This is a genomic window from Pseudomonas sp. TNT3 (genome assembly GCF_010095445.2).
In the GTDB taxonomy this organism is placed as follows: Bacteria; Pseudomonadota; Gammaproteobacteria; order Pseudomonadales; family Pseudomonadaceae; genus Aquipseudomonas.
This window is the reverse complement of sequence record NZ_WFGV02000024.1, coordinates 1-57,107: the sequence shown is the minus strand read 5'-3', so window position 1 is coordinate 57,107 and position 57,107 is coordinate 1. Positions and strand designations below refer to the sequence as shown.

54 protein-coding genes (1 of these 54 running past the window's edge) are annotated in these 57,107 nt (G+C 58.0%); 44 read left to right on the top strand and 10 right to left on the bottom strand.

The window, feature by feature from the left end; genetic code table 11:
- Positions 1-774: the 5' portion of an EamA family transporter gene (locus tag GBC55_RS15775; protein ID WP_162438363.1), read on the bottom strand. Its footprint begins 114 nt before the window's first position; the window shows 774 of its 888 coding nt (coding positions 1-774); its start codon is at positions 772-774; its stop codon lies off the left edge, out of view.
- Between the two features lie 136 nt (positions 775-910).
- Between GBC55_RS15775 and GBC55_RS15770 the strand changes: the two genes are divergently transcribed.
- Positions 911-2,320 (top strand): PLP-dependent aminotransferase family protein, encoded by a 1,410-nt coding sequence (locus GBC55_RS15770; protein WP_162438314.1) that lies wholly within the window; start codon positions 911-913, stop codon positions 2,318-2,320.
- Between the two features lie 67 nt (positions 2,321-2,387).
- On the opposite strand, the gene GBC55_RS15765 is transcribed toward GBC55_RS15770, so the two are convergent.
- A complete protein-coding gene (locus GBC55_RS15765) occupies positions 2,388-3,206 on the bottom strand; it encodes a pyruvate, water dikinase regulatory protein (RefSeq protein WP_162438315.1) in 819 nt (272 codons plus the stop codon).
- 175 nt (positions 3,207-3,381) lie between these two features.
- On the opposite strand from GBC55_RS15765, the gene ppsA reads away from it, so the two are divergent.
- From ppsA to GBC55_RS15725, 8 genes are all read left to right on the top strand, one after another.
- Positions 3,382-5,757: a phosphoenolpyruvate synthase gene (gene ppsA / locus GBC55_RS15760; RefSeq protein WP_162438316.1), complete on the top strand. Its 2,376-nt coding sequence runs from the start codon at positions 3,382-3,384 to the stop codon at positions 5,755-5,757.
- Positions 5,758-5,953: 196 nt separating this feature from the next.
- Entirely contained in the window at positions 5,954-6,943 is a 990-nt protein-coding gene (locus GBC55_RS15755) for an alpha/beta fold hydrolase (protein WP_162438317.1), read from the top strand.
- 121 nt (positions 6,944-7,064) lie between these two features.
- A complete protein-coding gene (gene rraA, locus GBC55_RS15750) occupies positions 7,065-7,556 on the top strand; it encodes a ribonuclease E activity regulator RraA (RefSeq protein ID WP_162438318.1) in 492 nt (163 codons plus the stop codon).
- 35 nt (positions 7,557-7,591) lie between these two features.
- On the top strand, positions 7,592-8,587 hold the full coding sequence (locus tag GBC55_RS15745) for a zinc transporter ZntB (protein ID WP_162438319.1): 996 nt from the start codon (positions 7,592-7,594) through the stop codon (positions 8,585-8,587).
- Between the two features lie 63 nt (positions 8,588-8,650).
- On the top strand, positions 8,651-8,899 hold the full coding sequence (locus GBC55_RS15740) for a CrfX protein (RefSeq protein WP_162438320.1): 249 nt from the start codon (positions 8,651-8,653) through the stop codon (positions 8,897-8,899).
- Positions 8,900-8,901: 2 nt separating this feature from the next.
- Positions 8,902-9,726 carry a mechanosensitive ion channel domain-containing protein gene (locus GBC55_RS15735; protein ID WP_162438321.1) on the top strand — a complete coding sequence of 275 codons (825 nt, stop codon included), beginning with the start codon at positions 8,902-8,904 and terminating at the stop codon, positions 9,724-9,726.
- Between the two features lie 87 nt (positions 9,727-9,813).
- A complete protein-coding gene (gene sigX, locus GBC55_RS15730) occupies positions 9,814-10,404 on the top strand; it encodes an RNA polymerase sigma factor SigX (protein WP_028621383.1) in 591 nt (196 codons plus the stop codon).
- Between the two features lie 107 nt (positions 10,405-10,511).
- Positions 10,512-11,546, top strand: a complete 1,035-nt coding sequence (locus GBC55_RS15725) for an OmpA family protein (protein ID WP_162438322.1) — start codon at positions 10,512-10,514, stop codon at positions 11,544-11,546.
- Between the two features lie 129 nt (positions 11,547-11,675).
- Here the strand turns inward: GBC55_RS15725 and cobA are convergent, their stop codons facing one another.
- The 5 genes from cobA to GBC55_RS15700 form a co-directional block, all read right to left on the bottom strand.
- Positions 11,676-12,446, bottom strand: coding sequence for a uroporphyrinogen-III C-methyltransferase (gene cobA / locus GBC55_RS15720; RefSeq protein WP_162438323.1), 771 nt, complete (start codon positions 12,444-12,446; stop codon positions 11,676-11,678).
- A 51-nt stretch (positions 12,447-12,497) separates the two neighbouring features.
- Complete coding sequence (locus tag GBC55_RS15715) at positions 12,498-14,168, bottom strand: bifunctional protein-serine/threonine kinase/phosphatase (protein ID WP_162438324.1); 1,671 nt, start codon at positions 14,166-14,168, stop codon at positions 12,498-12,500.
- A 7-nt stretch (positions 14,169-14,175) separates the two neighbouring features.
- Entirely contained in the window at positions 14,176-15,387 is a 1,212-nt protein-coding gene (locus GBC55_RS15710) for a nitrate/nitrite transporter (RefSeq protein ID WP_162438325.1), read from the bottom strand.
- A gap of 331 nt (positions 15,388-15,718) precedes the next feature.
- Positions 15,719-16,294 (bottom strand): ANTAR domain-containing protein, encoded by a 576-nt coding sequence (locus GBC55_RS15705; protein WP_162438326.1) that lies wholly within the window; start codon positions 16,292-16,294, stop codon positions 15,719-15,721.
- A gap of 15 nt (positions 16,295-16,309) precedes the next feature.
- Positions 16,310-17,521, bottom strand: a complete 1,212-nt coding sequence (locus GBC55_RS15700) for a CmpA/NrtA family ABC transporter substrate-binding protein (protein WP_162438327.1) — start codon at positions 17,519-17,521, stop codon at positions 16,310-16,312.
- A gap of 254 nt (positions 17,522-17,775) precedes the next feature.
- Here GBC55_RS15700 and GBC55_RS15695 point away from each other — a divergent pair, with 254 nt between their 5' ends.
- The 31 genes from GBC55_RS15695 (at position 17,776) to GBC55_RS15545 (ending at position 46,456) form a co-directional block, all read left to right on the top strand.
- The gene (locus GBC55_RS15695; protein WP_162438328.1) at positions 17,776-18,489 is read left to right on the top strand and encodes a helix-turn-helix domain-containing protein; all 714 of its coding nucleotides are present in this window, start codon (positions 17,776-17,778) and stop codon (positions 18,487-18,489) included.
- Positions 18,490-18,562: 73 nt separating this feature from the next.
- Positions 18,563-20,149 (top strand): type III secretion system outer membrane ring subunit SctC, encoded by a 1,587-nt coding sequence (gene sctC / locus GBC55_RS15690; protein WP_247266929.1) that lies wholly within the window; start codon positions 18,563-18,565, stop codon positions 20,147-20,149.
- Complete coding sequence (sctW, locus tag GBC55_RS15685) at positions 20,146-21,261, top strand: type III secretion system gatekeeper subunit SctW (protein ID WP_162438364.1); 1,116 nt, start codon at positions 20,146-20,148, stop codon at positions 21,259-21,261. Before sctC ends, sctW begins: the two co-directional genes overlap by 4 nt.
- A 6-nt stretch (positions 21,262-21,267) precedes the next feature.
- On the top strand, positions 21,268-23,322 hold the full coding sequence (locus tag GBC55_RS15680; protein ID WP_162438330.1) for an EscV/YscV/HrcV family type III secretion system export apparatus protein: 2,055 nt from the start codon (positions 21,268-21,270) through the stop codon (positions 23,320-23,322).
- A gap of 13 nt (positions 23,323-23,335) precedes the next feature.
- Entirely contained in the window at positions 23,336-23,743 is a 408-nt protein-coding gene (locus GBC55_RS15675; RefSeq protein WP_162438331.1) for an Invasion protein B family, read from the top strand.
- Positions 23,740-25,026, top strand: a complete 1,287-nt coding sequence (gene sctN, locus GBC55_RS15670) for a type III secretion system ATPase SctN (protein WP_162438332.1) — start codon at positions 23,740-23,742, stop codon at positions 25,024-25,026. Before GBC55_RS15675 ends, sctN begins: the two co-directional genes overlap by 4 nt.
- Positions 25,010-25,465: a type III secretion protein gene (locus tag GBC55_RS15665; protein ID WP_162438333.1), complete on the top strand. Its 456-nt coding sequence runs from the start codon at positions 25,010-25,012 to the stop codon at positions 25,463-25,465. Before sctN ends, GBC55_RS15665 begins: the two co-directional genes overlap by 17 nt.
- Positions 25,462-26,361: a hypothetical protein gene (locus GBC55_RS15660; protein WP_162438334.1), complete on the top strand. Its 900-nt coding sequence runs from the start codon at positions 25,462-25,464 to the stop codon at positions 26,359-26,361. Before GBC55_RS15665 ends, GBC55_RS15660 begins: the two co-directional genes overlap by 4 nt.
- Positions 26,358-27,269, top strand: a complete 912-nt coding sequence (locus GBC55_RS15655) for a FliM/FliN family flagellar motor switch protein (RefSeq protein WP_162438335.1) — start codon at positions 26,358-26,360, stop codon at positions 27,267-27,269. The genes GBC55_RS15660 and GBC55_RS15655 overlap by 4 nt, the downstream gene beginning before the upstream one ends.
- A complete protein-coding gene (locus tag GBC55_RS15650; protein WP_162438336.1) occupies positions 27,262-27,921 on the top strand; it encodes an EscR/YscR/HrcR family type III secretion system export apparatus protein in 660 nt (219 codons plus the stop codon). The genes GBC55_RS15655 and GBC55_RS15650 overlap by 8 nt, the downstream gene beginning before the upstream one ends.
- Positions 27,922-27,930: 9 nt before the next feature.
- Positions 27,931-28,185 carry an EscS/YscS/HrcS family type III secretion system export apparatus protein gene (locus GBC55_RS15645; RefSeq protein ID WP_162438337.1) on the top strand — a complete coding sequence of 85 codons (255 nt, stop codon included), beginning with the start codon at positions 27,931-27,933 and terminating at the stop codon, positions 28,183-28,185.
- Between the two features lie 4 nt (positions 28,186-28,189).
- Complete coding sequence (sctT, locus tag GBC55_RS15640; RefSeq protein ID WP_162438338.1) at positions 28,190-28,990, top strand: type III secretion system export apparatus subunit SctT; 801 nt, start codon at positions 28,190-28,192, stop codon at positions 28,988-28,990.
- The gene (locus GBC55_RS15635; RefSeq protein ID WP_162438339.1) at positions 28,965-29,999 is read left to right on the top strand and encodes an EscU/YscU/HrcU family type III secretion system export apparatus switch protein; all 1,035 of its coding nucleotides are present in this window, start codon (positions 28,965-28,967) and stop codon (positions 29,997-29,999) included. Before sctT ends, GBC55_RS15635 begins: the two co-directional genes overlap by 26 nt.
- Before the next feature lie 119 nt (positions 30,000-30,118).
- Positions 30,119-30,613 (top strand): type III secretion system translocator chaperone SicA, encoded by a 495-nt coding sequence (gene sicA / locus GBC55_RS15630; protein ID WP_162438340.1) that lies wholly within the window; start codon positions 30,119-30,121, stop codon positions 30,611-30,613.
- A complete protein-coding gene (gene sctE / locus GBC55_RS15625) occupies positions 30,606-32,369 on the top strand; it encodes a type III secretion system translocon subunit SctE (protein ID WP_162438341.1) in 1,764 nt (587 codons plus the stop codon). Before sicA ends, sctE begins: the two co-directional genes overlap by 8 nt.
- A gap of 24 nt (positions 32,370-32,393) precedes the next feature.
- On the top strand, positions 32,394-33,485 hold the full coding sequence (locus GBC55_RS15620) for a cell invasion protein (protein ID WP_162438342.1): 1,092 nt from the start codon (positions 32,394-32,396) through the stop codon (positions 33,483-33,485).
- A gap of 2 nt (positions 33,486-33,487) precedes the next feature.
- Positions 33,488-34,579 (top strand): IpaD/SipD/SspD family type III secretion system needle tip protein, encoded by a 1,092-nt coding sequence (locus GBC55_RS15615; protein WP_162438343.1) that lies wholly within the window; start codon positions 33,488-33,490, stop codon positions 34,577-34,579.
- Between the two features lie 109 nt (positions 34,580-34,688).
- Positions 34,689-34,949, top strand: coding sequence for an acyl carrier protein (locus GBC55_RS15610; RefSeq protein WP_162438344.1), 261 nt, complete (start codon positions 34,689-34,691; stop codon positions 34,947-34,949).
- A gap of 89 nt (positions 34,950-35,038) precedes the next feature.
- Positions 35,039-35,419, top strand: coding sequence for a CesT family type III secretion system chaperone (locus GBC55_RS15605; RefSeq protein ID WP_247266927.1), 381 nt, complete (start codon positions 35,039-35,041; stop codon positions 35,417-35,419).
- 27 nt (positions 35,420-35,446) lie between these two features.
- Entirely contained in the window at positions 35,447-37,240 is a 1,794-nt protein-coding gene (locus GBC55_RS15600; RefSeq protein WP_162438346.1) for a hypothetical protein, read from the top strand.
- A 280-nt stretch (positions 37,241-37,520) separates the two neighbouring features.
- Positions 37,521-39,164, top strand: a complete 1,644-nt coding sequence (locus GBC55_RS15595) for a winged helix-turn-helix domain-containing protein (protein WP_162438347.1) — start codon at positions 37,521-37,523, stop codon at positions 39,162-39,164.
- On the top strand, positions 39,161-39,631 hold the full coding sequence (locus tag GBC55_RS15590) for a transglycosylase SLT domain-containing protein (protein WP_162438348.1): 471 nt from the start codon (positions 39,161-39,163) through the stop codon (positions 39,629-39,631). Before GBC55_RS15595 ends, GBC55_RS15590 begins: the two co-directional genes overlap by 4 nt.
- Positions 39,632-39,738: 107 nt before the next feature.
- On the top strand, positions 39,739-40,893 hold the full coding sequence (locus GBC55_RS15585; RefSeq protein ID WP_247266926.1) for a PrgH/EprH family type III secretion apparatus protein: 1,155 nt from the start codon (positions 39,739-39,741) through the stop codon (positions 40,891-40,893).
- 10 nt (positions 40,894-40,903) lie between these two features.
- Complete coding sequence (gene sctF / locus GBC55_RS15580) at positions 40,904-41,170, top strand: type III secretion system needle filament subunit SctF (protein ID WP_162438350.1); 267 nt, start codon at positions 40,904-40,906, stop codon at positions 41,168-41,170.
- 56 nt (positions 41,171-41,226) lie between these two features.
- A complete protein-coding gene (sctI, locus tag GBC55_RS15575; RefSeq protein WP_162438351.1) occupies positions 41,227-41,535 on the top strand; it encodes a type III secretion system inner rod subunit SctI in 309 nt (102 codons plus the stop codon).
- Positions 41,532-42,254: an EscJ/YscJ/HrcJ family type III secretion inner membrane ring protein gene (locus GBC55_RS15570; RefSeq protein WP_162438352.1), complete on the top strand. Its 723-nt coding sequence runs from the start codon at positions 41,532-41,534 to the stop codon at positions 42,252-42,254. The genes sctI and GBC55_RS15570 overlap by 4 nt, the downstream gene beginning before the upstream one ends.
- Complete coding sequence (locus tag GBC55_RS15565) at positions 42,238-42,807, top strand: secretion system protein (RefSeq protein ID WP_162438353.1); 570 nt, start codon at positions 42,238-42,240, stop codon at positions 42,805-42,807. Before GBC55_RS15570 ends, GBC55_RS15565 begins: the two co-directional genes overlap by 17 nt.
- Positions 42,779-43,456, top strand: a complete 678-nt coding sequence (locus GBC55_RS15560) for an oxygen-regulated invasion protein OrgB (protein WP_162438354.1) — start codon at positions 42,779-42,781, stop codon at positions 43,454-43,456. The genes GBC55_RS15565 and GBC55_RS15560 overlap by 29 nt, the downstream gene beginning before the upstream one ends.
- Positions 43,453-43,890 carry a hypothetical protein gene (locus GBC55_RS15555; RefSeq protein WP_162438355.1) on the top strand — a complete coding sequence of 146 codons (438 nt, stop codon included), beginning with the start codon at positions 43,453-43,455 and terminating at the stop codon, positions 43,888-43,890. The genes GBC55_RS15560 and GBC55_RS15555 overlap by 4 nt, the downstream gene beginning before the upstream one ends.
- Positions 43,891-43,940: 50 nt before the next feature.
- On the top strand, positions 43,941-45,323 hold the full coding sequence (locus GBC55_RS15550; protein ID WP_162438356.1) for a hypothetical protein: 1,383 nt from the start codon (positions 43,941-43,943) through the stop codon (positions 45,321-45,323).
- Between the two features lie 113 nt (positions 45,324-45,436).
- Positions 45,437-46,456 carry a quinone-dependent dihydroorotate dehydrogenase gene (locus GBC55_RS15545; protein WP_162438357.1) on the top strand — a complete coding sequence of 340 codons (1,020 nt, stop codon included), beginning with the start codon at positions 45,437-45,439 and terminating at the stop codon, positions 46,454-46,456.
- Between the two features lie 175 nt (positions 46,457-46,631).
- Here GBC55_RS15545 and GBC55_RS15540 read toward each other — a convergent pair whose 3' ends face one another.
- Complete coding sequence (locus GBC55_RS15540; protein WP_003223300.1) at positions 46,632-46,847, bottom strand: ribosome modulation factor; 216 nt, start codon at positions 46,845-46,847, stop codon at positions 46,632-46,634.
- 529 nt (positions 46,848-47,376) lie between these two features.
- On the opposite strand from GBC55_RS15540, the gene rlmKL reads away from it, so the two are divergent.
- Both rlmKL and GBC55_RS15530 read left to right on the top strand, forming a co-directional pair.
- Positions 47,377-49,647, top strand: a complete 2,271-nt coding sequence (gene rlmKL, locus GBC55_RS15535) for a bifunctional 23S rRNA (guanine(2069)-N(7))-methyltransferase RlmK/23S rRNA (guanine(2445)-N(2))-methyltransferase RlmL (RefSeq protein WP_162438358.1) — start codon at positions 47,377-47,379, stop codon at positions 49,645-49,647.
- A gap of 323 nt (positions 49,648-49,970) precedes the next feature.
- Positions 49,971-52,361 (top strand): GGDEF domain-containing protein, encoded by a 2,391-nt coding sequence (locus GBC55_RS15530; protein ID WP_162438359.1) that lies wholly within the window; start codon positions 49,971-49,973, stop codon positions 52,359-52,361.
- A gap of 132 nt (positions 52,362-52,493) precedes the next feature.
- Here GBC55_RS15530 and dacB read toward each other — a convergent pair whose 3' ends face one another.
- On the bottom strand, positions 52,494-53,954 hold the full coding sequence (gene dacB / locus GBC55_RS15525) for a D-alanyl-D-alanine carboxypeptidase/D-alanyl-D-alanine-endopeptidase (RefSeq protein ID WP_162438360.1): 1,461 nt from the start codon (positions 53,952-53,954) through the stop codon (positions 52,494-52,496).
- Positions 53,955-54,186: 232 nt separating this feature from the next.
- On the opposite strand from dacB, the gene GBC55_RS15520 reads away from it, so the two are divergent.
- The gene (locus GBC55_RS15520; RefSeq protein WP_162438361.1) at positions 54,187-54,531 is read left to right on the top strand and encodes a YggL family protein; all 345 of its coding nucleotides are present in this window, start codon (positions 54,187-54,189) and stop codon (positions 54,529-54,531) included.
- A gap of 156 nt (positions 54,532-54,687) precedes the next feature.
- Here GBC55_RS15520 and GBC55_RS15515 read toward each other — a convergent pair whose 3' ends face one another.
- Complete coding sequence (locus GBC55_RS15515; RefSeq protein WP_162438362.1) at positions 54,688-55,878, bottom strand: benzoate/H(+) symporter BenE family transporter; 1,191 nt, start codon at positions 55,876-55,878, stop codon at positions 54,688-54,690.
- Between the two features lie 283 nt (positions 55,879-56,161).
- Here GBC55_RS15515 and GBC55_RS15510 point away from each other — a divergent pair, with 283 nt between their 5' ends.
- The gene (locus GBC55_RS15510) at positions 56,162-56,926 is read left to right on the top strand and encodes a GntR family transcriptional regulator (RefSeq protein WP_064378756.1); all 765 of its coding nucleotides are present in this window, start codon (positions 56,162-56,164) and stop codon (positions 56,924-56,926) included.
- The last annotated feature ends 181 nt before the right edge of the window (positions 56,927-57,107 follow it).

Below are 57,107 nucleotides of genomic sequence, written 5' to 3'. Positions count from 1 at the left end.
GATGATCACGGCGAACACCGGGAAAATGATGAATACAAACGACAAAATGATCGGACTCAGTCGTTTGAGCAGCAGGAAATAAACAATGAATCCACCCACCGACGCCACCAGTCCCAGGTAGAGCAGGGCGCTCCATGAGCGCAGGCTTATGTCGGCAAATACGGGGGTTTCAAATTGCAGGCCCGCCACAAATAGCATCAGCCCGGCAATGCCGATGGGCAATGTGTTGTAGGTGATCACGCTGATGGCGCTGCCGTGTTTTTTGGTCACCACGTAGCACAGCGCATGCATCACCGCCGCGCCTAGAATCGCCAGCACACCCAACAGCTCCGCGTGATCCAGATGCAGGCCCTGGCCGCGAATGATCATGAACAGGCTGCCAAAGCCGATGGCGATCCCCAACACTTGTGACGGATAGATTTTCTCCCGCAGAAACAGTGCGGAAAAAATCAGGATGAACACGGGCATGCAACTGAACAACAACGCTGTCAGGCCGGACGAAACATGCATCTCGCCGTAGTTCAGCAAGTAGTAGGGCAGGCTGAAATACGACAGCGTGACGAACACGAAAAACCAGCGACTTTTCTTCGGAAACAGCAGCGGCTCACGACGCATCAGCGCAAAACTCAAGAACAACGGAAAGGCAATCAGGAAGCGCAGGCCCGCAGCCGTCAGTGGCGGCACACTTTCGACCGCAATCTTGATCCCCAACCAGGTTGTGCCCCAGCTCAGGCAAACAATCAGGAACAGTGCACTGGTCACCCATGCGGCCATCCGTTGTTTCGCAGTGCTTGAAGTGGCAGGTATGGCAATGGACATGATGTAGCTCCCTGAAAGCTGGAATTGACCTGATGGCGGAATAGGTCTATCCCTGATTGAACCTGTTTCAAGCACGCTATTCGGGGCTGCAATGACTGTCAAAGTAAGTATTGCCATGGTGTCAATCCTGCGCGACGGCCTCGCCAATGGCGTGGGCGTGAAATACAAACGCCTGGCCGACGCTGTTCAGAAAGGAATCGAAGAAGGGTTGATCGATGCGGGTAGCAAGCTACCGCCCCATCGGCTGCTGGCCGATAGCCTGGGTGTCACCATCGGCACGATCAGCCGAGCCTATGGCGAATTGGAGCGAGTGGGATTGGTCGTCGCTCGTGTAGGAGACGGCACTTACGTCCGTCAACGTGGGATGGAACGGCCGAGAGACAGCGGGTTTCGTAATGTCAGCGATGAACCGCAAGTCTTCCTCGATATGAGTCGAAACCAACCAATCCCGGGGCAGGAAGCTGGCTTCCTGAGCCAAAGCCTGCAAGCGCTGGCCAATGATCCACGCACCTTGCAGCAGTTGACCGGGTATACCGCTGAGAGTGGTCTACTGAGGCATCGGGAGGCCGGTGCGCGGTGGCTGAGTCATCAGGCATTTGTCCCGAGCGCCGAACAAGTCGTGTGCGTCAACGGCGGCCAGCACGGCCTGTTATGCGCGCTAATGGGCTTGCTCAAGTCTGGCGACACCCTGGTGACTGAGCATCTGACTTACCCAGGATTGATTGGCGTCGCTCGCCAACTGGGGATCAAGCTGATTGGCGCCGAGATGGACGGCGAAGGATTGCTGCCCTCGGCGCTGGAGGACATTTGCCGTCAGCATCGGGTGTCTGCGTTGTACTGCACGCCGACTCTCCAGAATCCAACCGCTGCAGTGATGTCCGTCCCACGAAGGGCGGCGATTGCCGAAGTATGCCGGCAGTACAATTTGTTGATTTTCGAAGATGAGGCTCACGCCGTTTTGGCACGACAACGCCCGTTGCCGCTAAGTGATTTCGCCCCGGAGCGCTCGGTGTTGATCGGCAGCCTGAGCAAGGCGGTTTCGGCGGGTTTACGGATCGGTTTTTTACATGCGCCACAACCGTTGATCGGGCGTTTGCACGCGGCGGTTCGTGGGACAAGCTGGATGGCGAATCCATTGGCAATGGAGGTGGCCAGCCGATGGATAGAAGACGGGACCGCCGAGCAGCTGTTGGGTCAGCAGATTGCGGAAATTTCCCGGCGCAAAGAGCTGGTCAGTGGCGCGCTGGAGGGGCTGGTCTATACGTCCGATGCCCACAGTCCGCACTTCTGGATCGAGGTGCCCGAGCCTTGGCGGGCTTCGCAAATCGCCGCTGAGCTCAAGGAAAAAAACTATTTGGTGGCGACAGCGGAGGCGTTTGCGGTGGGGCATGCGGCGGTGCCGCAATGTATTCGGGCGAGTGTGTGCAATTCGGCAGGGGATGATCGGTTGCTGGTCGGTGGATTTCAGGCGTTGGCAGCGGCACTCAACGAGACTGTGTGATCGTTCATCGTCGGAACGCCGCCCGGGGCGGCGTTCCGACGATGGCGGCCTGGCAGGCAAAACAGAATTATTTGAAGCGCCGCTCCACGCCTTTCTCCACCAGAATTTTCGCCGAGATCTCCTCCACCGAAAAATGCGTGGAGTTGATGTGCGGAATGTTCTCGCGGCGGAACAGGTTCTCCACTTCGCGCACTTCGAATTCGCACTGGGCGTAGCTCGAGTAACGGCTGTTGGGCTTGCGCTCATTGCGAATCGCGGTGAGGCGGTCGGGGTCGATGGTCAGGCCGAACAGCTTGTGCTGGTGGGCGCGCAGGGCCGCCGGAAGTTGCAGGCGTTCCATGTCGTCTTCGGTCAGCGGATAGTTGGCCGCGCGAATACCGAATTGCATGGCCATGTACAGGCAGGTCGGTGTCTTGCCGCAACGCGACACGCCGACCAGAATCAGGTCGGCCTTGTCGTAGTAGTGCGTGCGGGCACCGTCGTCGTTGTCCAGGGCAAAGTTCACCGCCTCGATGCGCTCCATGTAATTGGAGTTGGTGCCGATCGAATGGGATTTGCCGACGGTATAGGAAGAATGCTCGGTCAGTTCCTGCTCGAGCGGCGCCAGGAACGTCGAGAAAATGTCGATCATGAAACCATTAGAGGTTGCGAGGATCTCACGGATGTCCTGATTGACGATGGTGTCGAAAATGATGGGCCGGAAGCCGTCGGTTTCGGCGGCTTTGTTGATTTGTTGTACCATGGCCCGCGCTTTATCCACGTTGTCGATGTACGGTCGCGTGAATTTGCTGAAGGTAATGTTTTCGAACTGCGCCAGAAGGCTTTGGCCGAGGGTTTCGGCTGTGATGCCGGTGCCGTCGGAAATAAAGAAAGCAGATCGTTTCATTTGCACCTTGGGCCTTAAGCTAGTGACGAATCTTGGATATGATAGGCGCGATTTGCTGGCCGCCAGTGGCCCGCATTCTCACTTATTTTCCAGGTCCAGGCCATATAGCCCGCAAACGCTCCTTTTGAGCAGCCGGCTTCTGAGCTTTTCCAACACAGTTAGTGGAGAGATCACCTTGGTAGAGTACGTAGTTTCCCTCGACAAGCTCGGCAAAGACGACGTTGAGCACGTGGGGGGCAAGAACGCATCCCTGGGCGAGATGATCAGTAACCTTGCAGGTGCCGGTGTATCGGTGCCCGGTGGCTTCGCCACGACAGCTCAGGCTTATCGTGATTTTCTGGAACTGAGCGGCCTTAACGATCAGATCCACGCCGCCCTCGACGCCCTGGACGTCGACGATGTCAACGCCCTCGCCAAGACCGGTGCCCAGATCCGTCAATGGATCATGGAAGCCGAGTTCCCCGAGAAGCTCAACGCCGAGATTCGCACCGCGTTCGCCACGCTGTCGGCCGGCAACCCTGACATGGCCGTGGCCGTGCGTTCTTCCGCTACCGCCGAAGACTTGCCGGACGCCTCCTTTGCCGGTCAGCAGGAAACCTTCCTGAACATCCGTGGCGTCGAAAACGTCATTCGCGCTGCCAAAGAAGTGTTCGCGTCGCTGTTCAACGATCGCGCCATTTCCTATCGTGTGCACCAGGGCTTCGATCACAAGCTGGTGGCCCTGTCGGCCGGTGTGCAGCGCATGGTTCGTTCCGAAACCGGCACCGCCGGCGTGATGTTCACCCTCGACACCGAGTCGGGCTTCCGTGACGTGGTGTTCATCACCGGCGCTTACGGCCTGGGTGAGACCGTTGTTCAAGGCGCGGTGAACCCGGATGAGTTCTATGTCCACAAAGGCACGCTGGCAGCCGGTCGCCCGGCCATCCTGCGTCGCAACCTGGGCAGCAAGGCCATCAAGATGATCTACGGCGAAGTCGCCACGGCCGGCAAATCGGTCAAGACCATCGACGTCGACAAGGCTGATCGCGCACGGTTCTGCCTGAGCGACGCCGAAGTCAGCGAACTGGCCAAGCAAGCGATGATCATCGAGAAGCACTACCAGTGCCCGATGGACATCGAGTGGGCCAAAGACGGCGACGACGGCAAGCTCTACATCGTTCAGGCCCGTCCTGAAACCGTGAAGAGCCGCACCCAGGCCAACGTCATGGAACGTTACCTGTTGAAAGAAACCGGCACCGTGCTGGTTGAAGGTCGCGCCATCGGCCAGCGCATCGGCGCCGGTAAGGTCCGCATCATCAAGGACGTGTCCGAGATGGACAAGGTCCAGCCAGGCGACGTACTGGTTTCCGACATGACCGACCCGGACTGGGAACCGGTCATGAAGCGCGCCAGCGCCATCGTCACCAACCGTGGCGGCCGTACCTGCCACGCGGCGATCATCGCTCGCGAGCTGGGCATCCCGGCCGTGGTCGGTTGCGGCAACGCCACCCAGCTGTTGAAAGATGGCCAGGGCGTCACCGTTTCCTGCGCTGAAGGCGATACCGGCTACATCTTCGAAGGCGAACTGGGTTTCGACATCAAGAAAAACTCCGTCGATGCCATGCCTGATCTGCCGTTCAAGATCATGATGAACGTCGGCAACCCGGACCGCGCCTTCGACTTCGCGCAACTGCCGAACGCAGGTGTGGGCCTGGCCCGTCTGGAGTTCATCATCAACCGCATGATCGGCGTACACCCCAAGGCGCTGCTGAATTACGCCGGGCTGCCGCAGGACATCAAGGACAGCGTCGACAAGCGCATTGCAGGCTACGACGATCCGGTCGGTTTCTACGTCGAGAAGCTGGTTGAAGGCATCAGCACCCTGGCTGCTGCGTTCACACCGAAAAAAGTCATCGTGCGTCTGTCGGACTTCAAGTCCAACGAATACGCGAACCTGATCGGCGGCAAGCTCTACGAGCCGGAAGAAGAAAACCCGATGCTGGGCTTCCGTGGCGCTTCGCGTTACATCAGCGAATCGTTCCGTGACTGCTTCGAACTCGAATGCCGCGCCCTCAAGCGCGTGCGCAACGAGATGGGCCTGACCAACGTCGAAATCATGGTGCCGTTCGTCCGCACTCTGGGCGAAGCGAGCCAGGTCATCGATCTGTTGGCGGAAAACGGTCTGAAGCGTGGCGAAAACGGCCTGCGCATCATCATGATGTGCGAACTGCCGTCCAACGCCATCCTGGCTGAAGAATTCCTCGAGTTCTTCGACGGTTTCTCCATTGGCTCCAACGACCTGACCCAACTGACCTTGGGCCTGGACCGTGACTCCGGCATCATCGCGCACCTGTTCGATGAACGTAATCCGGCGGTCAAGAAGCTGCTGGCCAACGCCATTGCTGCGTGCAACAAGGCTGGCAAGTACATCGGCATTTGCGGTCAGGGTCCTTCGGACCATCCGGACCTCGCCAAGTGGCTGATGGAGCAGGGCATTGAAAGTGTTTCGCTGAACCCTGATTCCGTACTGGAAACCTGGTTCTTCCTGGCTGAAGGTCAAGCGCAGGCTTGATAGTGTGAACGGGCCGCTCACTCTGTAGGAGCGAGCTTGCTCGCGAAGAACTTCAGGACGCCACGTTTATCCAGGATAAACGCGTTATCGTTGACGTCCATCGCGAGCAGGCTCGCTCCTACAGGGGGGCGGGCTGTTTTGAGATTCAAGTAGGGCGGGCTCCTCTGGATGCCGCCCTTTTTTGTGCAAGAGCATTATGCAAAGCAGCAGCAACCTATTTCCTGTCGCCCTGATCAGCGCCGAGCGGCGCGGTGATCTGAGCGAAGACGTCTATCGTTTGAAACCCGCCAACAGCCCTGACGGCACCGTCGAGCTGGCGGTGACGCGGCTCGGCATGGCGGACGAGTCGTCCGTGCGCGGCGTGCCGGTCATTTTGCTCCATGGCAGCTTTTCCAATCGTCGGTTCTGGTTTTCCCCAAAAGGGCTGGGTCTGGGTGCGTATCTGACACGCCTCGGTTTCGACGTATGGATTCCGGAGATGCGCGGTCACGGCCTGTCTCAGCGCAACCAGAACTATCGCAAGAACCGTGTTGCCGACTACGCCCGTTACGATCTGCCTGCCATCGGTGCGTTCGTGCACGAGCAGAGTGGTCAGGCGCCGCACTGGATCGGCCATTCGCTGGGCGGCATCACCCTCGCGGCGGCGCTGGGTGGGCAGTACATTGACGAGTCTGTCGTAGCTTCTGCAGCGTTTTTTGGTACTCAGGTCAGCCGCACCTACTGGCCGCTGAAAATTCCGCCAGTGGAGTGGAGCGGACGCTTCATTCTCAAGCGTTTTGCCCAACTGTCCGGTTCTCGCCTCAAGCGCGGTCCTGAAGACGAGCCCATCGGTCTGGCCCTGGAAAGCATGCGCTGGTACGGCCTGTTCGGGCGTTTTGGCGACGCGGACAAGGACTGGTGGGCAGGGCTGGCCGACGTTCACGTACCGGTGCTGACCGTCAGTGCCGCGGGCGATCATCAGGACCCGACGTGGGCTTGCCGCAAGTTATTCGATCAGATCGGCTCCGAGAACAAGCAATTTATCAACCTGGGCCGTGAACAAGGCTTCGGCGACAATTTCGGTCATGTCGAGATGCTGGTCAGCAAAGCGGCCCAGGCCGAGGTCTGGCCGCTGGTGGCGCGATGGCTGGCGGATCAGCAGGCACCTTTAACGGGTCAGAACCCGGATCTGGCCACGGCAAGCTGACGCCAATGCTCTAACAAGGGCATTTCGCTCTGATCGGCTTGCGGCTAAGATATGACGCATCAAGCTGTTCCGGTCACTTTGCGACATCCTCGATTGTCTTCCTCTTTACAGGAGTTTCTCGATGAACCATTACATCACGCCTGACTTGTGCGACGCCTATCCAGAGCTGGTACAGGTGCTGGAACCGATGTTCAGCAATTTCGGAGGCCGTGATTCCTTCGGCGGTGAGATCGTTACCGTCAAGTGCTTCGAAGACAACTCGCGAGTGAAGGAACAGGTCGAACTCAAAGGCGATGGCAAGGTGTTGGTTGTCGACGGTGGCGGTTCACTGCGTCATGCGCTGCTGGGCGACATGCTGGCTGAAAAGGCCGCCAAGAACGGTTGGGAAGGGCTGGTGATCTACGGTTGCATCCGTGATGTCGATATCATCGCGCAAACCGATCTGGGCGTTCAGGCGCTCGCCAGCCACCCGAGAAGGTCCGACCGGCGCGGCCTCGGCGACTTGAACGTTGCGGTGACGTTCGCTGGCGTCACCTTCCATCCGGGCCACTACATCTATGCGGACAACAACGGCGTGATCATCTCGCCGAGCCCGCTGAAAATGCCTGAATAGGCACCGTTGGTTCTGGTTTCGAGAATGGGGTGAGGATGTTCGAGGAAGAAAACGCGCAGTGGGGGCTGGTGCATGCTCTGGTGCTGGATGGAAAAGGCGGTGCGCGTTCGATAGCCCGGACTGAACTCGACGAGTTGCAGCTGCAGGCCCATGAAAGCCTGTGGTTGCACTGGGATCGCAGTCACCCGCAAACCCAGACCTGGCTGCGTAAAGACAGTGGTCTAAGTGAATTCAGCTGTGACCTGCTGCTTGAAGAAAATACCCGGCCGCGGCTGTTGCCGTTGCCGGATTTCGAGTTGCTGCTGTTTTTGCGCGGGGTCAACCTCAACCCGGGTGCCGAGCCGGAAGACATGGTCTCGGTACGGATTTTCGGATCGGCGCAACGGGTCATTTCCCTGCGTCTGCGTCCTTTGCGAGCCACTGACGAGTTGCTGGTACAGCTTACGGAAGGCAAAGGCCCGAAAACCGCCTCTGAACTCATCCTTTATATGGCGCAGTACCTCACCAACAAGGTGCAGGATCTGGTCAGTTGCCTCTCGGAAGTGGTCGATGAGGAAGAAGAAAAACTGGATGCCGACGAACGGTACACTCCCGAACACGGCGCCATTTTGCAGATCCGTCGCAGGGCTGCAGCGTTGAAGCGATTCCTTGCTCCGCAGCGCGATATTTTCGGTCAGCTGACGCGTATGAAACTGCCTTGGTTTGTCGACGACGACGGTGATTACTGGAACGAGCTGAACAACAGCCTGACCCGTTATCTGGAAGAGCTGGAATTGACGCGGGAGCGGGTGGGGCTGGTCCTGGAGGCTGAAGACCGGCGTTTGAGCGTGCGCATGAACCGCACGATGTATCGCTTCGGGATCATTACCGGGATCTTTTTGCCGATGAGTTTTCTGGCCGGTCTGTTGGGCATCAACGTTGGCGGAATTCCATTCTCCGCGAGCCCTTATGGCTTCCTGATTGCGTGCCTGATGATGGTCTTGGTGGCGCTCGGGCAATGGTGGTTATTCCGACGTTTGCGTTGGGTCTGACGATGCGTCATGTGACCCGGCCAAATTTGATCGCGTCTTTCACAGACATCACGAGAGGTGCGTATGCACGATCCGTTTGAACAGTCTTTGCGCGACATGCTCAAGGCATCACCGTCCACCCGGGACGACGATGCGTGCCTTGGCCGTGTACTGAAAACCGCCAACCGCCAGGTCGGTGCCGGTGATCTGTTCAGCCTGCTGGGCCGCTGGTTGCCCGCGCTGATGATCGCCCTGAATAACGGATCGGCCCACATTTCGCCGGTTTCCCGTCACCGCAAACCTACTGTTCGCACTGCTGATAAGGCTGATTGAATATGGAACTTGATCTCTGGACTCAGAGCCTCGTCACTGCAATGACTGCGTTGTGGACCAAGATTGCGAACTTCATCCCGAACCTGTTCGGCGCACTGGTTGTGCTGCTGTTGGGCTTCGTGGTGGCCAAGTTGCTGGACACTTTGCTCTCCAAATTGTTGGCCAAACTGGGCCTTGATCGCCTGATGGGAGGCACCGGGCTGACCAAGCTGCTCTCCCGCGCCGGTCTTCAGGTACCGATCTCGACACTGATCGGCAAGATCGTCTATTGGTTCGTTCTGCTGATTTTTCTTGTTTCTGCTGCGGAATCTCTTGGACTTGAGCGAGTCTCAGCTACGCTAGATATGCTTGCGCTGTATTTGCCGAAAGTATTCGGCGCCGCGCTGGTGTTGCTGGTAGGGGTTTTGCTGGCGCAACTGGCCAATGGCCTGGTGCGTGGCGCGGCTGAAGGTGTAGGGCTGGATTATGCGTCGGGCCTGGGGCGAATCGCTCAGGGCCTGGTCATCATCATCAGTATTTCGGTCGCGATCAGCCAGTTGGAGGTCAAGACTGACCTGCTCAACCATGTGATTGTGATTGTATTGATTACCGTTGGTCTGGCTGTAGCGCTGGCCATGGGATTGGGAAGCCGGGAAATTGCCGGTCAGATTCTTGCGGGAATCTATGTGCGTGAGTTGTATCAGGTTGGGCAAGAAGTGCGTGTTGGCGAGGTCGAAGGTCAGATCGAAGAGATCGGCACGGTTAAAACCACATTGCTGACCGACGAGGGTGAGCTAGTCTCTCTCTCCAATCGGATTCTCCTGGAGCAGCATGTGAGTAGCCGCTAATCCGGCAAACCCTGCTAATGTATGCCGCCGCGAATTGTCCTGAAAAGGCTGCGGCGGACATTGACCTGACTGTCGGCCCGACTTGTTTTGAATAAAGCTCAATCGCTCTCCACGCGCTACGACCCCCGCGAGCTCTCTGATGAGGAGTTGGTCGCGCGCTCGCATACCGAGCTGTTTCACGTAACGCGCGCCTATGAAGAATTGATGCGGCGTTACCAACGAACATTATTTAACGTCTGTGCACGATATCTTGGGAACGATCGCGACGCAGACGATGTCTGTCAGGAAGTGATGTTGAAGGTGTTGTATGGACTGAAGAACTTCGAGGGGAAATCGAAGTTCAAGACATGGCTATATAGCATCACGTACAACGAATGCATCACACAGTATCGGAAGGAACGGCGAAAGCGTCGCTTGATGGACGCTTTGAGTCTGGACCCCCTCGAGGAGGCGTCTGAAGAAAAGGCGCCGAACCCTGAGGAAAAGGGTGGACTTGATCGCTGGCTGGTGTATGTGAACCCGATCGACCGCGAAATTCTGGTGCTACGATTTGTCGCAGAGCTGGAGTTTCAGGAGATCGCAGACATCATGCACATGGGTTTGAGTGCGACAAAAATGCGTTACAAACGTGCTCTAGACAAATTGCGTGAGAAATTTGCAGGCGTTGCTGAAACTTAGTTCAGCGCAAATATCTCTTACGTGTAGGCAAGTTCTGATAGACTTGCCGCCGAGTTGTCCCCCGGTTTGCGGGACTGCTTCACAATCACCAGATGGGGATTTAACGGATGAAACTGAAAAACACCTTGGGCTTGGCCATTGGTTCTCTTATTGCTGCCACTTCGTTCGGCGCTCTGGCACAAGGCCAAGGCGCAGTTGAAATCGAAGGCTTCGCTAAGAAAGAACAATTCGACAGCGCTCGTAACTTCAAGAACAACGGCAACCTCTTCGGCGGTTCCGTAGGTTACTTCCTGACCGACGACGTTGAACTGCGTCTGGGCTACGACGAAGTGCACAACGTTCGTTCCGATAGCGGCCAGAACATCAAGGGCGCCAACACCGCTCTGGACGCTCTGTACCACTTCAACAACCCAGGCGACATGGTCCGTCCATACGTCTCGGCTGGTTTCTCCGATCAGAGCATCGATCAGAACGGCTCGAACGGTCGTAACCGTTCCACCTTCGCCAACGTTGGCGGCGGTGCCAAGCTGTACTTCACCGAGAACTTCTACGCCCGTGCTGGCGTTGAAGCTCAATACAACATCGACCAGGGCGACACCGAGTGGGCTCCTAGCGTCGGTATCGGTGTGAACTTCGGTGGCGGCTCCAAGCCTGCTGCTGCTCCAGTTCCAGCGCCAGCTGAAGTCTGCTCCGACAGCGACAACGACGGCGTTTGCGACAACGTTGACAAGTGCCCGGACACCCCAGCCAACGTAACTGTTGACGCTGATGGCTGCCCTGCAGTTGCTGAAGTTGTTCGTGTAGAGCTGGACGTTAAGTTCGATTTCGACAAATCTGTTGTTAAAACCAACAGCTACGGCGACATCAAGAACCTGGCTGACTTCATGAAGCAGTACCCATCCACCACCACTACTGTTGAAGGTCACACTGACTCCGTCGGTCCTGACGCTTACAACCAGAAGCTGTCTGAGCGTCGTGCAAACGCCGTTAAGCAAGTTCTGACCAACCAGTACGGTGTTGAATCGTCCCGCGTTCAGTCTGTTGGCTACGGCGAATCCCGCCCAGTTGCTGACAACAAAACTGAAGCTGGTCGCGCTGTAAACCGTCGCGTAGAAGCGCAGGTTGAAGCTCAAGCTAAGTAATTAGCTCGCAGTTCTGAGAAAAGCCCGGCTTAGGCCGGGCTTTTCTTTGTCTGCGATTTGGGTTTTCGGGCGGGGATCAGGCGGTTGGGTGGCGCGAAAAGAACGCAGGCTGGGTACCTTCGACAGCTGCTAAACAGCAGTTGAGCCCTTCTGCAGGAGAGGTGAGTATCGAGGCTGCGATCTCTTGATCTGGTCACAACCTGCCACAGCACCGATGACCAGGATAGCCGGGCTCCTGAGCTCGAACGCCAGGGCGTCGCCCTCCATTGCTGTCAGATCGCTGCGACATTCCCGCTGCTCTGGCAGTGACGCATTTTCAATCATCGCCACCGGCGTATCCGCCGCCATTCCCCCCGCGAGCAATTGCTCCCGAATCTCGCTCAGCTTCGCCACCCCCATGTAAATCACCAGCGTTGTGCCCCCTTGTGCCAGTGCCTGCCAGTTCAATCGGCTGCCGTCCTGGGTATGGGCAGTCACCAGTGTCACGCCTCGAGCCACTCCGCGCAGGGTCAACGGAATGTCGCATTGCGTCGCGCCGGCGAGACCGGCAGTGATGCCATTGACCAACTCGACCTCTAGACCACGTTCACGTAGCCACTGGGCTTCCTCGCCCCCTCGACCAAAAATGCACGGATCACCGCCCTTCAGCCGCACCACGCATTTGCCTTGGCGCGCATAACGCAGCATCAAACGATGAATAAAGGCCTGAGGCGTGGAGCGACAGCCACCGCGCTTGCCCACGGGGATGATCCGCGCGCCTGCGCAATGCTCCAGCACAGCGACATTGACCAGATCATCGATCAGCACCACATCCGCTTCCCTCAATGCCCTTACGGCCTTGAGCGTCAGCAATTCCGGATCGCCCGGGCCCGCACCCACCAGCCAGACTTTTGCGTTCATAGGGTTATCCTCAAGAAAATGAAAGTGATCGGCTGCGACAAGGCATCGGCGTTAGCCATGCAGCGTCCACAAAAAAATCGCCAGATTCACAGCCAACGAGACCAGTGCCAACGTGCGCCAGACCTTCAACGGCTCGCGCTCCAGCAACGGCCTGGGCCGCACGCTCAAGCTGTGCCGTTCTCCCTGTTCCAGCAGCAACAACCATTCTTCTGCCGTTTCAAACCGATGTTCCGGGGCCTTCGCGACGGCGCGTTCAAGACTTTGCGCAATCCACTCGGGCAGATCGGGCCGATAGCGGCTGGCGCTGACCGGCGCGCCAAAACGCGGACGCTGAAACGCTTCGATTTCACCGTAGGGGTAGTGTCCGGTAAGCAGGAAGTACAACGTTACGCCCACTGAATAGAGGTCCTGTTGCGGCGTCGGGGGTGTTCCACCAAAGGCTTCAGGCGCGATGTAGCTTGGCGTTCCTGGCAGCGCTGAAGGCAGGTCTTCGGACAAGCCCGAACAGTAGGCGAGGCCGAAATCCAGCAAGCGCAATTCTCCGTCGTCCCCCAGCAACAGGTTCTCGGGCTTGATGTCGCGGTGCAGGATTTGCCGTCTATGCAGCATGCCGACCGCTCGCAGCAGCCGTTCAGCCAGTTCCACCCACTGGGCGAGCGGAAGGGGGCCGACATCAGCGTGCAGTTTTGCCAGGGTCGAACCGGAATATTCACGCATCACGTAGTACAAATGCTGACGCTGGCTGACCCCATGGACCTCAGGAAAATGCCGTCCGGCGACGCGCTTCAGAAACCATTCTTCCGAGAGCAACGCCTGACCAGCCTGGTGATCATCATGCAGTCGCCCCGGCAAGGTTTTCAGCAGCCAGGGCTGGTGTTGCCCATCACGTACCCGATAGAGCAGCGACTGCTGGCTCTGGCCAATGACCCCGTCGACTTGCCAGCCCTCAAACGTCTGCCCCGGCTTGAGTGCCGGCGGCAGGGGCCATTGCTGCAAATGAATCAGCGCATCGCCAATGCTGGTTTCACCCAGGGCATCGACCCGCACCACCAGGGCGCTGGCATTGTCCTGGCTGCCGGCCAGGTGCGCAGCGTTGACCAGGGTTTGCGCAGCGCTGTGCAAATCCGGTTGATCACGCAGAACCGCAGCGATCACGGTGTCACCGAGTACGGCCCAGACACCATCGCTGAGCAACACGAAGCACTCATCAAGGCGCAGTTCACCGTCAAGAAAATCAACAACCAGGTGCTGATCAAGCCCCATGGCGCGCTTGAGCACATGCTGCATGCCCGGTTGATCCCAGACATGATCTTCACTGATCCGCTGTAGCTGCCCGGCGTGCCAGCGATAGACTCTGCAGTCGCCGACGTGCGCCAAGGTAAACCGCCTGCCGCGCAGCACCAGCGCACTGACAGTGGTCAGAAGCGGTTGGCTCCCACCATTTGCCTGTAGCCACCGGTTCTGTGCCAGCAACAGGCGATCCAGGGACTCGGCGACGCCCCAGGTTTCGGGGGTGGCGTAGTAATCCAGCGCCAGGGCCTGCAAGGTAGAACGCGCCGCGAGACCGCCATCGAGGCACTGGCTGACCCCGTCAGCAATCGCGAACAGAAACCCCTTGCTCGCCGCCAGTGTCGGGTCCGGCGTGACCAGGCGCACGGCGTCCTGATTTTCCTCGCGAGGGCCGATGGCGCTGGCTTCGGCGAAACTCAATTGCAGGCTCATGAAAACGTCAGACCCGCGCCGCCGTCACTGCGGCCGAACCCCAGGTCGTTCTCCAGCGACGTTTCACCCCGTGCAGACCAAACCAGGCCAGCACGCCCAGGCTGGCGAACAACCACAACGCCAGCTGATAGCTACCGGTGCTTTGCTTGATCGCGCCCATGCCGGCTGCCAGTGCAAAGCCGCCAATGCCGCCGGCCATGCCGATCAAACCGGTCATCACGCCGATTTCCCGGCGAAAACGCTGTGGCACCAATTGGAACACCGCGCCATTGCCCGCACCCAAACCGAGCATGGTGCAGACGAACAGGGCCAGGGCCGCATAGGAGCTCGGCAAGTTGAAACCCACTGCTGCAATGCAAATTGCGGCCACCGTGTACATCCCCAGCAGGGTGCGAATACCGCCGAAACGATCCGCCAGAGCCCCGCCCAACGGACGCATCAAACTGCCGCCGAATACGCAGGCGGCGGTGTAGTACCCGGCAGTGACCGGGCTGAGGCCGTATTGATCGTTGAAGTAGCCGGGCAGGGCGCTGGCCAGGCCGATGAAGCCGCCGAACGTCACGCTGTAGAAAAACATGAACCACCAGCTGTCCCGATCACCCAGCGCTTTGAAATAGTCCGACACCGACTTGGCTTTCGGTCGCTCTGGCGCGTTCTTCGCCAGCCACGCGAAGACGATGAGCGTCAGGATCAGCGGGATCAGTGCGAAGCCGAATACGTTGCTCCAGCCAAACGCCGCTGCCAGCACCGGAGCGATCAGTGCCGCGAGCACCGTGCCGGAGTTGCCCGCACCGGCAATGCCCATGGCCTTGCCTTGATGTTGTGGTGGATACCACTGCGAGGCCAGCGGCAGGGCCACGGCGAAAGACGCGCCGGCCATGCCGAGAAACAGGCCCAGGATCAGCGCTTGCTCGTAGCTGTGAATCCCGAGTTTCCAGGCGCCGAATAACGCGCAAATGACGATCACCTGACCGATCAGCCCTGCGGTTTTGGGTGACAGTCGATCAGCCAGCAGCCCCATCACAAAGCGTAAAACCGCCCCGGCCAGAATCGGTGTTGCAACCACCAGCCCGCGCTGTTGAGTGGTCAGGTGCAGGTCTGCGGCGATCTGCACGGCCAACGGCCCGAGCAAGTACCAGACCATGAAGCTCAGATCGAAATAGAGGAAGGCCGCGAACAGTGTCGGGGTATGGCCAGATTTCCAGAAGCTTGAATTCATCGCGCACCTCAGCTGTTAAAAGGAGTCATGAGCTAACAGATGGCACGCCGCAAAACGGCCGCACCACCGGCCCCTTTTTCAAGGGGCCAAAACAAAAAAACGCCGCTACCGGATTTGCCATGGGCAAACAGGGTGAGCGACGTCTTTGTCGTAGGTGGGGCAACCGCCGTTGGTTACCTGTGAGAATTACTTAGCGAGATTTGTGCCAATAGGCGCAGACCGGGTGGTTTCCATCGCGAGCAAGCTTTGCTCCCACACCTTTTGTGATCACACCAATCCCTGTGGGAGCAAGGCTTGCCCGCGATGAGGCCCTCAAAGTCACCACAAAACCTCAACCCAACAACTCACTCATCGCAATAATCTGCTCCGCCACTTGAATCAGCTTCTGCTGCCGGCTCATGGCCTGGCGGCGCATCAGGGTGTAGGCGTCCTCCTCGTTACAGTCCTTCATCTTCATCAACAGCCCTTTGGCCAGCTCTATACGCTTGCGCTCGGCCAGTTGCTGGTCTCGGGCATGCAGTTGAGCGCGCAGCGCCTGATCGCTCTCAAAACGCGCCATGGCCACGTCCAGGATGGGTTGCAGGCGTTGTGCGTGAATGCCCTCGACAATGTAGGCGCTCACGCCGGACTTGATCGCCTGACGCATCACGCCGGGATCGTGCTCGTCGGTAAACATCACGATCGGCCGCGGCTGGTCACGACTCACCAGCACCACTTGCTCCATGACATCGCGGCTCGGTGACTCGGTATCGATCAGAATCACATCCGGGCGCACCGTTTCGACGCGTGAAGGCAAGTCAATGGTCAGCCCCGACTCGTCGATCACCTCGAACCCGGCTTCAGTCAGGGCCGCTTTCAGGCGGCCGACTTTTTTCGCGGTGTCGTTGATCAGCAGGATACGCAACATGTTCGCAATCTCCTGTCAGCGGCTGGCGAATCGGTGCGAGCTATTGCTCATGGCGTGCAGTTTGAAGCTGCGGGCATAACCCGCCGGGTCAGTTCCGTCCCAGTGCTTGCCGTCGATCAACTGGCTGCTGCGCATGTCGTTGTCCCCGACCGCGACACCTATACCAAGGGCTGCCTCGCGATACACGTCCAATTGCTGTACCTGACGCGCCACCGCCAGGTAGTCCGGATCGTCATGCAACAAGCCCCAGCGACGGAACTGGGTCATGAACCACATGCCATCGGACAGATACGGCAGGTTCACCTCACCCCCGGCATGGAAACGCAAGGCATGCGGGTCTTGCCAGCGATGACCGAGCCCGTCGTCATAGTCGCCAAGCAAACGCGGCTCGATGCAGTCCAGCGGTGCATCCAGATACTGCGGGGCACTGAGCAATTGCGCGGTACTGCGGCGGTTGTCGGTGCTGGCCTCAATGAAACGGCTGGCCGCCAGAATCGCCTTTACCAAAGCCCGGGCCGTATTGGGGTATTGCTCAACGAATGAGCGGGTGCAGCCGAGCACTTTCTCCGGGTGATCGGGCCAGATGGTCTGGGTCGTCGCCAGAGTGAACCCCAGGTTCTGTTTGACCGCACTGGCGGACCACGGCTCGCCCACGCAGAATCCGTCGATGCGTCCCGCTTGCAGATGCGCAACCATTTGCGGTGGCGGCACCACCACACTGTCGACGTCCTGCAAGGGATGAATGCCCTGACTCGCCAGCCAGTAATACAGCCACATCGCGTGGGTGCCGGTTGGAAATGTCTGGGCAAACGTGAGTTTTGGGCGACTTTGGTGCACGTGGCGATCCAGTGCTTCAGGACTGGTCACGCCCAAGGCCTGCAAGCCATGGGAAAGATTGATGCTCTGACCATTCTGATTCAGGCCCATCAGCACGGCCATGTCGGTCGACGCCACGCCACCAATTCCCAGGTGAACCGCATAAATCAAACCGTACAGGCTGTGCGCGGCATCCAGTTCACCACTGACCAGTTTGTCCCGAAGGTTGGCCCAGGACGCCTGGCGCTTGAGGTTCAGGGTGAGCCCGTACGGCTGGGCGAAGCCCTGTGTCGCGGCGACCACCACTGAAGCGCAGTCGCTCAGCGCCATGAAACCGAGGTTGATGTCGGTCTTTTCCGGGGCGTCGCTACCGTTGACCCAGGCCAGCGGGCCAGCTGATGGTTCATTCATCGAGTGTGCACCTTCCAAAAAAATGGCGTCGTCCAGGCTTCCTGCGCGAGCAAGGCCGAGTGACGACGCCATTGTCCTTCCACTCATTCCGACGTTGGCATGAGCGCTGATAAAGGTGTTGGTGCAAGGCATATGCCAGCGAGCGGTCCATCAGCATTTCATCAGGATTTAACGCGCTGCGTCTCGCATCCTGCCGCCCATTCCAACGCTGCGTTGCAAAGGAGGCCGGTGTGCAGATCCAGTGCGATTGCCCCATGACATTGCCCGATGTTCGCCTCAATGATCGGGTGCTGCACCTGCGTGTCGCCGATGAACCTGTGCGCCTGACATCACACAACAGCCCATTGTCCTGTTCGCTGCCCGCGGGTTGGCAGGGATTGATCGTGATGGACGGCGCGGCAGAGCTGAGCGGCGGCGATGTACAGGTGCGCGCGATGGCAGAGGCCACCCTGGTGAAGCTGCAGGTCTTTATCGACCTGGGAGATACGCTGATCGCCAAGGTCTCGCGCCCGTTTCCCTGGGCTGTGCTGGCGGTGGCCGATGAAACCGCCCGATGCGACAAGGCGCTTGAGCGCTGGTACATCGAACAGGCGCTGGCCGGGAGTTCCGCATACCAGGCTTTTGCCCGCCAGTTACGAAACAACGAGAGCTACGGGCTGGTTCGATTCCTGGTCGAGCAGGGCACCCACAGCGAAAAACTGTCTGCACTGGCGCAGCGTTATGGCGTCTCGGTATCGCACTTTCGCCGGTTGTGCCAACACGCGCTGGGGAGTGCGGCGAAGCCTGCATTACGCGGCTGGCGAGCGGCCCAGGCGCTATTGAACATGAGTCTTGAAGACGGTTCGCTGACAGATGTGGCGCTGGAATTCGGCTACGCCTCGTCTTCACATTTCTCCAAGGAAATCCGCGAGCTGGTGGGTTTCTCACCCAGCAGTCTGGCGGACATCACCGACCTTTCAAGCAAGTGAACCGATGATTTCTCGCTTTTTCCCCGTGTTTTTTTTACCGGCGCTATTAAGCGCTGCGCTGACTCTCGCGCCAATGCATGCGGGAGCTCGGGACAATGCCTACGTGGCTCGCGAGCAAAGCGTTCGGACCTTCTTTACAGAGTTGTCCGGCCCTCTGGGCAAAACGGTTGTGGTGAGCAAGGCCGCCGCCGCGAAGCGGATTTCCGGTGAGTTCGAACTGGGCTCGGCGCAGAAGACCTTCGAAAGAATCGCCGCTCAAATGGGCCTGATCTGGTACAGCGATGGCCAATCGATTTACGTGTATGACGGCTCGGAAGTCAAAAGCTCGATGGCGTCTTTGCAAACCCTGACCGTCAACCGACTCCAGGGCTTCCTGAAACAGTCCGGGCTGCACGATGCCCGCTACCCGATGCGTCATGACGGCCTGCGCACGTTCCACATTTCCGGGCCTCCCATCTACGTTGACCTGGTGATGCAGGCCGCGCAGCTGATGGATAACCAGCGTTCGGATTTGCTGTTGGGCAAACAGCAGATCGGCGTCATTCAGGTGCAAAACACCTTTGTCGGCGACCGTAAATACGAATTGCGCGATGACCAGGTCACGATTCCTGGCCTCGCGACCGTGATCGAGCAACTGCTGCGGGGCGAGAAGAGTGAGGTCGAACCCCAGTTGGCGCAAAACACTGCGCAGACGTCACAGGGCCTGATGCCCGCGTTTCCCCTGGAAGGCCTGGCCACTGCTTCGTCGTCGGATGACCCTGCAGCACCGCGCATTCTTGCGCGGGAGATGGCGGCGGGGAATATCCGGGTGGTGGCCTATCCCGACACCAACAGCCTGCTGGTCAAGGGGCTGCCGGAACAGGTGCGTTTTATCGAAAACCTGGTGACTGCGCTGGACACACCGAAACGGCATGTGGAGTTGTCACTGTGGATCATCGATCTGCACAAGGACGAACTCAATCAGCTGGGCATCGAATGGCAAGGCGCGGTGAAAGTCGGTAGCCAGTTTTCCGCGTCCCTCAATGCCGGCTCGGCGACCACGCTCGACGGCGTGTCGTTCGTCGCTCAAATCATGGCGCTGGAGCGTACTAGTCGCGCCAACGTCGTTGCGCGTCCCGTGATCCTCACCCAGGAAAACGTCCCGGCGATCTTTGACAACAACCGCACCTTCTATGCGCCCTTGGTTGGCGAACGCACGGTCGAGTTGCAGCACGTGACTTACGGCACATTGATCAACGTATTACCGCGTTTCGCCAAGGCCGACGAGATCGAGATGTCGCTCAATATCGAAGACGGCAACGAAGTCGAAAGCGCCGGTGATGGCGAGCGCCCGAATGCCTTGCCGACGGTTGGCCGCACGCGCATCAGTACGGTGGCGCGAGTCCCTCATGGCAAGAGTCTGCTGGTTGGCGGGTTTACCCGCGACGACCACAGCGAGCAGATCGGACGCATCCCGGTATTGGGCTCGATTCCTTGGATCGGAAGGCTGTTCAGTTACCGCCAGAACCGCTCGGCGAATACCGTGCGGGTGTTCCTGATTCAGCCCAAGGAAATCACCAGCGAACTGCAACCGGACAGCCTCGACCCAGCCACACGCTTGATGACTCCCGAGCAGCATGAGCGCCTTCGGCGTTCCTATTTGCGCGCAGGACAGAACTGATGCTGCCGATTGGATCAGCCGGCGGACGGGCCGCGCAAGCCCGACTGAACAGCGAAAAAGCCGCTGAACACCCTCAACCGCAACCCAATGCCGACGTGGAAACAGACGAGACCGGCACGGCCGCCGCTACCCAGCGCTTTGTGCAGATGAGCGATGAAATGTCGGCAGCATTGGCGCAATTTCGAGGCCGGCGACATTTTGAGCTCAAGTCCGAGTCGATGACCGAAAGCTTTGAACGGGTGCTGGATGACGACACTGTCAGCAAGGCTCGGCAGCTGTTCAGTCTGGCGCGGCTGGGGGACAAACCCGTCGCGTGGTTGCTGCAAATGGCGCGCAGCCTGTTCCCTGATGACAGTGACCTGGCCCTGGTGCTGCGTGAGCTGTTACGTCGTAAAAAACTCGACGCGGGCACGCGTCAACGGCTCGAAACCCTGTTGCAAACGGTGCTCGAACAGGGCTCGCCAAAGCGCATGAAGGCCGGCATCAACGCTGCCTTGAAGGCGCGAATGTTCGGCAAGGCGATTGCCGTGCGGGCGGGGTTCCTGCGTGAAACCTACCGGGATTTTCTGGAGTCCGACGACGGTCCGGTCAGTTGCTATCAGGACTGGATCGCGACGTATGGCGAGGCCCGGCGCATGACCGTCCTGGCATTTATCGAGGCAGCCTTGCTGACCGACATCAGTGCTCAGGACCCCAGTTGCTCGCGCAGGGAATTCGGCGAGTTGCTGACCCGGCTGACGGCTCTCAAGCGCCTGCGCTCGGCGGAAACCGGGTTTATCACAAGCGTGCTGGGTGACCGGCTGATCTGCCAGCACAACGCTGAGGAGCGTGACTGGCTGGTGTTCCTTCTCGGCCTGCTGACGTACCCCGATGAGCTCGACGAACTGTTACTCGGTGCTTTGGGCGAAAGCGTGGTTCTGAGCCAGCACCGTGAGCGCTCGGCGCTGCTGCAAGTGATACGCCGGCTCAGCCTGCAGCTGCCACTTGAGTTGTTTTGCGATGGAGAAGCGCCGCAGCGTCTGGCGCAGTTGTTCAGTCAATTGGCGGACATCGCCTTCGCCCACGAATGCATCGAACGACGTCGCCTCGCCGCTGGTTTTCAAGGACTCTGACTCTCCATGTTCAATCAATTTCTACGCAACGTCAGCGCGCGCCCGGAACTGCTGATCCTGACGTTGATGGTGATGATCATCGCCATGCTGATCATCCCGCTGCCGACCGCGCTGGTGGATTTCCTGATCGGCCTCAACATCGTCATTTCGCTGCTGGTGTTCATGGGTTCGTTCTACATCGAACGCATCCTCAGCTTCTCCACATTCCCGGCCTTGCTGCTGCTGACCACGCTGTTTCGCCTGGCACTGTCGATCAGCACCAGCCGTTTGATCCTGAGCCAGGCCGACGCCGGGGACATCATTGCCTCGTTCGGTGAGTTCGTGATCGGCGAAAGCCTGGTGGTTGGCTTCGTCATCTTCTCAATCGTCACCATCGTCCAGTTCATCGTCATCACCAAGGGCTCGGAACGGGTCGCCGAAGTCGCTGCTCGCTTTTCTCTGGACGGCATGCCCGGCAAGCAGATGAGCATCGACGGTGATCTCAAGGCCGGTGCCCTGACCGCTGAAGAAGCCAAGGAAAAACGTAGCGTACTGGAGCGCGAAAGCCAGCTGTACGGCTCTTTCGACGGCGCAATGAAGTTCATCAAGGGTGACGCGATCGCCGGCATCATCATCATCTTCGTCAACTTCATCGGCGGCATGGCCATTGGTGTCGGGCAGATGGGCATGGACATGTCCACGGCCCTGTCGACCTATACCTTGCTGACCATTGGCGATGGTCTGGTGGCGCAGATTCCTGCATTGCTGATCGCCATCGGCGCCGGTTTCATCGTCACCCGGGTCAATGGTGATGACAGCAATCTTGGGCGCAACATGCTCGCCCAGATGCTCGGTAACCCCTTTGTACTGGGGGTGACGGCGGTGCTGGCGGTGGGTGTGGGGTTGTTGCCGGGCTTTCCGTTGATCACTTTTTTACCGATTGCGGTGGTGTTGGGGCTGGTGGTGTTTTTCCGGCACCGCAAGGCTTCAAGACTTACCGGGCCACCGGTTGAATCCAGCGCCTCTGTCGCCACACCAGGGGAGGCGTCAACCGAACTGGGCCTGTTGGAAGACATCGACAGCATTGCCACCGAAACCGTCCCGCTGATGTTGTTGGTGCCCACTTCACGCCTGCACGAGCTCGACACCGCTCGCTTGGCGGTGCGCTTTCGCAGCCAGTTTTTCGTCGACTACGGACTGCGGATTCCCGAGCCCCAGATACGCGGCAGTGACGCTTTATCCGCGCATCAGGTGGCTGTGCTGATCAATGAAGTGCGCGCCGACCAATTCGATATTCATTTCGATCATTGGCGGTTACTCGACTATTCGCCAGAACTGGAGCCGTTAGGTTTTTCACTGGTACGAGGCGCCGACGGTCATCAGCGAGGGGGGACCTGGGTTACCGCCGATGACAGGGAGCGGGTGCAGCAGCTGGGCTATCAACTGCGACCGGCCTACGACGAATGCTACCGCTGCCTGGTGACGTTGCTGGCGCGCAACATCCAGGAATTTTTCGGTGTGCAGGAAACCAAGCAGCTGCTCGACGAGATGGAAAACCGTTACCCCGACCTGCTCAAGGAAGTTTACCGCCACGTCACCGTGCAGAAGATCGCCGAGGTCCTGCAACGGCTGATCGGCGAGCGTATTTCCGTGCGCAACATGAAGCTGATTCTCGAGTCACTGGCCCATTGGGCCTCGCGAGAAAAGGATGTGTTGGCCCTGGTCGAGCACGTCCGTGGCGCGATGGCGCGCTACATCAGTAACAAATTCGCCCACGGCAATGACCTGCGCGTGCTGTTGCTGTCGCCGGAGTTTGAGGACGTGGTGCGCAAGGGCATTCGGCAAACCTCGGGCGGCAGCTTCATCAATCTCGAACCCGCCGAAGCGGAAGAGTTGATGGACCGCCTGAGCGTCGGTCTGGACAGCCTGCACATTGCACAAAAGGACATGGTGGTGCTGTGTTCGATCGATGTGCGGCGCTACATCAAGAAGCTGATCGAAGGAAAGTTTCGCGAACTGGACGTGATGTCGTTCGGCGAAATTTCCGAAACGATCTCGGTCAACGTTATCAAGACGCTGTAAGGAAACGATCTTTATGAAACACCTGGATATTGCCGAACTGTTGCGCGAAGCACTGCGGCACAGTGGCTGCACCGATAAGCAGTTGGGGCACTTCGACAGTCACAGCACTATCGAAATGCACATGAAGGATTTGCCCGCTATCAACGTCGGTTATGTGGATGAAGAGGTGTGGGTATGGGCCAGTGTGACGGAGATAGGGCCTCAGCTTCTGAGGCATGCATCCGCCGATTTGCTGCAGATTTTACTTCAGGGCTGCCCCTGGTCCCGCAGTGGGCAATTGCACCTGTGCGATGTGGAAGGACAGCTTGAACTGCGACTTCTGAGCAATGAAAAGGCCCTGAGCGACGGCGAGCATTTCGCCCAGGCCCTGGACCACTTCGTTGCGGTGCTGGAAGAACTGTGCGGCATCCTGCGCCTATGAATGCCTGGCTGGAGCGCCGCGCCGCGCACCCGTTGCGCCTGAGCGGGCCCTTGATCGAGGCGGCATTGGTCGACGTGGTCATCGGCGAAGTGTGCGAGGTGCGTCAACACTGGCGATCATCGCAACTCGCGGCACGAGCCCAAGTCATTGGCTTCAAGCCAGGCGTGGTAGTGCTCAGTCTGCTGGGGGATGCCCGAGGGCTTTCCCGGGAATCGATGATTGTGCCGACAGGCTCGGTGCTGCGCCTTGCCTGCGGTGATGCGTTGCTCGGCAGCGTGGTGGACCCTCACGGCAACATCGTTGAACGCCTGGCGCCGACTTCTGCCGTTCACGAACAGGACTACCCGGTGGACGCCGAGCCGCCTGCGTACCACCAGCGTCGGCCAGTCGCCGTGTCACTGACCACCGGCATCCGCGTCATCGATGGTTTGCTGACCTGCGGCGTCGGTCAGCGCATCGGTATTTTTGCGGCCGCTGGATCGGGCAAGACATCGTTGATCAACATGCTGATCAGCCACACCGAAGCAGACGTCTTCGTCATTGGCCTGATCGGCGAGCGGGGACGCGAGGTGACCGAGTTTGTCGAGCATCTGCGCCAGTCCGACAAGCGCGCACGCTGCGTGGTGGTGTTCGCGACCTCGGATTTTTCCTCGGTGGATCGTTGCAACGCAGCGCTGCAGGCGACGACCATCGCCGAGTATTTTCGTGACCAGGGACAACGCGTCGTCCTGCTGCTGGACTCGTTGACCCGCTACGCCCGGGCTCGCCGTGATCTGGCGTTGGCCGCTGGCGAAGCGCCGGCTCGACGCGGCTACCCCGCGTCGGTGTTCGATGCCTTGCCGCGCTTGCTGGAACGGCCCGGTGTGACCGCCAAAGGCAGCATCACTGCCTTCTACACGGTACTGCTGGAAAGTGACGATGAACCGGATCCGATGGCCGAAGAAATTCGCTCGATCCTCGATGGGCACGTCTACCTCAGCCGTGATCTGGCCGCCAAAGGGCATTTTCCAGCCATCGATGTGCTGCGCAGCGTCAGCCGTGTCGCGACGCAAGTGACCAATACGCAGGTCCGGCAACTGGCGTCTTCAACGCGAGACGTTCTGGCGCGCCTTGAGCAGTTGCAGATTTTTCTCGACCTCGGGGAATACACCCCGGGCGCCAATGCAGCCAATGACCACGCCATGCAGCGCCGCGAGGCCTTGGACCGGTGGCTGCGTCAGCCGACGGACGAATGCAGCGAACCGGAAGTGACCCTGCGGAGCCTCAATGAACTCATTGCCTGATACACGCCGATTGTTGAGTTTCAGCGAGAGGCGCCAGCGACGTTTCGAGCAGGGGTTGATGCGCACGCAGCAGCAGTTGCAACCGCTGCGTCAGGAGCTGGCGGATTTCGCCGAGCAGGCCGCCGCGCTGCACAACCTTCTGGCCAGCCATCGCGCCGAAGATTGCACGCTGGATCACGGGCAACTGCTGGCGCTGTTGCGACGTCAGGCCATCATCCGCCGGCAAATTCATGTGCTGCAGCTGGAGCGCGACCGCGTGGAGCAGCAGTGCAGGCAGGTCGATGAAACGTTGCAAACGCAACGCGAACAACTGCGTTGCGCTCGGCAAAAACACGACAAATATGAACGGGTTGTTCAGCAAATGACGTGTGCGCAGAAGCTTGAACGTGTGCGTCGGGAAGAACGGGAAGTGGAAGACATGGCCGGAGTGCAGCGATGAATGAAGTGTCCGTGGTGCCGCAGTTATCGGTCCTACCCATTGAGTCAGGTGCTGAGGGGGACGTGGAAACGCTCGAAGAAAAGCTCGTTCCGGTTGAGGAGGAGCAATTGCCACAAGGCGTGGCGGACCTGGTCGCAGCAATGCTCTGGCGTCAACGACCGTTGACCGCAATGTTGCGCGGGGAAACACTCCAAGGCCGTGCGCCAGATCAGGGCGCGGGTGAGCGTCTGTTGCAAGAGCCGCGCACACAGCCGGTGGCCCTCGAACAACTGCTGACACTGCAACGTCTGCACCTGGCGGTCTCGCAGGTCGACAGGCACGTGATGCCCGCCCCAAAACCTGAGGTGGCGATGCCTGCACCGCCACCGATCGAAGTCAGGGCAACGCTCAATGAGCCCGTGTCGGCTGATCTACCCTTGCCGCCAAGCGAGCCGGCAATCCCCGACCACCCCATTGAATCCCCTTCGAAAACACAGCCTTTCGCTCATGGCCTGAGCAACACCCCGTCAGTGGTTTTGCCCGCCACAGCGCCGGTCCCGGTCCCGGTCCATAGCGCGGCGCCAGTCCCAGGCCCTGCATCGCTACCGTTGCCACTGCCATTGCCCAACATTGCCCAGGAAAAAGCCCCGCCGCCGAACCGTGATTTTCTCCAGGTTCCGTTCCACAAAGGCGCTACCAACGGTCAAGTCACGATCACCCGGCTGCCGGGTGAGTCAGTACAAAACCTGGTGCTCAGCCCCAGCAGTGCTCAAGTCTTTGAACACCTGCGCGAGCCATTTGAACAGGTCCGCAATGCCCATTGGCAGCTGAACGACAACCCGAATCAACAACAGCATCAAGGGTCACACCCATCGCCTGATGACGACCAGGAAGAACCATCGGAAACCCTTCCGTGAGAGCGCTCGCATTACGCCGTGTCGATGAACTGATGCATGCCCGAACCCAGGCTGTGCACCGCTGGCTGAGCGCGGGCCACCGCGTCGGATTGGATGTGCCTCAGGCGCTGTCCGGTTATCTACGGTTTAGCGTCAAAGGCGAGCGGGGAGGCTGGCAGGGCCTGATTCTGGCGCGTGACTGGCTGCATCATTCGCTGCCGCAATTGGCGTCACTGCTGACGGTCGAGTCCTCGCTGGCGAGCATCGCCTCTTTGTTTCGAGCGGTCCCTCGACCGCTGCCCCAGATGCTGGACGAACTGCACTGCGCCAGTCTTTTGGACATTGAATTAATCGAACCACAGGTCTTGCCCGTGCAGGCGTTGCCCTGGATCGAAACCGTTGCGGGTCGGCTGTGGGTGGCGGTTCTGCCACCTGAGCCGTTGCGACAAAAATCACCGCAATCACGTACATGGCTGAGGGATTTGCCGCTGCGCCTGCAACTGATTCTGGGGGGCAGTGACATCAGCCGCGCAAGCCATGCACGCCTTGCGCAGGGTGACGTGCTGCGGATCACTCAACTCACTCACCAGTGTCGGCTGGCGAACCACAGCATCGGCGTTTTCTCGTTCAAGAAAGAGGGGTTACACATGGAATTCACGGTTGACGATCCAAGCCGACTACCTGGCAGCGACGGCCAGCTGGAGCAGCTACCGGTTCGTCTGGAGTTCGTTCTGGCCACCCACGACATCGAACTGGGCACCCTGCAAAACATTATCGCCGGCCAACTTATCCCGCTGGCCGCCGGCACCGAAATGCACATCGAAGTGCGCTGCCATGGCAAGCGGGTTGCGCGAGGTGAACTGGTCCAGCTGGACGGTCAACTGGGTGTCGAATTGCTCGAGGTTTATCGGACTGTCACCGATGAATGACGTCTCACTGATTGCGTTGCTGGCCTTTGCTTCGCTGCTGCCATTCCTGGTGGCAGCGGGCACCTGTTACATCAAGTTTTCCATCGTGTTTGTCATCGTGCGCAACGCGTTGGGCTTGCAGCAGGTGCCGTCGAACATGGCCCTTAATGCGATCGCACTGATGCTCGCGATTTTCGTGATGACGCCGGTCATGAAGCAGGGCTACGGCTATTACAAGGACGAGCAGGTGGCTTTCACCGACATTGAGTCCGTGGTGAGTTTTGCCGAGAACGGCCTGGGTGGCTACAAGGACTATCTGCGCAAATACACCGATCCGGAACTGGCGCTGTTTTTCGAGCGGGCGCAAATGGCGCAGGATGAAACCGAAGCAAGCCTGCCTGACGATGAGGCGCTTGAGCCGTCGCTGTTCGCCTTGTTGCCGGCCTATGCGCTGAGTGAAATCAAAAGTGCATTCAAGATCGGTTTCTATCTGTACCTGCCCTTCGTCATCGTCGATCTGGTGATCTCCAGCATCCTGCTGGCACTGGGCATGATGATGATGAGTCCGGTGATCATCTCGGTACCGATCAAACTGGTTTTGTTTGTGGCGCTGGATGGCTGGGCGCTGCTGTCTACCGGGCTGGTCAAGCAATACCTGACCCTGCTGACATAGGCGCGCGCGATGAACGATCTGGTTTATGCCGGCAACAAAACCCTGTACCTGATTCTGCTGATGGTCGCCTGGCCGATCATCGTCGCGACGGTGGTCGGGCTGGTGGTCGGTCTGGTTCAGACCGTCAGTCAATTGCAGGAGCAAACGCTGCCCTTCGGCTTCAAATTGATGGCGGTCGCCGGGTGTCTGTTCCTGTTGTCCGGCTGGTACGGCGAGACCCTGCTGGATTTCAGCCGCGAAGTCATGCGCCTGGCGTTGAGTTAGGCCCATGACGGTGACACTGTTTTTCGATCTGTACGCGCTGATGGCCGCAGCGGTGCTGGGGGTCGCTCGGCTGGCTCCGATTTTCTTTATGTTGCCGTTCCTGAACAGTGGCGTGCTGACCGGTGCGCCGCGTCAGGCGGTCATCGTGCTGGTGGCGCTGGGGTTCTGGACGTACGTCGGCGTACCACTCCCCGCGCTCGATGGACTGGCGTTCTTTGGCCTGGTGTTGCGCGAGGCCGGTATCGGTGTGTTGCTGGGGTGCCTGTTGTGCTGGCCATTCTGGGTGCTGCACGCCATGGGCAACCTGATCGACAACCAGCGCGGTGCGATGCTCAGCAGCACGGTAGATCCGGCTAACGGCGTCGATACTTCGGAGCTGGCGAATTTTCTGCAGCTGTTTGCAGCAGCGGTCTACCTCGAAGGCGGAGGCATGTTGTTGATGCTGGAGACCGTGGGCCACAGTTACCGCATCTGCGCGCCGGTAAATGGCTGTGTCGTGAACCTACCCTCGATCATCAGTTTGCTCGATGCCCTGGTCAGCAAGACATTGGTGATCAGCTCCCCGGTGGTTGCCACGTTGCTGATCAGCGAGGCGCTGCTGGGATTGCTGTCGCGCTATGCGCCGCAAATGAATGCCTTCTCGGTATCGCTCACGGTCAAGAGCCTGGTGGCGCTCGTGGTGTTGATGCTGTATTTCGGCGCGCATCTGCCGGATGAAATCCTGCGCATGGGGGTTAAATCCCACTCGTTGGAGCACTACCTGGAAGCGGAGGGCCGTGATGTCGTCCAGCGCCTCCAAGACTGAAAAGCCCACCAGTAAAAAGCTGCGCGATGCCGCGCGCAAGGGTCAGACCTTCAAGGCCAAGGACCTGGTGGTCACCTGCCTGACGATGTGTGGCATCACCTACATGGTGTTCAACAGCTCGCTGCTGGAAGTCATGGAGGTCTATCGGCGCATCATCGCCAGTGACTTTGATGCCGACCTGCAAAAGTACTCGGCGACGCTGGTGCTGGTGGGTCTGAAGGCGTTACTGCCCCTGCTGCTGGTGTGCGTCCTGACCAGCGCGTTACCCGCGTTGCTGCAAAGCGGTTTTGCGCTGGCCAGTGAAGCCTTGAAGCTCAATCTCGGCGCATTGAACCCGATCAATGGGTTCAAGAAACTGTTCAGCCTGCGCACGGTAAAGGACACCGTCAAGGCGCTGCTGTACCTCGGTAGTTTCGCCTTGGCGTTGTGGATAGTCTGGGTCACCCAACGGCAACTGCTGTTCGCCCAGTTGTATGCCCAGGCGCCGGATCTGTTCGCGATCTGGGGGCGTTTACTGCTGGTACTGCTGCTGTCGTTTCTGGGGTGCGCGCTGCTGATCGTGGTACTTGATGCGCTCAGCGAATACTGGTTGTTCATGAAAGACCAGATGATGGACAAGGACGCAGTCAAGCGCGAACACAAGGAGCAGGACGGCAATCCGCAGATCAAAAGTCGCCGACGTGACTTGCACAGGGAGTTGCTGTCGGAACAGGTCAAGTCCGATGTGCGCAACTCGCGCATGATCATCGCTAACCCGACGCACATCGCAATCGGCGTGTACTTCCGTCCTGAAATCACCCTGCTGCCCTTCATCTCCCTGATGGAAACCAACCAGCGCGCGCTCGCCGTGCGGGCGTATGCCGAGAAGGTGGGTGTACCCGTCATCAACGACGTCGCTCTGGCACGACGGATCTTCAAAACCCACCAGCGTTACAGCTTCCTCCAGGTGCAGGAAGTCGAAGAAGTCCTGCGCCTGCTGATCTGGCTTGAACAGGTCGAACAAGCCTGATCCCACCCATTTTCCTTCCACCCGAACGCCGACATGAGCGCTATTTGGCAGCGTGCAGGCCGGCGCTTTGGCTCAATGCAGGCGTCAGCGGCGCTGACGTTTTTTCAGGAGTGTGGCTGATGAGTCGCGACAAACAACACGATGAACAAGTGGCGCTGCAAATCGTCGATGCAGTGCTGGCGGGCGCGCCGTTGAAGGACGTGCAGGGCATCAGTGATGAACACATGGATGGCTTGTATGCCTTTGCCTACCAGTTCTATGAGCAGGGGCGGCTGGACGATGCGGAAAAGTTCTTTCACTTCCTGTGCATCTACGACTTTTACAACAGCCATTACTGGATGGGCCTGGCCGCCGTGCACCAGCTCAAACACAACCATCAGAAAGCAATCGATCTGTACGCCATTGCGTTCGCTCAAGGCAAGAATGAGTACCGGCCAATGCTCTATACCGGCCAGTGTCAACTCGCTTTGGGCAGGGTCGGCAAAGCTCGGCTGTGTTTTGAGTATGTACTCGAGCAGGCCCCTGAAGACGATCTGCGAAAACAGGCCCAGGTCTATCTGGATGCCTTGAGTCGAATAGAAAAAGACTGTTCGGAGGACACTGAACATGAGTGAAATAAGAAGCACATCCATGCCGTTTTCAACAGGTGCACACGGACGTGCCGAGGCGTTTGAAATCTACGGGAAAGCTGCCAGTCAGGCGGCTAGAACGGTTGATTACCAGAAGGCCGGTCAAGAGGCACTGGCGGGTTTGATGTCGGTGAACTACGCGGGAGAGCATGGTTCCTCCGCCACGGTTTCGGGGCGCCCACAGCTTCATGCGCCACCTCCGAGAGCGGATGGCAACAAGCAGGAAACCAACGGTGACCTGTTCACGCTGTTGATGGCGATGATCAGTGAGTTGTTCAGCGAGGTTGACGTCAACAAACTGAAAAATCGCCTGTCAATGTTGCAAGCCATGGCCGGCGCGAAACAGCAAGGTCATGACAAGCTGAGCGCTGAATACCGGGCCGCTGTCGATGCGTTGGCGGCCGCAGAAGATGCCGTCGGCGGCAGTCAGGAAAAGCTTGAGAAACTGCGTGAGCGTGTACAGCACTTCCAGGGGCTGCTCAATGACAGTGAAGCTCGTCTGGCCGAACTTGATCCAGAGTCGCCGGAATATGAAAAAGAACTGGCGCTTCGCGATCTGCTCAAAGGCGATCTGGCGAGCCACACGCAGACCTTGCAAAAAGCCGTCGATGCACACGTGAAGCTGATCGAGAGCGCTAACGCTGCGGCAAAAACCTTGCAGGGCGCGACGGTAAAAGTGCAAGAAGCCGGGCTAGGTGGTCCTGCAATCAAAGAGTCGCAGGAAAAGGCGCTGAGCAGCAGCGCGCAGGCATTGCTCAACCGATTGAAGATCATCGAGCTGTTGGGTGAGTCGGCGCAGAACAAGGAAGAACTCAATCAGGAGCTGTTCCTTGAGCTGCAAGCCAGGCTTCAGGAACACATGAAGCTGGAGTCGGATAAGTACCTGGAAGAGGTGCGCAAAGCCGAGGCCCTGCAAAAAACCATGGGCTGCATCGGTACCATTGTTGGCGCCTTGTTGACCGTTGCGACCATCGTCGCCGGTGTGCTTACGGCCAACCCGATGCTGATCGCGGTGGGCGTCATCGGTGCTGCGTTGATGATTGCCGATGCGGTGGTCAAGGAGAACACAGGGGTGTCGTTCATGGCCGAAGCCATGAAACCCCTGACCACCGTGATGCAGGAGGCCATCAAGCTGTTTACCGACCTCTACACCAGGCTCTTGATCGGCCTTGGTGTTGACCCTGAAACGGCGAAGGACATCGCGCAAATTGCCGGCATGATCCAGGGGATCGCCGCAACCTTGGCGGCCGTTGTGCTGGTGGCTATTGTCGGGGTTGCGGTGATCGGACCAATCGTCGGTGCAGTCGCTTCGAAACTGGCGTCAGTGGTTGCTCAGGCTGCGCCTGCGGCGATGCAGGCGCTCAAGCAAGTGGCATCGTCGTTGGGCAATACACTGACCCAGTTGCTGACGCAGCTGCGCAGCTTCATCAGTTCTGACCCTGTGGCCCTGGCTCGCTACGCGGCCAATCTTGAAATCGCCCAGGCGGTCACAGAGTTCGGCAGCGTGGCTGTACAGGGAGGGTTGCAGGTCGCCAGCGGCAATCATCAGGCCAAGGCCGCTGAGCATTTGGCAGATGTGCGGGTGCGCATGGCGATCAGCGAAGAAATCACCTCCTATCTGACTCGCCTGGTCGAGGACTATGGCACTTCGATGCGGGATAGAACCCGACAGATCGAACAGGTCTTTGCGGACATGCAGCGTAGCCATTCGGTCAATCTGCAAATGGTGCGTCACGTTTGAAATCAGAGATAGAAGGAGTTCGTCATGTTTTCGATTAGCGCTGCACAGCCTCCGGCTCAGACCAGGGAAATTGATCCGCTGGATGCGGGTCTCAACGAGCTGGTCGCCCAAGAGCAGCATTCGAAAGATCGCAAAAACATAGCGTTGAGTGACCCGGGGTTGCTTGAGGTCATCGCGAAGAACCAGATTCTTGAGACCCGCGGCGTCACCCCGACAGCGGCCCAACTGGAAAGCGCGATCAATGCTTACCCACCCTCGGCGTCCGATTGGCAAGACTTCGTCGCGGCCACACTGATGCAAAAGGAAGAGGTGCGCGACAGCCTGGCGTTCGACCCCGGCGCCTGGGAGAAACACGCCAATGTATTGGTTGCCGCCATCATCGCGCTGAACATCGCACGGGTGACCAACGCCGAGCTGCGCGGGCACTTCAGCATCATGGCTGCCGATGCCGCCAAGTCTCAGGGTGCTGCCATTGTGGAGTCGGGAAAAGCGGCACTGTACAGCGCCATTACAGCCGCTGTGGTGTCCGGTGCAATCGCCGGCTTTGCCATGGTTAAAACCTTTCAGGGACAGAATCTCAAACATGCGGATATCAACCTGCATAAGCGCAACTCCCTGGATGCCAACACCATCGAGCGAGACTTGAAGCGCGATCGGGCGATCGATGAGTGGAATCCCGAGACAACTTACAAAATTCAGGTATTCGACGATTTCGGCAGGCCAAAAATCGTGGACTTCAAACCCCAGGGGTCTGTCCTGACACCTAAAGAGCAAGCCTGGTTTGACGCTGAAATCCTCAAGGCCCAGAAGGTCGGTCAGACGTCGGATTGGCTGAGCCAGATCGGCGCGAAAGGCATTGAAAAGAAACTCGAAATCGGTCGCGCGCTCAATGCGATGTCCATGAGCATGAGCCAGGTGGTGTCGAGCATCGTCCGCATGAAGGAGCACGCAGCGAGGGAAGAGGAGGTGCTGCAGCAAAGCGCGCAGAACACGCAGAAAAGCCTGAGCGATGAGGTCGGCCAGAAAGACTCGGCTGATGCGGCGTTGCTGCAAAAGTTGATGGACATGGTGATGCAGCTTTTCCAGTCCCGCATTGAAGTCATAGGGAAAGTCTGAGCATGAGAATACCTGATAACTTGCAGCCTCCCGGGCGCCCATTCAACGACTGCGGCGACGGAATGAACGCTGGCGCACCGGTTGAGCTACCGTCTGATGTTCCAGTGGGATTCACGCTTGCCCAATCGCTTGATCGATCGTTGGCAGTGCTCGCACGCCACCTTGAAAGCATGCTCAGGTGTCAGCCGAACATCATGAAAGTAGCGGTTGAACTGTTGAGTGGCGGTACGGCAGAAAGTGCAATTGCAGAGTTTGTTGAGCAGGTTGAGCTCAAGCGCATGCGATCTAAACTTTGGGCTCAGAAGTTTAGTGACTGCTGTTCGGTGATGAGGGGGGTGATCGGCACGCTGACAGATCAGCAGCATCAGCAGGTGGTACACGAGCAAAACCGTATCTTGAGTGAACTGCACAACATTCCCGATCCCGTTCCCGCAGAGGTGGCAGATGCATTTGATGCCATTATCAATTCGCCGAACGACTTCTTTGACAAGCTGCTTGAACTGATCAACCTGATCAAAAACGGTTATCTGGCCGGTTATGAGCACCTGATTAAGGCTTACTCGGATTTCTTTTCAGACTTCAATAAAGAAATCACTGCAAAGATGAAAGAGTGGATCGAGGGCGCGAATGACGGCAAAGAGGTCAAGCTGAATGCGGGTCAGATGCGCTCGGCGTTGCAGGCGCTTATTCAGAAGTACTCACATCCAAACCCGGCATCCGTATTGTTTCCGGCGCCTGGCATGGACGGAGCAACCAGAGAAGAAGCCGACAACTGGCGCAAGGCGCTGGGGCTTCCGGAAAGCTGCCTCAAGCGAAACGCCGATGGCACTTACAGTGTGGTCATGGACATGGGGCCCCTGACGGTCATGTTGGGCAGCCTCCCGACAAGTGGAACTTGGGTCACTTGGGACACTGCAAAATTTCAGGCATGGCAAACCGGATTTAATGCACAGGAAGAACGATTGAAAAACACGTTGCAGTCGTTCACGCAGAAGTATTCAAACGCCAATTCTTACCATGACAATTTCAACAAGACGCTGTCGTCGCACCTGAACCAGTTTGCCGACATGTTGAAGGCGATGTTGAATTTCTAAAGTGGTAGGTTGGCGTTAAAGAAGAAGATACTACTATTAACGTGAAGCATAATGTCTGCTCGTTTGAGTTGTTATTGTGCCTTTGTAATTTTTTTTGCGGGTGTCGAGGATGCAGAAGAGTGATCAGGAAATCGAGCGGAAAGTAATTGAAATATTAAATGAGTGTTTTTTTGTGGGCCGGAACGCGATTGAGACAAACTCGCGTTTAGTGGAGGATTTATATATTGATTCTATGGGTATTGTGGAAATTATAATTAAGTTGAATGAAAAATTTTGTACGGAATTGCCACCTCTTGAAGTGGCACAGTGGTGTAGCGTTTCAGATATTTGTTTTTCTCTGATGGCGGATAGAGATAAGCGATGCAGATGAGGAGTCAACAAGAGTTAAAATATTTCGAGTAGATTGGTTGAGTTGTAAAAGATGTGGTTGGCTATTGGTGAGTGTTTTTTTACGGATACATGGATATGACACCTGCTGGGTTGTTAGTGCGAGAGATATGTGAATATTTAAATGTTGATGTTCATTCGAGTGATTTAGGGGTGGTCTTAATCGAAAAGGACGGGCAGCAATGGCGTATTGATGCTGCAGAAATTGGGCAGCGCCTAATTATTTGTAGTGACCTTACTACACTAGAGCTCGAAGGGTTTGCCGCTGATTACTATTTGAGTATGAATGCAAATTTGGAACTGATGAGAGGAGCTTGGATTGGGCTTGGTTTGGATAAGGTTTTAAGGTTGTATCATCAAGAGTCGCTGCAGGGTTTGATTGCTCCGCAAGTCGTTAAGATATTGGAGCGTTTGGTTGGGCTGCATCGGCATATCATTGAAAATAAAACTTGAAAATAACATTGTTTAGAAGGTGGTGCGGTGCCAAATGCATTGAGGTCGACTGTTTATACTGCTGTTAATTTGAATTTTATTGGTAAGACGGAAAGTCTTGATGGTTCTCACGAGTTATTTGTGAGGAGTGAGCCTGGTTCACCAATAGCCGAATGTGCGCTGGAATTTCCAGAATTTGACATTACAGCAGATCATGTGAAATTTACCGCTGGATGGAAGTGTGTATCCTTTCTAAATTACGAGAGTAGCCTGCAAGAGAGCGTGGGGGCTTCTTGTTTTAATATTCCTAGTCCTGGAACACGGGAAGTTTTTTTTCAAAAGATATTCAAGGACTCGGTATTTGATAGTCAAGGGGTTCGTAAAGAGATTGGATTTGAGATTCTGAAGCAGGCGCGGCAAGTCAGTCAGAGAATGGATTCTTATGTATCCACGAAAAATATTGTTGAAAACCAACTTTTTTGTATGGATTATCAAACGTTTCAAGGTTTGACCTATCTGCATCCGCGTGACGAATCATACAAGTCTGTGCTGTCTGATAGTGAAAAGGATATTAACGTTTTTCTTCCGGGATACGCTACTGGCGACAGATATACTTTGATCTCTGCAGCCCTTATCGAGCCTCGTCTGAAAATATCTATTGGCTATAGCGAAAATAATCAATCTGAAAAAGTCAGTGCGGAAGAGGCAGTGGCTGTCATAAAAGAAGCGTTGCTGGCAAATGGTGAGCCGTACCCTGATGAGCGCATCTCATTACTTTCTTATAACGGACCCAGTCTAAAAAATGCTAGAGAAAGCCTCGATGAAGCTGCGACGCGCGAACATTTTTTATATCAGTCTGGTTATTCATCTCCATTGGCAGACTCAAAAAATGTGGATGCGCATATGTTCCATATATCCGTTACTACGGAAATTTTGAATCGTTATTTTAGTGGTGAGAATGAGTTTGATAAGCAGAGTAAGCATTTAGATATTCGCCAAAAACTTCATGCGTTGGTATCTCCTGAGGACAAGGCAATTATTAATAGGCTTGCAGATGATGTGGTTGAGAGTCAAGGTATTAAAAAAGGTTCGATAGCGTTATGGGTTGCTGATCGTGAATATGCAAATGAACGAGAGGCGGAAGCAATTTCCAGACCCGCCATGTTCGAATTGATTGCAGATGCGTTTGAACAAAGTGGTCGTGATGTTTATTTTATTGCTGATACTTATTTTAATAATGAAAAAAAGAATGATGGGGCCGAGGTGGTAGTTAATCGACAACCGTATCGCCCTACCTCGAGACCTCATGTTGGGCGGTTTTGGGCGGCTGAAATCGACGGAGAACGCTTGTTGGCGCCGAGGCAAAATCAGTGGTACTTCATGGATCGCCTGTTGCAAACTATTGGTGGGGGGCTGGTAGGTATACGAAGTGGGGCATTAGAGCCATTTGCGCTTATGGGGCATAATATAGTTTATCTTGAGCATAAAGGGATGTTCACACCTGAGAGGCACGCCAGTTGGCAGGGTAATATTCCATATAATCGGTTGATAATAACAAATACAGTTGGTTATTTAGAAGGCAATACTGAGTTGAAGCTGAGAAACCTTATTCAGCAAAATCTTTCTCGTGTGGTGGTTGAAAGAGACAAAACTGATACAGGCAGGGAACTCGCTCGGCGCACTGAACAGGAGATTGGTTCTATTATGGATGATATTCATGATGGCCAGATAAGTAGAAAAGAAATGCAGTTGCTGGTGACCATGGCCAAGACGGGCGACACGGCTATAGGTGCTGCCAAAAAAATATGGCCAGAGCATGTCGCGCTGTGCGTAAAACAATAGTCGAAGTTTTAATATTGCATTTGAACTTGTAAGGAGAACACGTGGCGTCGTAGTTAGGCGCCATGAGCATCGGTTTCTATTTAGCTGTGTCGCACTCAGCTCCGGAAACCGGCAAGTAATAGGTCCTACGAAGACAGTCGCTTTTGCCTACGCCTTTATAAGGTTTTTCCTACTTATTCATCCCGCTCGACTTCCTATAGTCCCGTCGCTTGTCATCACCAAGCCTGGCGACGCTCAGGCTTGATCGCGATTCAGTACTTTCTATAGAGATTCTCCGCGTATGGACAGTGCAACTGATCAAACGCCGTTCAGGTCGTTCGTTTTTGGCCAATGGCTGCTGCAAAGCGATGGAACGCTGATGCAAGAAGGTAAAGGAATACACGTCCCTCCCAAAGAACTGAGTGTGCTGCGGCTGCTGCTCGGATCGGCCGGCACGGTGATCAGTAAGGATCATCTGCTGGATGCCGTATGGCCCGAGGCCGATGCTGCCGAGGAGTCGTTGACGCGTTGCATTTACGCATTGCGCAAGTTGCTCGAGAAAAACAAGGGCTTCATTGCCACGGTCTACGGTCAGGGTTACAGGTTCAGTTGTCCTGTGGTTGAGCTCCGGTCACCTGACGAGTCGGCACTCGCGGCGCCGTCGCTCGCGGTTCTGCCCTTTCGTGGCATGGACGAGGGTGACGCCCTGGACTTGCAAGAGGCGATGATTCGGCAGTTTTCTTCGATTTTCGACACCGTTGTACGGGTTATGCCAGCCAGCCTGACGGCGGCTTATGACTATCCCGTTGACGCGCAATACCTGGTGTCGCGGTTATCCCCGGATTATTACTTGAGCGGCCGCTGTATTCGGCAGGGTGAGTTGGGGCAATGGTCGATCGAGCTGATTCGTGGCGGTGATCATGCGCTGATTCATGGGCAGGTTTTAGAGGGCGGTGGCCTGGATACGCATCTGGGGGAGTTGGCCTGCCAAATTGCGCAGCGATTGCCCGGAGTACGCATTGTGGGCACGGCTTGTACATCGTACCCGGCTGCAGTGGCCTACCTGAACGGTGTGTGCAGTGTGCAGCGGCACACCCCTCAAAGCCTGCGCGACGCGATCGTGCAGTTTCGGCAGTGCTTGCAGTTGACGAGTCGCTATACGCCGCCTCTTTGTGGGTTGGCTGATGCCTGGTTGGGGCAGGCAATGCTGGGTGTCTGTGAGCAGGAACTCGCGGTCGAAGAGTCGGAGTCGGCCATCTCCAAAGCGTTGTTACTGGACCCTTGTTGCACGCAAGCCTTGTCTCGTCTTGCCCTGCTCACCAGTTTGCGTGGTTGCGAGGATGCGGCGCAGGTGCTGTTCCGTCGATGCTTGCTGGCCTCCGATCAGGCAGACATTCATTACTTTCACGCCTGGCATCACTGGTTCTGGCGGCGTAACGATCAAGCGACCCTGTGCATTGAAAAGTGCTTGCGGCTGGACCCCGATTGCGTGCGGGCGCAGGTCCTGCAAGTGCGTATCGCGATGACAGGCAACCCGCAAAACGCGGCGCTGATGGCACGCCAGCGTCTGCAGCAAGGCGCATCGGGGCATCCCTTGCTGGTGATGTTGCATGCGGCGACATTGGCGTATTTCGGTCAGTACGAGGCCGCCTGGTATGAGCTTGAACGGGCCGCGTTAACTGACATCGCAGTCGGCGAGCAAGGCCTGGCCGCCTGGAATGTACTCTTCGGGGTCAACCCGCTCACTGCGCGCAATCAGTATGCGAACTGGCTGCGTTCGGCGCGCTCTCGAACGGTCGCTGTGTTGCCTTTGCCGCTATGGCCTGGCGGGGTGGAGGGAGCGTTGGTCTCACCACGCTGGAGATCGTTGCAGCGGCAAACACCGGTCTCCAATTCTCCTGTACGGCAGGTGGCTTCGTTCGGCAGTGGAATGCGTCAGGCATGACATGGCAGCGAGCAATAGGTTTGTTGGTGTTTACCTGTCTTGGGATCGGGCAGGCGCACGCGTTCTGTTGGGGGAGGGCCGGTCAGTTGCACGGGATCGAGCCCGAACTGCTTCAGGCCATTGCCGACGTGGAATCGCAGCAACGCGCAGACGCGATGAACACCGATGCCGACGGTAGTCGCGATATCGGGCTGATGCAGATTAACAGCTGGCACCTGCCTCGTTTGCATACCCAAGGGATTACCGAGCAGCTTTTGCTGGATGAGCCCTGCCTCTCGGTTGAAGTAGGCGCTTCGGTGCTGGCCGGTTTTATTTCCCGATACGGCTACAACTGGACGGCCGTCGGCGCGTACAACGCCGGCAATGCTCCGGACCGCCAGACAGCACGCCTTCGCTACGCGCAAAAGGTTTGGCAGCGTTATCAGGTGTTGACTCGCAAGGTCGCCGCCACAGGCGTGGAAGGGTAATTCTGATCGAGAGCATTCGCGATCAGCAGAATTCGATCAGGATCATCCAGCTTGATGTTTTTAGGATGGGGGCTCACTCACGGTCTGGAGTCTGAATGGTGACGGATATGCCGGTTCCCCCATTGCAACCTTGTGTGCTGCGGATTTTGAACGGTCCGTTGCAAGGGTGCGAGTTCCCGATCAGTGAGCCACGCACTTTGTTCATCGTCGCACCGCTGAACCTTCTGGGAGACGCGAAATGCCCGCTCAGCGTGCCAGCGGATGCGATCTTCGTTCCTCTGGAACACGGAGGATGCAATTTCGAAGTGCTGCTGGATGAAAGCGGCGTGCAGGTGCGACTGCTCGATGAGTCGGCACAAGCGCGGCACCTTGTTTTTCAGCGCAGCGAACACGTGGGCGGTTTGCACATAGGTTTACATGCGCACGATCAGCGTTGGGAGCCTGAGCATGTTGCTTTACAGCCTGGCCCCTTGCATCAGGACGTCGCTCGTCGGTGGCCGCGAAAAACCTTCGTGAAATGGCTCAGTGGCGGGTTGGCGCTGAGCTTGCTGGTGGCCTCGGTCGGCGTGTGGTCGGTACCGGTGCACGCCCCCGAAACCGATGTACGCCAACTCATCGCCGGCGCCAGCGCCGAGGTTGAGGTCGTGCATGGGCGCGACAAAACGGTGTACGTCTTTGTGGCTTCCGAACGGGACGCTGGCTGGAGCCGGCAGGTGCTGATGCGCAATAACTTGCTGAGCGCCAAAGTGCTGGTGATGGATCAGGAGCGTCGTCGGCTGGAGAAGCTGCTGGTCGACCATGATCCGCAACTGGCCTGGCACTCACTGGACCTGAAGAACCCCTCGATTCCGCGGCTGCTGGTCAGTGCGCAGCGCAATGTGCTCTCGCCTGATGCTCAAACACGGTTGCTTGAGGTCGTGCTCCAGGCGGCGCCCTATGCCCGGGATGTGGCGGTGCAGATGCAGGATGACCATTTGCTGGCCGATCTCGCCGAACAGGGTTTGCAACGTCTGTCGCTGGGGTTCAACCGTGTTGAGTACGGTGACAGTGTCACGTTCGCCGTCGCAGGCAACTTGCAGGATTCCGAGTTGGCGGCGGCGCGCCATTACGTCGACGGGTTTTACCGGCAATGGGGTGATCGCTACGTGCACTTCACTGTCGAGCTCAAAGACGATTCGCTCAAGGGCAAGTCGTTCCAGACCGGCCCTCAGGGCTTCATCAAGACGACTTCATCGTCTTGGCATTTTCCGACAAAACTGTAGAAGGTGATTTATGGCTGGCCCTGGTATCGACTTCCCGATTCAATTCCCCGATGACTTCCTTGGTCGTCAAGCCGAAGCATTCGAAAACGGTGCAAAGACCCTCAAAGAGGCGCTGGATGCAGCGCTGGTTGACCTCGAGAACGACGCGTCCGATCCAGGAAAACTCGCGGCTTACCAAGCGGCGTTTTCCTCCTATACCGTGTTCCGAAACGCCCAGACCAACACGATCAAGGGCTTCAAGGACATCGACATGGCGATCATCCAGGCGGCTCGCTGATTTTTCCCGACGGGTCATCGTCGCCTGGCGATGGCCATTTTTGATGAGTGTCGTGCATGTCTATCCAAAGCCTCTCTTCTTCTTTTGTCGAACGGACCGCAATCACCGAATTGCGCGGCCCTCAGGAAGGTCCGACGGTGTCCCTGGAAAGTCGTTTACTCGACGCCTTCGCCAGTTCCGCGGTGACCAGTGGGCAGGAGGTTTCTTCGATCAACCGGCTGATTGAGAGCCCCGATATCACCAGCCCTGAAGCGTTGGCCCGGCTGCAGGAACAAATGGGGCAGTACAACGTGGACATCAATTTACTCAACGTTCTGGTGCGCAAAGCCGTGAGTACGGCCGAAACGCTGTTGCGCGCGTCATGAAGGCAGGCGCGCTGCTGATGTTGATATGCCTGGCGCTGGTGGGGTGTCGTCAGCCCAGCCTGCTTGAAGGGCTTGACCAGCAACAAGCAAACGAAGTGCTTTCGGTGCTACAGCGCAACAACATTACGGCGACCAAAGTGGACGCTGGCAAAGCCGGCTACTCGGTGAAAATCAACAAGGTCGACTTTTCGGCGGCCGTCGACTTGCTCAACCTCTATTCATTACCCTCCAGACCTCGCATGCAAGTAGCGGAAATGTTCCCCAGTGACTCGCTGGTGGCTTCCCCTCGAGCCGAGAAAGCCCGGCTTTACTCAGCGTTGGAGCAGCGGATCGAACAGTCGCTGGGGGTGCTGGACGGGGTGGTGTCGGCGCGGGTGCATGTCAGTTACGACCTGGATGCCGGAGAAGGAGGGCGGAAGGCTGCGCCCATTCATCTCTCCGCCGTGGCGGTTCATGAGCGAGATGTCGAGCCGCAATTGTTGATCTCTGACATCAAGCGCTTCCTGAAAAACAGCTTTGCCGGCGTTGAGTACGAAAACATATCAGTGGTCCTGACTAAACGTTCGCCGACACAGCATGTCGCGCCGCTAGCGAGTGCGGCAGTGAGTGATTCGCGCTGGTTGTGGGTCATGGCTTTTGTAGCCGTGCTGTTTTTTATCGGTGCGGGTGTATTCGGGTATCGGCAGTTGAATGGAGTGATCCGTGACGTCAAGCGCTGAGCGTTGGCAGCGGATTCTCACCGAACCGCTGGATTACCTGCACGCGCAGCGGCTGACTGTTCCTTCGGGTTTCGAGGCAGCTGATGCCCGGCGGGTAATCAATCAGATCCTGTTTGAAGGCCTTCCGCAGGCAGGTCCGTGGCCCGCGATGCCGCAGACCGCTATCGCGCACATGTGGATTCGGCAGTGGCGACAACTGCCCCGAATCGCTTCGTTGATGGGGGCCTGGCGGCTGTTCCCCCAGCTGGCGCGAGGCGGTGCTTTGCAGCATTTGCCGAGGTCGTTGCGCACCTTCGCCAGTTGCAATCCTGGCGCTCGCGTCAGCCTGCCGATCCCGTCTTCGGCCTCGCCGATCCAGCAGGTTGAAGCTGCCGGTTTCAACGCATTGTCAGGTTGGTCGGCTGACCTGCCGCTGCCGTTGTTCGATCGGCTGGCTTTGCAGTTTTCTCCACAGGTGGTTGACCTGCACAAGCAATGGCCTGTCGCGAAACCCGACCCGACCCTTTTCTTTTTGGCGGTGCAGCATGCTCGACTCCATCCGAACCCTGACTGATCTGCCCTGTTCGAGTGAGGCACGCATGGCGCGCGAAGACATCGTGGCGGCCCGACAGCGTCGTGTCCTGGCTGACCAGGCTCGGGGCTGGGCTCGAGAGTGCGTTGATCAGGCTCGCGATCAGGCCGAAGCGGTCCGTGCCGAGGCCTTTCATCAGGGTTACGCCGAGGGTGTAATGCGCGCGGCGCAAGACCTGGCGAGGGGGCTGCTCGAATCGCAATCGCTGGGCGAGCAACTGCGCAGGGATCTCGCTCAGGCTTCTCGCCAGCTGCTCGGCGATCTGCTGAGTCGCGGCGAATGGCTGGACGAGATGCTCGCACGCTGGCTGGCGAATCAAGCGAGCCACACAGACCAGGTTTTGCAGGTGCTGGTACCCCTGCGCTGCAAACCTCAAGGCAGTGATCTGCGCCAGCGGTTGCAGGCCATTTGGCCCGGCGCGTTGGTGCTTGAGTATCAACCGCAAGAGCGGTATGTGGTGCGCCTTGCCGATCAGTTGCTCGAGTTCGATATCGAGACGACGTGCCAGCGATTGCACCCCAGGTTGTTGTCCCTTTTGGAAAGCTTGCCAGCGTCGGTGCGTGCCCTCGACGACGCGTCGATCCAGCGACTCAATGATTTGTGCAGGGGTTTTGGAGCGGGGACACGATGAGTATCGACGCGATCGTGGGCTCACGAAATGTTCAGAACAGCGGTATTGGCGAAGTTGAAACGCTGGAGTCACGTGTGTTGCGTACCAATCCGGACATTGCCGGAGGAAGGCGCCCGGACCCCGAGTTTGACCGGCTCTACCATCAGCTGCTCAGCATGGAAGGGCAGGGTGAGAAGGCGATCTATGACTACTTGAGGTCGTTACGGGGAGAGGACGGCGTCACGCCTGCTTATCCCAGTGCCAAAGCGCTTTTGGCGGTGACGCTTCAGGTGTTGGTCAAGCTGAAAGAGGAAGGGCTGGAAAAGACCCAGCTGTTCAAGGAAATCAAGGGCGCCAACGGGTTGGCGTTCGCTATGGATGTATTCGTCAAGAGCTACATGCGTGATGTGTTCCAGCCGATGGAAGACGATGCGTGGGAGAAGAGTGAGTGGTGAGGGGGGGCCGAATGGCCCGGGAAAGTACTTCTTAAAATAGAGAGATCACAATGTTAAATTCGGTTAGCGGGTCGACAGGAACTATCTTTAAAGCCTCTGAAGGCGTTGACACCGCCGCCATCAACCCGATTCGCAGCCAATTGATAGACGCGCTTGACTTAGCGTGTCCGAACTTCGAACTGAGCGCTTTGGGCACTTCAAGGCAAATCGGAATCGGGATGCAGGTGTTTGATCGCGCGGTGCAGCGTCAGTTAAACATTTGCCAGGCAGATCTGGGCGAAACAGCGCAACGTCTTGCGGATGACATCAAACTCTTCATTCAAGGAGACTTGCCATCGCAATCGCAGCACGAGGATTTGTTTGTGCGAGCTGCCGAATTAAACAGGGCGGATATTCAGCAAACCCCTGTAAGCCGAATGGAATCGTTTCTTGGCGCGGCTTTAGAGTCGCTTGGGAGCGCTAGGGAGCCATTACTCAATCTGCTTAACATCACCGCTCGTACAGGCCTGATCGTCGCGGCGACCACGGTGCTGCGCCAGGTCGCCAGTTATTACATTGAGCAAGCCATTCAGGAAGGCGACTCGCCCCAAGCCTCCCAGGCATGGGCCGTCGCAGCCGTCACAATGATCGGTCCGGCAATGAGCCTGATGGGGGCGATACGCGACGAACGTGCCGGAACCGCAAACCTGCAAACCCGGCTTGGGCGAGTGTGTATGGCCAGCATCACCATGGGCTCGTTGATTGCGGCGCATTTGACCGGTGCATCTTCCTCCATGCTCACCAGCGCAATTGCAACGAATGTGTACACCGTCGCTCGAGATGTCACGAATGCGTTCTTTTCTTTGCAGAGCAATGCCGGCGACGCCACGACGAGCGCTACTGCGGTAACGACGGTGTCCTACGGGGCCGTGCAGTTTCTGCTGGCGGAGGTCGGTGCCCTGATGCCACCAAGTGGTGCCGGACGGTTTTCGGCCGACCTCGGTTACAGTTTGGGAGCGGATGTAATTCAGGGTGGCCTCAACGCGGCAGGCGCGGTCATTGACGATTTCATTTTCATCCTGTGCCGAAGCTGGCCCTTGCTGTCCCCGACAGCGGGTCTGGATTCAGCATTGTCGGATCCGGAGTCCTTGCAGCGCAGTGTCCTGGAAGTACGCGCGGGAGCACGCTTGCCTTCACGTGAACAGCTGGCTGATGCTCTTCTGAACGTCAATGCGTCCCGAACATCAGCCTTTCAGGCGATCAATCTTGTTGTCGGGGCGGTGGCAGTCGAATTGGCGCTTTCCGACTATGGTGAAACCAGTCAGGGCCATATCTTGAATATCTGCCTGATGGGAATGCTGATGCTGATCTACTTTCCGTTTATCTGGACGTGTTCACAGCGCAGTGACCGGAGCTGGTCACCTGAACAACTGAGGGAGCAGCCTACGCCGTAGCGCCCTCTTGTTTGGGGTGGATCGGGCGCTCGTTTGATGCAGTCCCTCGCGCACGCCCCTCCACCCCGGCTATAATCGCCGCCACTTTTCCCAGCCCAGAGTCAAACCCGCCCATGTACACCCTGGCCCGTCAGCTGTTGTTCAAACTCTCCCCGGAAACCTCCCACGATCTGTCCCTGGACCTGATCGGTGCCGGCGGACGTCTGGGGCTTAACGGCTTGCTGTGCAAGGCTCCGGCGAAAAAACCGGTAACGGTCATGGGGCTGGATTTCCCGAACCCGGTGGGGCTGGCGGCTGGCCTGGACAAGAATGGCGCGGCCATCGACGGTTTTGCCCAGTTGGGTTTTGGTTTCGTCGAAATCGGCACCATCACCCCGCGTGCGCAGCCGGGCAATCCGAAACCACGGATTTTCCGTCTGCCGGAAGCCGAGGCGATCATCAATCGCATGGGGTTCAACAACCTTGGCGTCGATCATCTGTTGGCCCGTGTGGCGGCGGCGAAGTACAAGGGTGTGCTGGGCATCAACATCGGCAAGAACTTCGATACCCCGGTTGAACGGGCCGTCGATGACTACCTGATCTGCCTGGACAAGGTCTACGCCCACGCCAGTTACATCACCGTTAACGTCAGTTCGCCCAATACGCCGGGCCTGCGCAGCCTTCAGTTCGGTGATTCGCTCAAGCAACTGCTGGCCGATCTGGCCACACGCCGGGCTGAGCTGGCGCTGCGTCACGGCAAGCATGTGCCGCTGGCGATCAAGATCGCGCCGGACATGACCGACGAAGAAACCGTTCAGGTTGCGCAAGCGTTGATCGAAACCGGAATGGACGCCGTCATCGCGACCAACACCACCCTGAGCCGCGTTGGCGTCGAAGGCATGGAACATGGTGACGAGGCGGGCGGTCTGTCTGGTGCACCGGTACGTGAGAAGAGCACCCACACCGTGAAGGTACTGGCGGCGGAATTGGCCGGTCGTTTGCCGATCATCGCCGCAGGCGGCATCACCGAAGGCAAGCACGCGGCAGAGAAAATCGCCGCGGGTGCGAGTTTGGTGCAGATCTACTCGGGTTTCATCTATAAAGGCCCGGCATTGATTCGTGAGTCGGTGGATGCGATCGCTGCTTTACGTTGATCCTTGTGGGCGCTGGTTTGGTGAGGGGATTTATTTGTGGTTACGGTGAATTTGCAGGCATAAAAAAGGGCTCCTCGAGGGAGCCCCTGGGCCGGAGCCCGCCGCCCGGATGGGGCGTGCGTGGTTAAGGTGTTCAGTAATCAGATTGTCGTGTCGGAGTGTTAAGCCCTGTAAATTAGCCGACGGCGTGAAGTTCGTTGAGTCTGTGGATTCCCGCAGTGCCGGTCATACCGTCCCAGTTGTCGCCGCGTCCTTCTCGCCAGCCGTTAATCCAGGCTTGGCGTACTGACGGTAGAGTAAATGGGCAAAGCTCACGGGATTTGCCACCAACGCCATATTGATATCCGCGCAAAAATGCTCTTTCCAACGGATCACGCTTAAGTCTTCTCATAGGGTGTTGCCCTCACTTGTTGACTGTATTTATCGCGTCGACCTCTATTGAGGTCTGGCAGAAAAAACTCCTGCCGTTGGGGGCTCGCTGCCGGCGTCGCGAGCCAAGTTGTTGACGTCGTTGCGGCGTCAACCTGTGTTGAGTTCTAACCAATGCGTCACATCGAGGGAATGATCGTTTTGTCATAAGGACGTAACCATTAAGGTGGTATAGCCATAAGTAACGCGATGTTTACACGCGTTTATTGACCAAACCCCGGTATGATCGGCCCCGCGCAGGATGACGGTGCTAATCCTTTAACGAGAACGCCTCGCGTTGCGATGAGGCATTATTCGACGAAGGGTCACCTTATGACATTTTGTTTCCCCAACTTTTTTACCTGTCTTTGCATCTAAGCTCTTTTAACCGAGCAGCAAGGGTGGGACGGCACACCTTCGTGCCACGCGGGCGTTCTTTTAGAAAAACGCCTGATTGAAAACCGGACCGGCAATGCGTTGCCCGTTCACTCGCCAAAGGCTTTGAAATTCCAATGTCCGACCAATTTGAAATCTTCCTCACTTGCCCAAAAGGCCTTGAAGGCCTGCTTATCGAGGAAGCCGTCGGGCTTGGCCTTGAAGAAGCACGTGAACACACCTCTGCCGTGCGCGGCATGGCCACCATGGAAACCGCTTATCGTCTGTGCCTGTGGTCGCGTCTGGCGAACCGGGTGCTGCTGGTGCTCAAGCGTTTCCCGATGAAGGACGCTGAAGACCTTTACCACGGCGTGCTCGATATCGAGTGGCAAGACCACATGCTCAACGACGGCACCCTGGCGGTCGAGTTCAGCGGTCACGGCTCGGGCATCGACAACACCCACTTCGGCGCCTTGAAAGTCAAAGACGCCATCGTCGACAAACTGCGCACGCCGCAAGGCGATCGTCCATCGATCGACAAGCTCAACCCGGACCTGCGCATTCACCTGCGCCTGGATCGCGGCGAAGCGATCCTCTCTCTCGACCTCTCGGGCCACAGCCTGCACCAGCGCGGCTACCGCTTGCAGCAGGGTGCTGCGCCGCTGAAGGAAAACCTCGCGGCAGCGATCCTGATCCGTTCCGGCTGGCCTCGCATTGCAGCCGAGGGCGGCGCACTGGCTGACCCGATGTGCGGTGTGGGTACGTTCCTCGTAGAAGCGGCAATGATTGCCGCTGATATGGCACCGAACCTGCGTCGCGAGCAGTGGGGCTTCACGGCCTGGCTGGGTCACGTCCCGGCCCTGTGGAAAAAACTGCATGAAGAAGCCACCGAGCGTGCGGCTGCCGGTCTGGCCAAGCCACCGCTGTGGATTCGTGGTTATGAAGCTGACCCGCGCCTGATTCAACCGGGCCGCAACAACGTCGAACGTGCCGGTCTGAGCGAGTGGATCAAGATCTACCAGGGCGAAGTCGGCACGTTCGAGCCGCGCCCGGACCAGAACCAGAAAGGTCTGGTCATCTGCAACCCGCCGTACGGCGAGCGTCTGGGCGACGAGGCGAGCTTGCTCTATCTCTACCAGAACCTCGGCGAACGTCTGCGTCAGGCATGCCTGAACTGGGAGGCCGCCGTGTTCACCGGCGCCCCGGACCTGGGCAAGCGCATGGGCATCCGCAGCCACAAGCAATATTCGTTCTGGAACGGCGCCTTGCCGTGCAAGTTGCTGCTGATCAAGGTCACGCCGGATCAGTTCGTCACAGGCGAGCGCCGCACCCCGGAACAACGCCAGATAGAGCGCGAGCAGGCTGAAGTCGAAGTCGCCGGCAATGACGTGGCACCGGGCAAGTACGAGAAGTACAACAAGAACGGCAACCCGATCAAACCTGTTCCTGTGGTGATCGAGCAACCGCGCTTGAGCGAAGGCGGGCAGATGTTCGCCAATCGTCTGCAAAAAAATCTCAAGGCCCTGGGTAAGTGGGTCAAGCGTGAAGGTATCGACTGCTACCGCGTCTACGATGCGGACATGCCTGAGTACTCGATGGCCATCGACCTGTATCAGGATTGGGTCCACGTCCAGGAATACGCCGCGCCGAAATCCATCGATCCGGAAAAAGCCTCGGCGCGCATGTTCGATGCCCTGGCTGCCATTCCCCAGGCCCTGAACGTCGACAAGAGCCGTGTCGTGGTCAAGCGCCGCGAACGTCAGAGCGGCACCAAGCAGTACGAGCGTCAGGCGGCTCAGGGCAAGTTTGTCGAGGTCAACGAAGGTGGCGTCAAGCTGCTGGTGAACCTTACCGATTACCTCGACACCGGCCTGTTCCTCGATCACCGGCCAATGCGCATGCGAATTCAGAAAGAGGCGGCCGGCAAGCGGTTCCTCAACCTGTATTGCTACACCGCGACCGCCAGCGTCCATGCAGCCAAGGGTGGCGCGCGCAGCACCACCAGTGTCGACCTGTCGAAAACCTACCTGGACTGGGCGCGCCGCAACCTGTCGCTGAACGGTTTCTCTGACAAGAACCGTCTGGAGCAGGGCGATGTGATGGTCTGGCTGGACGCCTGCCGTGACGAGTACGACCTGATCTTCATCGATCCGCCGACGTTCTCCAACTCCAAGCGCATGGAAGGCATCTTCGACGTGCAGCGTGACCAGGTGCAGCTGATCGACCTGGCCATGGCACGCCTGGCGCCGGGTGGGGTGTTGTACTTCTCCAACAACTTCCGCAAGTTCGAACTCGAGCCCAACCTGAGCGAGCGCTACGCGGTAGAAGAAATCACCGCCAAGACCATCGACCCGGATTTCGCCCGTAACGGCAAGATCCACCGCGCCTGGAAAATCATGGCTAGTTGAGTAATGCAGGGTAGTTAAGTCGTAGCGCACACCTGTAGCAGCTGGCGAAGCCTGCGTTGGGGCGCGAAGCGGCCCCGATTTTCAGGGAGACATCAAATCGTCCAAAAAGCGACCGCTTCGGTCGAGCGCGACCCCGGAGCCAACGCAGGCTTCGCCAGCTGCTACAGGGGTATGTGTTACTGCTAATTTTGTTGCATCCACAGAGCCTTGTTTTTAAAAGGCTCTTGGCTCCTCTCAATGCTGGTCAAATTAGTGGCTAATAGCTATAACTCAACTCAGGGCCATTGAGCTTTCCCGGCGCTTGGCGTTTTGAGTCTGCCTCTATGTCGTTGCACGTCATGCGCCCAAAGATCCTGGGTTTCATCAGTGAAGATGCTTCGGCCTGGCTGGTCGCGCTGCTGGTATTGCTCGTCGGCGGCATTCTCACGGGGCTGCTGGCCTGGTCGACACTGAATCTGTTTCACCATCAATTGCGGCAACGCTTCCAACTGCTCGCCAGTGAACGTTACAGCCGTATCGAAGAACGTTTTGAAGATCAGGAACAGCGCCTGGACGGGTTGCGCCGGTTCTTTGCCAATTCCGGCACGGTGTCCCGCGAGGAATTCGACGGTTACGCCAGGCCACTGTTGCATCGCACCCAAGCCTATTCATGGGCGCCGCGGATCTCCCGTGCCGCGCGGCTTGCGTTTGAACGCGAGGTGCAGGAAGAAGGGTTGAGCGAGTTTCGTGTCCGCGAACTGGATGCCACCGGGCAGTTGCAAACGGCTGCTGAGCGGGACGAGTACGCTCCGGTGCTGTACACACAGACCCAAAGCCGTCTTCCCACCCCTCTGGGATTCGATTTGCTTGCGCAACCGTTGCGCCGCGCCACGCTGGAGCGGGCCGACAGCCATGGTGGCATGGCGGTGTCGCAACCACTGTATCTGCTGGGGATTGAGCCGACCTATGCCCGGGGAATCCTGTTGGTGGCACCGGTTAGCCGGCAGCCGGCGGCGGGGGGTATGCCGGATGGTTACGTCATGGCCGTTATCAGCATGCGCCAACTGCTTGCAGACGGATTGCCGGAGGATAATCACGATTTCCTCTCGGTGCGCATTCTTGATCTGTCCACCGGGGATCAGCATGAAGTGCTGTATGAGTCGAGCAATACGCCCGCCGTCAGCGAACTGTCATCGACGCAACTGATCCGTCTGGCCGACCATGATTATCAGGTTGAAATGCGGCCCAGTACCTCGTTTCTGCAGGCCAACCATTCTTCGGTGAGCAGCCTGGTGGTGTTGGGCAGCTTACTCAGTCTGCTGCTCAGCGCCTTGCTTTACGTGTTGGTCAGCCAACGTCAGCGGGCGCTGAAACTGGTCGAGCAACGGACCCAGGAACTGCGTGCCCGCGAGCAGGAGTTGCGCGGCACCCACGGCCAGCTGCGTGGCGTACTGAACGCCGCGACGCAGGTAGCGATCATCGCCACCGACCTGCGCGGCGTCATCACCACCTTTAATGCCGGTGCCGAACACATGCTTGGCTACTCCAGTGCCGAAGTGGTGGGGCACATGACGCTGGAGAATCTGCACTTGCCTAGGGAGCTGGCGGCGCGTTCGGCGGAGTTGAGCGCGCGGTATGGCAAAGCGATTCCCACTTGTCAGGCGATGCTGGTCGAGGGCGGTGAGGAGGGCGGTCATGAAGCGCGGGAATGGACGCTGGTGCGCAGCGATGGCAGTCACCTTGCGGTGAACATGTTGGCGACGCCTGTGCTCGACGAACTGGGCCTGTGGGTCGGACACCTGGCGATCTGCATCGACATCACCGAACGCAAGCGCGTTCACGAAGCACTGGCGGCGCGTGACCTGCTGCTGAAGAAACTCAGTGCCCATGTGCCGGGCGGGATCTACCAGTTCAAGATGGAATTCGACGGGCGTTTCAGTGTGATCTACGCCAGTGACGGGATTCGCGAGATCTACGAACTCGAACCGGATGTGCTGCTGCTCAATGCCGAAGCGATCTTCACCCGGATTCATCCGCAAGACACCACGCGGGTGCGCGCTTCGATCCGCGCTTCGGCGGACAACCTGAGCCCGTGGCGCGAGGAGTATCGCGTGCAATTGCCGCTGCGTGGGCTGCGCTGGGTCCGTGGCGAAGCGACCCCTGAGGAACTGCCCGGCGGCGGTGTGCTGTGGCATGGCTACATTTCAGACATCTCCGACCTCAAGCGCGTGGAAGAAGAACTGCGGGCGCTGTCGGTGACGGATTCCCTGACGGGTATTCACAACCGCCGCTACTTTCAAGAGCGCCTGACCACCGAAATGGCCAGGGTCGAGCGTGGTGGCGGCGAGTTGTCGGTGATCATGCTCGATGTCGATCACTTCAAACGGATCAATGACCAGCACGGTCACGCGGTCGGTGACCGGGTGCTGCAGGCCGTGTGCGAACGTATCGGCCATCGCCTGCGTCGCACGGATGTGTTTTGTCGTTTGGGAGGCGAGGAATTCATGGTGCTCTGCCCGGACATCGGTGGCGAGCACGCATATGTGCTGGCGTTGCAGCTATGGCAGGAGTTGCGCAGTTCGCCGATTGACGGCGTCGGGATCGTCACGGCGAGTTTCGGTGTGGCCAGCTGGCGAGCCGGGGAGGGCGCGGACGCGCTGTTGCTGCGGGCGGATTCGGGGGTGTATGCCGCGAAACAGGCTGGACGGGATCGGGTAGAGGCAGAAATAACCTGAATGTGGACCCAAACCCTGTAGGAGTGAGCCTGCTCGCGATAGCGTCGTGTCATTCAACTTTTATGTCGACTGATACACCGCTATCGCGAGCAGGCTCACTCCCACAATTGTTTTTGTGGCAGGTCTATCCGGTTACAGCACCGACGCCGTCTCTGGCAGTTTCGGCTGGCGATACAGGTCCAGCAGCACCTGATCCAGCACCGACGATGCGCCGAAGGGAGCCTTGTCGTTGAGGATCGCGACCACCGCCCAGGTATTGCCGTTGATGTCGCGGCTATAGCCGGAGATCGCTCGAACGGTATTCAGGGTGCCGGTCTTGACGTGCGCTTCACCGCGCATCGCGGTGGTCTTCAAGCGCTTGCGCATGGTGCCGTCGGTGCCGGCAATTGGCATCGAGCTGATGAACTCGGCAGCGTACGGGCTGCGCCAGGCGGCCTGCAGCATCGCCGCCATTTCCCGGGCGCTGACACGCTCGGCGCGGGACAGGCCGGAGCCGTTCTCCATGATCAGGTGCGGCGCGGTGATGCCTTTCTTCGCCAGCCACTGCCGAACCACGCGCTGGGCAGCCTTGGCGTCGTCGCCATCGGCGTCGGTGCGGAACCGCTGACCCAGGCTCAGGAACAGCTGCTGGGCCATGGTGTTGTTACTGTATTTGTTGACGTCGCGGATAATTTCCGCCAGGTCCGGCGAATAAGCCCGGGCCAGCAATTTGGCATTTTTCGGCGTAGGCGCCAGAACGTCCTTGCCCTGAATGCTGCCGCCCAGCTCTTTCCAGATGGCCCGGACCGCACCAGCGGTGTAGGTCGCGTGGTCCAGCAGCGACAAGTACGTCTGGGAGCTGCAGCCATCGCCCAACTGGCCGCCAACCGTCACGGTCACGCTGCCATCGGGTTGGGTCACCGGGTTGTAGCGCACGCCGCCGGTGCACTGCTTGGAGTTGATGGCCTTGACCTGGTTTTCGATACGGATCGAGGCAATCGGTGGCTCGACCGACACCAGTACCCGGCCGTTGTCATTGCGGGCCACAAAGCGCAGCGCCTTGAGATTGACCATCAGCGAATCGGGTTTGACCAGGAACGGCTTGTTCTCGTCATTGCCGTCATCGTTGAACTCGGGCAGTTGCGGTTGCGTGAAGAAATTGCGGTCCAGCACCAGGTCGCCGGTGATCTGCGTGACGCCATTGGCGCGCAGGTCTCGCATCAGCAACCAGAGTTTTTCCATGTTCAGCTTCGGATCGCCGCCACCTTTAAGGAAGAGGTTGCCGTTGAGAATGCCGCCGCTGAGGGTGCCGTCGGTGTAGAACTCGGTTTTCCACTGGTGGTTCGGGCCGAGCATTTCCAGCGCCGCGTAAGTGGTGACCAGCTTCATGGTCGACGCCGGGTTGACCGAGACGTCCGCATTGAAAATGGTCGGCGTGCCCGGGCCGTTGAGGGGAATCAGCACCAGGGACAGGGCGTTGTCCTGCAGTTTGCTGGCCTTGAGGGCCTTTTCAACGTTGGGAGTCAAGCCGGTATTAATGGGCGCAGCGGCAAGCGGGAGGGCCAATGGGAGAAGTAAACCGGCCAGCAACAATGGACGCAAAGATTTGATCATATGAAATAGAACCCTACAGCCGAGGGGAAAAAGACGAGGGCATGAAGATAAATTCCCTCAGTAGTCATGAAAGTGTCGGCATTATGCCCCAAGGTGTAGGGGCTTGTGCCGTGACCTGGCCCGCTAATAAGCTATTTTTTACCGACGGTAGGTCGCCGCGCCCAGAGAGTCGGGCAATTGGCGGCTTAAACTGCTAAAGTGCCGCCCGTTATTACTTATGAGGATTGTTCCAATGGCGACTAACCGTTCCCAGCGTCTGCGCAAAAAACTGTGCGTCGATGAATTTCAAGAGCTGGGTTTCGAACTGAACCTGGATTTCAAAGAAGATTTGGCTGATGAAGCCATTGATGCTTTCCTCGATGCGTTCCTGCAAGAAGCCATGGAAGCCAACGGTCTGGGTTATGTTGGCGGCGACGACTTCGGTCTGGTTTGCCTGCAGAAACGTGGCTCGGTATCCGAAGAGCAGCGCGCTGCTGTTGAAGCCTGGCTCAAAGGCCGCAGCGAACTGACCGAAGCAACCGTCAGCCCGCTGATCGACGTCTGGTACCCGGAAAAGCCGATCAATCCGGTAGCTTGATGTTAGAAAAAACGGCGACCCAAGGGTCGCCGTTTTTTTATGCCTGCTTTTTGTAGGAGCGAGCTTGCTCGCGATGGACGTTAACGATTACGCGTTTTTTCTGAATACACGCGGCGCCCTCGAGTCCATCGCGAGCAAGCTCGCTCCTACAAGGGATCAGGCTTTACGCCAATTCAAAATCACTAGCGTCACCACCCCCGCCACAATCCCCCAAAACGCCGAACCGATGGAAAACAGCGTCAGCCCCGACGCCGTCACCATGAAGGTGATCAGCGCCGCTTCACGCTCCTTCACTTCGCTCATGGCAATGCTCAGCCCGTTGATGATCGAGCCGAACAACGCCAGCGCCGCAATCGACAGCACCAGTTCTTTGGGCAGCGCGGCAAACAGCGCCGCCAGTGTCGCGCCAAACACACCGGCGATCCCGTAGAAAATCCCGCACCAGACCGCCGCCGTGTAGCGCTTGTTGCGATCTTCGTGGGCATGGGGGCCGGTGCAGATTGCTGCGCTGATGGCCGCCAGGTTGATCCCGTGCGAGCCAAACGGTGCCAGCAGCAGCGAGGCGATGCCGGTGGTGGTGATCAGCGGTGACGCGGGCACGTTGTACCCATCGGCGCGCAAAACCGCGATCCCTGGCATGTTTTGCGAGGTCATGGCCACGACAAACAGCGGAATGCCGATGCTGATGGTGGCCGCCAGGGAGAAGTGCGGCGTGGTCCACACAGGCGTCGCCACTTCCAGGTGGAAGCCACTGAAGTCCAGCAACCCCATGAACCCTGACAGGGCCGTACCGATCAGCAATGCAGCCAGCACGGCATAACGCGGCGACAGGCGCTTGATCACCAGATAAGTGAAGAACATCCCCAAGACCAGCGCCGTGCGATGCTGCGCCGCGACAAAGATTTCACTGCCGATCTTGAACAGAATCCCCGCCAATAACGCCGCCGCCAGGGAGGCCGGAATCTTTTTGACCAGACGCTCGAAGCTGCCGGTCAAACCACAGATCGTGACCAGGACGGCGCAGGTGATGTAAGCGCCGATCGCTTCGCCGTAGCTGACACCGCCGAGGCTGGTGATCAGCAGCGCTGCGCCGGGCGTCGACCAAGCGATGGTGATGGGCGTCCGATAACGCAGGGACAGGCCGATCGAGCACACCGCCATGCCAATCGAGATCGCCCAGATCCACGACGAAATCTGCCCGCTGGTCAGGCCGGCGGATTGGCCGGCCTGGAACATCAACACCAGGGAGCTGGTGTAGCCGGTCATCATGGCGATGAAACCGGCAACGATCGCCGAAGGTGACGTATCGGCCAGAGGGCGGAGCTGCGTGTGCGTGGCGTCGTTCATGACGGGGTGTTCCTTGCTCTAGTGAAGATGCCCGAGCCTTTGTAGCAGCAGGCTTCGCCAGCTGTTACATGACCCAGGTTAACGCGCGGGTTATGGATTCAAGCCTAAACTCAAACGTAACCCTGCGTTGCAATACAGCGGAGGCAACAAACAGCCGTACAGTCGTGTTGCCACCATCCATTGTGTACAATCGCGGTGTTTTTTACGCGATACTTGCCAGCGACCCACTGTGCCGTATTACAGTCACGGTCAATTCGCCGCAGTTCTCCCGACTCGAGTGCCCATGAACGAACAGTTGCAGCCCCTCAAGAAACAACCGCGAGCAGGCAAAGCCGGCCGCAGCGGTACCCAGGACGATATTGTCTACGCGCATATCTTCGAGGCCATCCTCGAGCAGCGTCTGGCGCCCGGCACCAAGTTGAGCGAAGAAGCGCTGGGGGAAATTTTCGGGGTCAGTCGCACCATCATTCGCCGTGCGCTATCGCGCCTGGCCCATGAAGGGGTTGTGCTGCTGCGTCCCAATCGCGGCGCCGTCGTTGCCAGCCCGAGTGTCGAAGAGGCACGGCAGGTGTTCCTCGCCCGGCGTCTGGTGGAGCGAGCGATCACCGAACTGGCGGTTCAGCACGCGACAGCCGAGCAGATCGCCGAGCTGCGTCAGATGGTCAACGACGAGCGCGACAGCTTTTCCCGTGGCGATCGCGGTGCAGGTATCCGTCTGTCGGGCGAGTTCCACCTGAAACTGGCTGAAGCGGCAAAGAATGCACCGCTGATCAGCTTCCAGCGCAGCCTGGTGTCGCAGACCTCGTTGATCATTGCCCAGTACGAAAGCGGCAATCGTTCGCACTGTTCATACGACGAGCACACCCAGTTGATCGATGCCATCGAAGCGCGCAATGGTGAGCTGGCGGTGGATTTGATGATGCACCACATGGATCACATCGACAGCAAGCTCAATCTTGACGAAGAAAGTGCGTCGGATGATTTGCACGCGGTGTTCTCGCATTTGTTGCAGACCAAGAAGCCTGGGCGGCCAGCGGCCAAGCTTTAAAAGATCGCAGCCTCGTTTCACTCGACAGCTCCTACAGGAGTACAGAGTTCCTCTGTAGGAGCTGCCGTGTTGCGGTCGAATTTTTTTAGACCATGATGTAGGAGCGTCGATCTAAGGAAGCATCATGGGTTATCGGGTTGTCACGTCAGAGCAAAAAGCAGAGGCCATTCGCTTGGTTGTG

Excerpts from the sequence above, each read along its gene's own strand:
- sctI (WP_162438351.1), top strand. The coding sequence starts at position 41,227 with ATGTCTATCCAAAGCCTCTCTTCTTCTTTTGTCGAACGGACCGCAATC.
- sctE (WP_162438341.1), top strand. The coding sequence starts at position 30,606 with ATGAGTGAAATAAGAAGCACATCCATGCCGTTTTCAACAGGTGCACAC.
- GBC55_RS15635 (WP_162438339.1), top strand. The coding sequence starts at position 28,965 with ATGTCGTCCAGCGCCTCCAAGACTGAAAAGCCCACCAGTAAAAAGCTG.
- GBC55_RS15595 (WP_162438347.1), top strand. The coding sequence starts at position 37,521 with ATGGACAGTGCAACTGATCAAACGCCGTTCAGGTCGTTCGTTTTTGGC.
- GBC55_RS15735 (WP_162438321.1), top strand. The coding sequence starts at position 8,902 with ATGGAACTTGATCTCTGGACTCAGAGCCTCGTCACTGCAATGACTGCG.
- GBC55_RS15740 (WP_162438320.1), top strand. The coding sequence starts at position 8,651 with ATGCACGATCCGTTTGAACAGTCTTTGCGCGACATGCTCAAGGCATCA.
- GBC55_RS15660 (WP_162438334.1), top strand. The coding sequence starts at position 25,462 with ATGAATGAAGTGTCCGTGGTGCCGCAGTTATCGGTCCTACCCATTGAG.
- GBC55_RS15555 (WP_162438355.1), top strand. The coding sequence starts at position 43,453 with ATGAGTATCGACGCGATCGTGGGCTCACGAAATGTTCAGAACAGCGGT.
- sctC (WP_247266929.1), top strand. The coding sequence starts at position 18,563 with ATGCATGCGGGAGCTCGGGACAATGCCTACGTGGCTCGCGAGCAAAGC.
- dacB (WP_162438360.1), bottom strand. The coding sequence starts at position 53,954 with ATGATCAAATCTTTGCGTCCATTGTTGCTGGCCGGTTTACTTCTCCCA.
- GBC55_RS15515 (WP_162438362.1), bottom strand. The coding sequence starts at position 55,878 with ATGAACGACGCCACGCACACGCAGCTCCGCCCTCTGGCCGATACGTCA.
- sctN (WP_162438332.1), top strand. The coding sequence starts at position 23,740 with ATGAATGCCTGGCTGGAGCGCCGCGCCGCGCACCCGTTGCGCCTGAGC.
- GBC55_RS15665 (WP_162438333.1), top strand. The coding sequence starts at position 25,010 with ATGAACTCATTGCCTGATACACGCCGATTGTTGAGTTTCAGCGAGAGG.
- sctT (WP_162438338.1), top strand. The coding sequence starts at position 28,190 with ATGACGGTGACACTGTTTTTCGATCTGTACGCGCTGATGGCCGCAGCG.
- GBC55_RS15725 (WP_162438322.1), top strand. The coding sequence starts at position 10,512 with ATGAAACTGAAAAACACCTTGGGCTTGGCCATTGGTTCTCTTATTGCT.
- GBC55_RS15770 (WP_162438314.1), top strand. The coding sequence starts at position 911 with ATGACTGTCAAAGTAAGTATTGCCATGGTGTCAATCCTGCGCGACGGC.
- GBC55_RS15650 (WP_162438336.1), top strand. The coding sequence starts at position 27,262 with ATGAATGACGTCTCACTGATTGCGTTGCTGGCCTTTGCTTCGCTGCTG.
- GBC55_RS15550 (WP_162438356.1), top strand. The coding sequence starts at position 43,941 with ATGTTAAATTCGGTTAGCGGGTCGACAGGAACTATCTTTAAAGCCTCT.
- GBC55_RS15645 (WP_162438337.1), top strand. The coding sequence starts at position 27,931 with ATGAACGATCTGGTTTATGCCGGCAACAAAACCCTGTACCTGATTCTG.
- GBC55_RS15680 (WP_162438330.1), top strand. The coding sequence starts at position 21,268 with ATGTTCAATCAATTTCTACGCAACGTCAGCGCGCGCCCGGAACTGCTG.
- GBC55_RS15610 (WP_162438344.1), top strand. The coding sequence starts at position 34,689 with ATGCAGAAGAGTGATCAGGAAATCGAGCGGAAAGTAATTGAAATATTA.
- rraA (WP_162438318.1), top strand. The coding sequence starts at position 7,065 with ATGAACCATTACATCACGCCTGACTTGTGCGACGCCTATCCAGAGCTG.
- GBC55_RS15745 (WP_162438319.1), top strand. The coding sequence starts at position 7,592 with ATGTTCGAGGAAGAAAACGCGCAGTGGGGGCTGGTGCATGCTCTGGTG.
- GBC55_RS15570 (WP_162438352.1), top strand. The coding sequence starts at position 41,532 with ATGAAGGCAGGCGCGCTGCTGATGTTGATATGCCTGGCGCTGGTGGGG.
- GBC55_RS15520 (WP_162438361.1), top strand. The coding sequence starts at position 54,187 with ATGGCGACTAACCGTTCCCAGCGTCTGCGCAAAAAACTGTGCGTCGAT.
- GBC55_RS15615 (WP_162438343.1), top strand. The coding sequence starts at position 33,488 with ATGAGAATACCTGATAACTTGCAGCCTCCCGGGCGCCCATTCAACGAC.
- GBC55_RS15765 (WP_162438315.1), bottom strand. The coding sequence starts at position 3,206 with ATGAAACGATCTGCTTTCTTTATTTCCGACGGCACCGGCATCACAGCC.
- GBC55_RS15705 (WP_162438326.1), bottom strand. The coding sequence starts at position 16,294 with ATGTTGCGTATCCTGCTGATCAACGACACCGCGAAAAAAGTCGGCCGC.
- GBC55_RS15540 (WP_003223300.1), bottom strand. The coding sequence starts at position 46,847 with ATGAGAAGACTTAAGCGTGATCCGTTGGAAAGAGCATTTTTGCGCGGA.
- GBC55_RS15620 (WP_162438342.1), top strand. The coding sequence starts at position 32,394 with ATGTTTTCGATTAGCGCTGCACAGCCTCCGGCTCAGACCAGGGAAATT.
- GBC55_RS15710 (WP_162438325.1), bottom strand. The coding sequence starts at position 15,387 with ATGAATTCAAGCTTCTGGAAATCTGGCCATACCCCGACACTGTTCGCG.
- GBC55_RS15605 (WP_247266927.1), top strand. The coding sequence starts at position 35,039 with ATGGATATGACACCTGCTGGGTTGTTAGTGCGAGAGATATGTGAATAT.
- GBC55_RS15755 (WP_162438317.1), top strand. The coding sequence starts at position 5,954 with ATGCAAAGCAGCAGCAACCTATTTCCTGTCGCCCTGATCAGCGCCGAG.
- GBC55_RS15585 (WP_247266926.1), top strand. The coding sequence starts at position 39,739 with ATGCCGGTTCCCCCATTGCAACCTTGTGTGCTGCGGATTTTGAACGGT.
- GBC55_RS15545 (WP_162438357.1), top strand. The coding sequence starts at position 45,437 with ATGTACACCCTGGCCCGTCAGCTGTTGTTCAAACTCTCCCCGGAAACC.
- GBC55_RS15530 (WP_162438359.1), top strand. The coding sequence starts at position 49,971 with ATGTCGTTGCACGTCATGCGCCCAAAGATCCTGGGTTTCATCAGTGAA.
- GBC55_RS15695 (WP_162438328.1), top strand. The coding sequence starts at position 17,776 with ATGACATTGCCCGATGTTCGCCTCAATGATCGGGTGCTGCACCTGCGT.
- GBC55_RS15700 (WP_162438327.1), bottom strand. The coding sequence starts at position 17,521 with ATGAATGAACCATCAGCTGGCCCGCTGGCCTGGGTCAACGGTAGCGAC.
- sctF (WP_162438350.1), top strand. The coding sequence starts at position 40,904 with ATGGCTGGCCCTGGTATCGACTTCCCGATTCAATTCCCCGATGACTTC.
- GBC55_RS15510 (WP_064378756.1), top strand. The coding sequence starts at position 56,162 with ATGAACGAACAGTTGCAGCCCCTCAAGAAACAACCGCGAGCAGGCAAA.
- rlmKL (WP_162438358.1), top strand. The coding sequence starts at position 47,377 with ATGTCCGACCAATTTGAAATCTTCCTCACTTGCCCAAAAGGCCTTGAA.
- GBC55_RS15675 (WP_162438331.1), top strand. The coding sequence starts at position 23,336 with ATGAAACACCTGGATATTGCCGAACTGTTGCGCGAAGCACTGCGGCAC.
- GBC55_RS15560 (WP_162438354.1), top strand. The coding sequence starts at position 42,779 with ATGCTCGACTCCATCCGAACCCTGACTGATCTGCCCTGTTCGAGTGAG.
- cobA (WP_162438323.1), bottom strand. The coding sequence starts at position 12,446 with ATGAACGCAAAAGTCTGGCTGGTGGGTGCGGGCCCGGGCGATCCGGAA.
- sicA (WP_162438340.1), top strand. The coding sequence starts at position 30,119 with ATGAGTCGCGACAAACAACACGATGAACAAGTGGCGCTGCAAATCGTC.
- GBC55_RS15715 (WP_162438324.1), bottom strand. The coding sequence starts at position 14,168 with ATGAGCCTGCAATTGAGTTTCGCCGAAGCCAGCGCCATCGGCCCTCGC.
- GBC55_RS15590 (WP_162438348.1), top strand. The coding sequence starts at position 39,161 with ATGACATGGCAGCGAGCAATAGGTTTGTTGGTGTTTACCTGTCTTGGG.